Annotated in this window: 51 protein-coding genes, 1 tRNA gene and 2 pseudogenes; 21 read left to right on the forward strand and 33 right to left on the reverse strand. The window is 68.2% G+C overall.

Going from position 1 to position 48,042, the window contains the following annotated elements; translation table 11 throughout:
* The 5 genes and pseudogenes from ON31_RS30820 to ON31_RS37380 all read right to left on the reverse strand — a co-directional run.
* Positions 1-385, reverse strand: a pseudogene (locus ON31_RS30820) (NADH-quinone oxidoreductase subunit L); the annotation flags it as partial.
* Between the two features lie 4 nt (positions 386-389).
* Positions 390-692 carry an NADH-quinone oxidoreductase subunit NuoK gene (gene nuoK, locus ON31_RS30825; protein WP_039818678.1) on the reverse strand — a complete coding sequence of 101 codons (303 nt, stop codon included), beginning with the start codon at positions 690-692 and terminating at the stop codon, positions 390-392.
* Entirely contained in the window at positions 689-1,252 is a 564-nt protein-coding gene (locus ON31_RS30830; RefSeq protein WP_039818680.1) for an NADH-quinone oxidoreductase subunit J family protein, read from the reverse strand. Before ON31_RS30830 ends, nuoK begins: the two co-directional genes overlap by 4 nt.
* Positions 1,253-1,270: 18 nt before the next feature.
* The gene (locus ON31_RS30835) at positions 1,271-2,194 is read right to left on the reverse strand and encodes a complex I subunit 1 family protein (RefSeq protein WP_039818681.1); all 924 of its coding nucleotides are present in this window, start codon (positions 2,192-2,194) and stop codon (positions 1,271-1,273) included.
* On the reverse strand, positions 2,187-2,930 hold the full coding sequence (locus tag ON31_RS37380) for a hypothetical protein (protein ID WP_169335055.1): 744 nt from the start codon (positions 2,928-2,930) through the stop codon (positions 2,187-2,189). The genes ON31_RS30835 and ON31_RS37380 overlap by 8 nt, the downstream gene beginning before the upstream one ends.
* Positions 2,931-2,990: 60 nt before the next feature.
* On the opposite strand from ON31_RS37380, the gene ON31_RS37385 reads away from it, so the two are divergent.
* On the forward strand, positions 2,991-3,506 hold the full coding sequence (locus tag ON31_RS37385) for a hypothetical protein (protein ID WP_169335056.1): 516 nt from the start codon (positions 2,991-2,993) through the stop codon (positions 3,504-3,506).
* A gap of 8 nt (positions 3,507-3,514) precedes the next feature.
* On the opposite strand, the gene ON31_RS30845 is transcribed toward ON31_RS37385, so the two are convergent.
* Entirely contained in the window at positions 3,515-3,805 is a 291-nt protein-coding gene (locus ON31_RS30845; protein ID WP_255222334.1) for an NADH-quinone oxidoreductase subunit A, read from the reverse strand.
* Between the two features lie 348 nt (positions 3,806-4,153).
* Between ON31_RS30845 and ON31_RS30850 the strand changes: the two genes are divergently transcribed.
* Positions 4,154-4,369 (forward strand): DUF6480 family protein, encoded by a 216-nt coding sequence (locus ON31_RS30850; RefSeq protein ID WP_039818685.1) that lies wholly within the window; start codon positions 4,154-4,156, stop codon positions 4,367-4,369.
* A gap of 137 nt (positions 4,370-4,506) precedes the next feature.
* Here ON31_RS30850 and ON31_RS30855 read toward each other — a convergent pair whose 3' ends face one another.
* A complete protein-coding gene (locus ON31_RS30855; protein WP_051038032.1) occupies positions 4,507-5,409 on the reverse strand; it encodes an alpha/beta hydrolase in 903 nt (300 codons plus the stop codon).
* A 175-nt stretch (positions 5,410-5,584) separates the two neighbouring features.
* Here ON31_RS30855 and ON31_RS30860 point away from each other — a divergent pair, with 175 nt between their 5' ends.
* A complete protein-coding gene (locus tag ON31_RS30860) occupies positions 5,585-6,385 on the forward strand; it encodes an ADP-ribosylglycohydrolase family protein (RefSeq protein ID WP_370450505.1) in 801 nt (266 codons plus the stop codon).
* 65 nt (positions 6,386-6,450) lie between these two features.
* Entirely contained in the window at positions 6,451-7,296 is an 846-nt protein-coding gene (locus ON31_RS30865; protein WP_039818716.1) for a 3-hydroxybutyryl-CoA dehydrogenase, read from the forward strand.
* Here ON31_RS30865 and ON31_RS37115 read toward each other — a convergent pair.
* Complete coding sequence (locus tag ON31_RS37115; RefSeq protein WP_157533820.1) at positions 7,284-7,421, reverse strand: hypothetical protein; 138 nt, start codon at positions 7,419-7,421, stop codon at positions 7,284-7,286. The two genes, ON31_RS30865 and ON31_RS37115, sit on opposite strands and share 13 nt — an antisense overlap.
* A gap of 126 nt (positions 7,422-7,547) precedes the next feature.
* On the opposite strand from ON31_RS37115, the gene ligA reads away from it, so the two are divergent.
* Positions 7,548-9,539 (forward strand): NAD-dependent DNA ligase LigA, encoded by a 1,992-nt coding sequence (ligA, locus tag ON31_RS30870; RefSeq protein WP_039818687.1) that lies wholly within the window; start codon positions 7,548-7,550, stop codon positions 9,537-9,539.
* Between the two features lie 117 nt (positions 9,540-9,656).
* On the opposite strand, the gene ON31_RS30875 is transcribed toward ligA, so the two are convergent.
* Positions 9,657-10,472: an NAD(P)H-binding protein gene (locus ON31_RS30875; RefSeq protein ID WP_039818688.1), complete on the reverse strand. Its 816-nt coding sequence runs from the start codon at positions 10,470-10,472 to the stop codon at positions 9,657-9,659.
* 243 nt (positions 10,473-10,715) lie between these two features.
* Between ON31_RS30875 and ON31_RS30880 the strand changes: the two genes are divergently transcribed.
* Both ON31_RS30880 and ON31_RS30885 read left to right on the forward strand, forming a co-directional pair.
* The gene (locus ON31_RS30880; protein ID WP_147287226.1) at positions 10,716-12,062 is read left to right on the forward strand and encodes a diguanylate cyclase domain-containing protein; all 1,347 of its coding nucleotides are present in this window, start codon (positions 10,716-10,718) and stop codon (positions 12,060-12,062) included.
* Positions 12,059-12,868: an SAM-dependent methyltransferase gene (locus ON31_RS30885; RefSeq protein ID WP_039818689.1), complete on the forward strand. Its 810-nt coding sequence runs from the start codon at positions 12,059-12,061 to the stop codon at positions 12,866-12,868. Before ON31_RS30880 ends, ON31_RS30885 begins: the two co-directional genes overlap by 4 nt.
* A gap of 34 nt (positions 12,869-12,902) precedes the next feature.
* On the opposite strand, the gene ON31_RS30890 is transcribed toward ON31_RS30885, so the two are convergent.
* Entirely contained in the window at positions 12,903-14,123 is a 1,221-nt protein-coding gene (locus ON31_RS30890; protein WP_039818691.1) for a cytochrome P450, read from the reverse strand.
* 106 nt (positions 14,124-14,229) lie between these two features.
* Complete coding sequence (locus ON31_RS30895) at positions 14,230-16,194, reverse strand: heavy metal translocating P-type ATPase (RefSeq protein ID WP_039818692.1); 1,965 nt, start codon at positions 16,192-16,194, stop codon at positions 14,230-14,232.
* A 95-nt stretch (positions 16,195-16,289) separates the two neighbouring features.
* Here ON31_RS30895 and ON31_RS30900 point away from each other — a divergent pair, with 95 nt between their 5' ends.
* The gene (locus ON31_RS30900; RefSeq protein WP_029932191.1) at positions 16,290-16,652 is read left to right on the forward strand and encodes an ArsR/SmtB family transcription factor; all 363 of its coding nucleotides are present in this window, start codon (positions 16,290-16,292) and stop codon (positions 16,650-16,652) included.
* Between the two features lie 89 nt (positions 16,653-16,741).
* On the opposite strand, the gene ON31_RS30905 is transcribed toward ON31_RS30900, so the two are convergent.
* The 5 genes from ON31_RS30905 to ON31_RS30925 form a co-directional block, all read right to left on the reverse strand.
* Positions 16,742-17,245, reverse strand: a complete 504-nt coding sequence (locus tag ON31_RS30905) for an SRPBCC family protein (RefSeq protein ID WP_051038036.1) — start codon at positions 17,243-17,245, stop codon at positions 16,742-16,744.
* 112 nt (positions 17,246-17,357) lie between these two features.
* Positions 17,358-18,575, reverse strand: coding sequence for an RNA polymerase sigma factor (locus ON31_RS30910; RefSeq protein ID WP_039818693.1), 1,218 nt, complete (start codon positions 18,573-18,575; stop codon positions 17,358-17,360).
* On the reverse strand, positions 18,572-18,907 hold the full coding sequence (locus ON31_RS30915) for a YciI family protein (RefSeq protein WP_039818694.1): 336 nt from the start codon (positions 18,905-18,907) through the stop codon (positions 18,572-18,574). The genes ON31_RS30910 and ON31_RS30915 overlap by 4 nt, the downstream gene beginning before the upstream one ends.
* Positions 18,908-19,028: 121 nt before the next feature.
* A complete protein-coding gene (locus ON31_RS30920; protein ID WP_039818696.1) occupies positions 19,029-20,330 on the reverse strand; it encodes a 2-hydroxycarboxylate transporter family protein in 1,302 nt (433 codons plus the stop codon).
* A gap of 1 nt (position 20,331) precedes the next feature.
* Positions 20,332-21,417 carry a tartrate dehydrogenase gene (locus ON31_RS30925; RefSeq protein WP_039818697.1) on the reverse strand — a complete coding sequence of 362 codons (1,086 nt, stop codon included), beginning with the start codon at positions 21,415-21,417 and terminating at the stop codon, positions 20,332-20,334.
* A 135-nt stretch (positions 21,418-21,552) separates the two neighbouring features.
* On the opposite strand from ON31_RS30925, the gene ON31_RS30930 reads away from it, so the two are divergent.
* On the forward strand, positions 21,553-22,461 hold the full coding sequence (locus tag ON31_RS30930) for a LysR family transcriptional regulator (protein ID WP_039818698.1): 909 nt from the start codon (positions 21,553-21,555) through the stop codon (positions 22,459-22,461).
* Positions 22,462-22,645: 184 nt separating this feature from the next.
* On the opposite strand, the gene ON31_RS30935 is transcribed toward ON31_RS30930, so the two are convergent.
* Positions 22,646-22,885: a hypothetical protein gene (locus ON31_RS30935; RefSeq protein WP_039818700.1), complete on the reverse strand. Its 240-nt coding sequence runs from the start codon at positions 22,883-22,885 to the stop codon at positions 22,646-22,648.
* A gap of 311 nt (positions 22,886-23,196) precedes the next feature.
* Between ON31_RS30935 and ON31_RS30940 the strand changes: the two genes are divergently transcribed.
* The 4 genes from ON31_RS30940 to ON31_RS30955 all read left to right on the forward strand — a co-directional run bounded on the left by ON31_RS30940 (position 23,197) and on the right by ON31_RS30955 (position 27,411).
* The gene (locus ON31_RS30940) at positions 23,197-24,096 is read left to right on the forward strand and encodes a helix-turn-helix domain-containing protein (protein ID WP_039818701.1); all 900 of its coding nucleotides are present in this window, start codon (positions 23,197-23,199) and stop codon (positions 24,094-24,096) included.
* Entirely contained in the window at positions 24,086-24,292 is a 207-nt protein-coding gene (locus ON31_RS30945; protein WP_039818703.1) for a DUF397 domain-containing protein, read from the forward strand. The genes ON31_RS30940 and ON31_RS30945 overlap by 11 nt, the downstream gene beginning before the upstream one ends.
* Positions 24,293-24,826: 534 nt before the next feature.
* Complete coding sequence (locus ON31_RS30950) at positions 24,827-26,263, forward strand: glycosyltransferase 87 family protein (protein ID WP_051038038.1); 1,437 nt, start codon at positions 24,827-24,829, stop codon at positions 26,261-26,263.
* Positions 26,264-26,301: 38 nt separating this feature from the next.
* Positions 26,302-27,411: a hypothetical protein gene (locus tag ON31_RS30955; protein ID WP_115061687.1), complete on the forward strand. Its 1,110-nt coding sequence runs from the start codon at positions 26,302-26,304 to the stop codon at positions 27,409-27,411.
* Between the two features lie 10 nt (positions 27,412-27,421).
* On the opposite strand, the gene ON31_RS30960 is transcribed toward ON31_RS30955, so the two are convergent.
* Positions 27,422-28,780, reverse strand: a complete 1,359-nt coding sequence (locus ON31_RS30960) for a YhgE/Pip domain-containing protein (RefSeq protein ID WP_081592867.1) — start codon at positions 28,778-28,780, stop codon at positions 27,422-27,424.
* Positions 28,781-28,983: 203 nt separating this feature from the next.
* Between ON31_RS30960 and ON31_RS30965 the strand changes: the two genes are divergently transcribed.
* Together ON31_RS30965 and ON31_RS30970 are read left to right on the forward strand one after the other, a co-directional pair.
* Positions 28,984-29,790 (forward strand): alpha/beta fold hydrolase, encoded by an 807-nt coding sequence (locus ON31_RS30965; protein ID WP_039818724.1) that lies wholly within the window; start codon positions 28,984-28,986, stop codon positions 29,788-29,790.
* Positions 29,791-29,818: 28 nt separating this feature from the next.
* Positions 29,819-30,160 carry a zinc ribbon domain-containing protein YjdM gene (locus ON31_RS30970; RefSeq protein WP_147287225.1) on the forward strand — a complete coding sequence of 114 codons (342 nt, stop codon included), beginning with the start codon at positions 29,819-29,821 and terminating at the stop codon, positions 30,158-30,160.
* Positions 30,161-30,255: 95 nt separating this feature from the next.
* Here the strand turns inward: ON31_RS30970 and ON31_RS38295 are convergent.
* The 7 genes and pseudogenes from ON31_RS38295 to ON31_RS30995 all read right to left on the reverse strand — a co-directional run.
* A pseudogene (locus tag ON31_RS38295) lies at positions 30,256-30,363 on the reverse strand (hypothetical protein); the annotation flags it as partial.
* A gap of 685 nt (positions 30,364-31,048) precedes the next feature.
* Positions 31,049-31,639, reverse strand: coding sequence for an MMPL family transporter (locus tag ON31_RS38300; protein WP_255222332.1), 591 nt, complete (start codon positions 31,637-31,639; stop codon positions 31,049-31,051).
* A complete protein-coding gene (locus tag ON31_RS30980; RefSeq protein WP_039818705.1) occupies positions 31,636-31,872 on the reverse strand; it encodes a hypothetical protein in 237 nt (78 codons plus the stop codon). The genes ON31_RS38300 and ON31_RS30980 overlap by 4 nt, the downstream gene beginning before the upstream one ends.
* Positions 31,873-31,911: 39 nt before the next feature.
* Positions 31,912-32,214 carry a cold-shock protein gene (locus tag ON31_RS30985; RefSeq protein ID WP_081592868.1) on the reverse strand — a complete coding sequence of 101 codons (303 nt, stop codon included), beginning with the start codon at positions 32,212-32,214 and terminating at the stop codon, positions 31,912-31,914.
* Entirely contained in the window at positions 32,186-32,359 is a 174-nt protein-coding gene (locus ON31_RS37120; RefSeq protein ID WP_157533821.1) for a hypothetical protein, read from the reverse strand. The genes ON31_RS30985 and ON31_RS37120 overlap by 29 nt, the downstream gene beginning before the upstream one ends.
* Before the next feature lie 679 nt (positions 32,360-33,038).
* Entirely contained in the window at positions 33,039-33,461 is a 423-nt protein-coding gene (locus ON31_RS30990) for an Hsp20/alpha crystallin family protein (RefSeq protein WP_039818728.1), read from the reverse strand.
* A 143-nt stretch (positions 33,462-33,604) separates the two neighbouring features.
* Positions 33,605-34,504: an oxygenase MpaB family protein gene (locus ON31_RS30995; RefSeq protein ID WP_039818706.1), complete on the reverse strand. Its 900-nt coding sequence runs from the start codon at positions 34,502-34,504 to the stop codon at positions 33,605-33,607.
* A 92-nt stretch (positions 34,505-34,596) separates the two neighbouring features.
* Between ON31_RS30995 and ON31_RS31000 the strand changes: the two genes are divergently transcribed.
* Complete coding sequence (locus tag ON31_RS31000; protein ID WP_051038042.1) at positions 34,597-35,232, forward strand: TetR/AcrR family transcriptional regulator; 636 nt, start codon at positions 34,597-34,599, stop codon at positions 35,230-35,232.
* A 302-nt stretch (positions 35,233-35,534) separates the two neighbouring features.
* Here the strand turns inward: ON31_RS31000 and ON31_RS31005 are convergent.
* The 5 genes from ON31_RS31005 to ON31_RS31025 all read right to left on the reverse strand — a co-directional run bounded on the left by ON31_RS31005 (position 35,535) and on the right by ON31_RS31025 (position 39,357).
* Positions 35,535-35,611 (reverse strand) — tRNA-Pro (locus ON31_RS31005).
* 165 nt (positions 35,612-35,776) lie between these two features.
* Entirely contained in the window at positions 35,777-35,983 is a 207-nt protein-coding gene (locus ON31_RS31010; protein ID WP_039818707.1) for a hypothetical protein, read from the reverse strand.
* Positions 35,984-36,129: 146 nt separating this feature from the next.
* Complete coding sequence (locus ON31_RS31015) at positions 36,130-37,146, reverse strand: alpha/beta hydrolase (protein ID WP_255222333.1); 1,017 nt, start codon at positions 37,144-37,146, stop codon at positions 36,130-36,132.
* A 3-nt stretch (positions 37,147-37,149) separates the two neighbouring features.
* Positions 37,150-38,091 carry an acyl-ACP desaturase gene (locus ON31_RS31020; RefSeq protein WP_039818730.1) on the reverse strand — a complete coding sequence of 314 codons (942 nt, stop codon included), beginning with the start codon at positions 38,089-38,091 and terminating at the stop codon, positions 37,150-37,152.
* Positions 38,092-38,127: 36 nt separating this feature from the next.
* Positions 38,128-39,357 carry a lipase family protein gene (locus tag ON31_RS31025; RefSeq protein WP_039818710.1) on the reverse strand — a complete coding sequence of 410 codons (1,230 nt, stop codon included), beginning with the start codon at positions 39,355-39,357 and terminating at the stop codon, positions 38,128-38,130.
* A gap of 312 nt (positions 39,358-39,669) precedes the next feature.
* Here ON31_RS31025 and ON31_RS31030 point away from each other — a divergent pair, with 312 nt between their 5' ends.
* The 3 genes from ON31_RS31030 to ON31_RS31040 all read left to right on the forward strand — a co-directional run bounded on the left by ON31_RS31030 (position 39,670) and on the right by ON31_RS31040 (position 42,989).
* Positions 39,670-40,929, forward strand: a complete 1,260-nt coding sequence (locus tag ON31_RS31030; protein WP_039818711.1) for a PucR family transcriptional regulator — start codon at positions 39,670-39,672, stop codon at positions 40,927-40,929.
* 169 nt (positions 40,930-41,098) lie between these two features.
* Entirely contained in the window at positions 41,099-41,893 is a 795-nt protein-coding gene (locus ON31_RS31035; protein ID WP_039818732.1) for an ACT domain-containing protein, read from the forward strand.
* 85 nt (positions 41,894-41,978) lie between these two features.
* Positions 41,979-42,989, forward strand: a complete 1,011-nt coding sequence (locus tag ON31_RS31040) for an AurF N-oxygenase family protein (RefSeq protein WP_039818712.1) — start codon at positions 41,979-41,981, stop codon at positions 42,987-42,989.
* Position 42,990: 1 nt separating this feature from the next.
* Here ON31_RS31040 and ON31_RS31045 read toward each other — a convergent pair whose 3' ends face one another.
* On the reverse strand, positions 42,991-44,622 hold the full coding sequence (locus ON31_RS31045) for a VOC family protein (RefSeq protein ID WP_039818714.1): 1,632 nt from the start codon (positions 44,620-44,622) through the stop codon (positions 42,991-42,993).
* Between the two features lie 186 nt (positions 44,623-44,808).
* On the opposite strand from ON31_RS31045, the gene ON31_RS31050 reads away from it, so the two are divergent.
* Entirely contained in the window at positions 44,809-45,885 is a 1,077-nt protein-coding gene (locus ON31_RS31050) for a CSLREA domain-containing protein (RefSeq protein WP_051038044.1), read from the forward strand.
* Positions 45,886-45,999: 114 nt separating this feature from the next.
* Here ON31_RS31050 and ON31_RS31055 read toward each other — a convergent pair whose 3' ends face one another.
* Positions 46,000-46,983, reverse strand: a complete 984-nt coding sequence (locus ON31_RS31055; RefSeq protein ID WP_051038046.1) for an acyl-ACP desaturase — start codon at positions 46,981-46,983, stop codon at positions 46,000-46,002.
* A gap of 194 nt (positions 46,984-47,177) precedes the next feature.
* Here ON31_RS31055 and ON31_RS31060 point away from each other — a divergent pair, with 194 nt between their 5' ends.
* Complete coding sequence (locus tag ON31_RS31060) at positions 47,178-47,783, forward strand: TetR/AcrR family transcriptional regulator (RefSeq protein ID WP_063821593.1); 606 nt, start codon at positions 47,178-47,180, stop codon at positions 47,781-47,783.
* Here ON31_RS31060 and ON31_RS36040 read toward each other — a convergent pair.
* Positions 47,675-48,042 (reverse strand): alpha/beta fold hydrolase (locus tag ON31_RS36040; RefSeq protein WP_506329718.1); only part of this gene is annotated, 368 nt, incomplete at its 5' end. The genes ON31_RS31060 and ON31_RS36040 overlap by 109 nt on opposite strands.

A 48,042-nucleotide genomic window follows, 5' to 3' on the forward strand; every position in this document is an offset into this window, starting at 1 on the left:
CCCACGCCAGCAACAGCGTCACCAGGTTCCGCGCGGTCACCGTGACCAGCATGGCGGCGGCGAACACCAGCATGAGTCCGTGGAAGCGCGCCAGCGGCTCGCCGCGCCCGAGATCACCGGCGGCGAAGACGAGAACGGCGGTGACGATGGCGGCCACCGTCACGATCATGACGGCGGACAGACCGTCCACGCCGAGCGACAGCGGGATGCCGGAGAGCAGCGGCACCGACACCTCACCGCGCCCGACGGCATTCAGCGCGGCCAGCACCGTGGTCGAGGCGGCGACCACGAGTGCAGCGACGGGCGCGAGGCGGTCGGCGCGGCGACCGCACAGTAGCAGCGCGACCCCGGTCAGGGCGGGCAGCGCGATCAGCGGCCACAGCACGGCCTCACCCCTTCAGATCCGTCGCATCGTCCACCGTGTCGATATCGCGCGCCCGGAAAACGACGGTGGCCACGGCGAATCCGGCCGCCATCTCCACCGCCATGGCCGTCACCGCGACCACCACCAGAACCTGCGCGTCGGCGGTCGGCCAGGCGAAGTACCAGAACGCGGCGGCGGCGACCAGCACCGCGTTGATCATGAGTTCGAGCCCCATCATGATCATCACGATGGACTGCTGGGACAGCACGCCGTAGAGCCCGACGCTGAACAGCGCGGCGGCCAGCACCAGGAATTCGGGCAGGTTCACGACCGCACCCCGCCCTCGACCGGATCGTCGGGTATCCGGCGGTCGAGCCGATCCCCGTAGCGGTCGTAGCGCCCCCGGTGGGTGGCCAGTACCACCGTGGCCACCATGGTGGTGAAGAGCACCAGCCCGACGATGATCATCACCAGCATCTTCGAGCCCATCAGCGCCTCGCCCAGCGCACGGGTGGGGTCGGCGGGCGGTGCGTGCTCCCGGCGCGGCCAGTCGACGAGCAGTGCCACGGCGCTCAATGCGACGAACACCGTGGCGGAGATGACGAGCGCACCGATTTTGTTGTGCACCATGCTCATCGGCATGAGTCCGGCCGGATTCATCATGTACATGACCATGAACAGCACCATGATCACCATTTCCATGATCATCATGAGCACCACCAGGACTCCGAGGTAGGCCAGTTCGACCAGGAATACGGTGCCCGCCGCGAACAGGAACGACAGCAGCAGCGCGAAGGTGGCCCGCGCCATCGAATCCACCCGGAACACCGCCACCCCGGCGGCCACGGCTCCCACCGCGCACACCCAGAACAGGATGTGGGACAGCATCTTCCGACCTCCCGTCGCTCAGCGCAGCACCAGCAGCGAGACCATTAGGGCCTGCACCAGGGTGAGCGGCAACAACACCAGCCACGCCACCTCCATATAGCGCGACATGCGAATCGTGGGCCAGCGTCGACCCAGCCGGACCAGCACCGCCAGCACGGCGATGGTTTTCACCAGCGTCCACAGCCAGCCCGGCAGCCACGGCCCCGCACCGCCGCCGAGGAACAGCGGCACCGCCATGGCCGCCGCGGCCACGAACAGCACCCGACGTGCCACCCGCAACAGCAGCCCATCCGGCCCCGACACCTCGGCGAACACGCCCCCGGCGAGATCGGTGCCCGCCGGGGCGTCGAACGGCCGGGTAAACGCCATGGCGGGCACCGACAGCAGATAGACCACGAACGCCACCGGCATGATCAATACGAACCATCGGTCCTGTTGTGCCGCGACGATATCGGCAATCCGCAACGAGCCCGCCCCGACAGCGGCGCAGGTCAGCGCGAACATGTGCGGCAGCTCGTAGGCCACCCCCTGCGCCACGAACCGATATCCGCCCACCAGCGCGAACACCGAGTTCGACCCCCACCCCGCCGACCACACCGCCACCCAGGCCACCACCTCGAGCGCATTGAACCAGACCAGACTCACCCCGCCGTCCAACACGACGGCCCCGCCGACCGGCACCAGCGCGGCGGCCAGCACCCCCGCCACCAGCAGGACGAGTCCGGCGGCACGCCACAGGAGTACATCCGCACCCACGATCCGACGACGCTGCTGAACGAGCCCCAACACCACCGCCCGCCAGGGTGCGGCCACCGCCGCCGCGACGGGCGCACCCGCCGCACGGGCGCGGAGTACGGCGTCGACCGTGGCGGTGCCCCAGGCCATGGCCAGCACTCCGGCGGGCAGCAGCACGGTCAGCCACCACGGTGCGAGCTCAACCATGGACGACCTCCCGCGGTGCGTGACACAGTACGTCCGGATCGGGATCGAGACCGGCCACGATCAACCGCGCCTCCGCGAGCGTGACACCGGCGAGAAGCTCCGGCAGCGCCGCCAGGGTCCAGGTCGTGCGGGTGGTTTCCGTCGCGGGGAAATCCGCTGTGCGCCGGGCGATCGCCGCATTCCACTCGACGCTCGCGCGATTGGACAGCAGCTGGCCGATCTCCGTGAGCCAGGCGTCGAGGCGATCCGCGGTGTCACCGGCCAGACCCGGCGGCACTCCGGGGCCGTCCGCGATCGCCCCCACCCCGCGCAGTGACCACCGCAGCGGCCGGGACCGCCGGACCCGGCGAATCCACCTGTGCCCCAGCATTTCTCCTGTATCCGCAGGACCATCGGCCAGAACTCGGTCCCGCAGCAGACGCCCCGCCACCGCGGCATCCTCCCACCCCGCGACGGTCAAGAGCGTCGCCACCGAATCCACCCGCCGCGCCACCGCATACCGACGCCTCATCCATCCGCCGTCCCCCGCCTCGACCCGCCCCACCCACGGCTCCAGCCAGAACGACTCAGCTCCCTCCGGCGCAGCCAGCGTGGAAACCCCTGCGCTGGAAACGATCCCACCCTGCACCCGAGCGGTGACCACCAACCCGGCGGGCCACCACGGCAATACCGGCCCCAGCGCAACGGTCACCTCGTCCAGCGTCAGCCCATCCCGATCCGCCGCCCGCTCGGCCATAGCCAAGCCCCCCGGCATCTCCATCCCCTCGTGCCCGTGCCCGTGCCCACCGTGCTCCGCGTGCCCACCGTGCCCGTGCCCAGCGTTCTCGTCACGTGCACTGCGCTCGCGACGTTCGTCATCCGCATCGGGTTCGCCATGCGCACCGGTTCCACCGTGCTCCATCCGAGCACATCCGGCGTGGCCAGCGGATCGAGGGAGATCGCCGTCTTCCGCAGGAAGCACGGCCCGAGCAGGTGCCTGACGGATCCGCGGGTGAGCCGGGTGCGACGGGAGTTCGCCACCACCCGCTCCGGATCCGAGCCCATCCCTCGCGGCAGCGAGTTCGGCTGCGGCCCAGTGTGGTTCGTGGATATCGACGCGAATTCCGGGCAGGGGCATGGCCTTGTGGACGCGCCCGACGGCGTCCTCGAACTCCGCGTCCCCACGCCCGGCCACGATCAGCAGGTTGGCGGCGGCCGGACCGTCGGCCCACCGCCACCCGTTCTCCCGCACCACGCGTTCGACGGCGACCCGCACACCCGCCCCTCCGGGAGCGACCGCCAACAGCGGCGCGATCGCCATCCGCCCGCGTAGCCATCGGGTCAGGTCCACCGCAGTGCCCCCTCACGCCAGGCGTAGAGCACCGCGACCATGAGCACAGCCAGGAATCCGAACATCTCGATCACCGCGCTCGAGCCGAGGTCGGCGGCCACCACGGCCCACGGGTACATGTAGGCCATTTCCATATCGAAGGCCAGGAACAGCATGGTGACCGCATACCACCGCACGTGATACCGCGACACCGCGTGCTCGCGCGGGGCCGCCCCCGACAGGAACGGCATCTGCTCCGCCTGCGGCGCGGGCCGTACGGCGCGGGCTGCCGCGTACAGCACCGCCGTGGACACCAGCACGATCCCCACCAGTACGAGCAGATGCGGCACCACCGGCGATCACCTCCCGTCCGTGTACGAGCCGCCGCGTGATCCCGCGACCGCGTACCACCAGCGCCCCGGCCAGAGGGCATCTCCGGTGACGGTACCCCGCTGGCACCCGGCCAAACGGCGACCGCCACGCCGCAACATCACGCCAGCGCCCTGCGCACCGCCCGCCCCCGCGACCGATCCGGATTAGCTCCCCCGATGCCGGGTACCCGAGGCACACGACGCACAGCTATGCGTATCCCGACAGCCCCGCATCCGGGGACCGCAGTCGACCACGAGGAGTTGTCAGCAGTCGTGTCCATGGATCCCGCCCCCGAGCGCACCCCCGACCTCGAACCCGGCGGCGGAGTCGCCCCCGGCTCCACCCCGCCCGACACCCCGCAAACCTCCGGCCTCTCCGCCCCGGAGCCCCGCACCCGCCACCACTTCCCACCCACCGGAGTCCTCGCGATCACCGCGATCCTTCTGATCGTGGCGGTCTTCATCGTGGTCGCCGTCGTCATCGCCGTCAACTGAGTACGGCCGCCAACCCGATCTCGGGCGGCGCGGTGCCCACCGGGTCGGTACGGCCCTCCACGACGGACCGGCCACCGTCGTGCGGTGGGCCGACCGCGCCCGCCGTCGGCCTGTGGCCCGACCTCGGGATGACCCGGTCAGACGTTGCTGCGCACCTGGTCGTCGGCCGGGGCTACCGCGTCGCGGAAGAGCGCGCCCGCCGCGTCCGCAGCCGCGTCGATCAGCCGGGGATCGTCGTAGAAGTCGATCTGGCCGACCGAGTCCAGCCACAGTTCGGACTTCGGTGATGTCACCGCCGCGTAGAAGGCGCGCGCCCACGGCGGGACCAGCGCGTGTTCGGAGTGGACGAGCAGGAACGGCACCGCCAGTCGGGCGGCGGCTTCCTGTGCGTCGAAAACGGCTGAGTGTTCGAAGGATTCGACGGCGAAGGCATTCGTGTAGTTGGGTACGGCTCCGCGGTCGGTGCCGTAGTACTCGAATGCCTCGCGCAGCGGCATCGCGACGTCACCGTTGTCGGCCGCGACCGCCGGAATACTCTCGACCTCCCCGGTGGCCAGCCGCCGCTCCCGGGCCAGCCGTCCACGCTCGACCACGGCCGCATCCGGCGGCGCGGCCGCGGTATCCGGGTACACCCCCGCCACCCCGGCGAAGGCGCGAATCCGCGGATCGTCCGCAACCGCCCGCGCCATATAGCCGCCTCCGGCGCAGACGCCGAGTGCGACAACGGGTTTCCCCGAGAACCGCGCATCCTGCTGCACGGCCGATACCGCAGCTGCGATATCGGCGGCCTTGCCCAGCGGATCCTCCAACTGCCGCGGCACCCCCTCGCTCTCCCCGAAGGTGCGGTGATCGAAGGCCAGCGCCGCGAACCCCCGCCGCGCCAGCGCCGCCGCGTACACCCCCGCCGCCTGCTCCTTCACCGACGTCAACGGCCCGGTCGTGACCACCACCGCCGTCGGCTCCCCCTCCGGCAGATACAACGTGCCCACCAGCCGATCGCCATCGCGGGTGAACGTGAACGGAACTGTCGTGACTGTCATGTCGGCTCTCCCGATCCGTGTCGAAAACCTCTGTCTTCTCGTCGGATTCGACACTAGGCCCGCACCCGTGACAGCGGTAGAAGGCACTTCCTGGTGCCCTTCGAACGCGCACCTCCACCGACGGCCGCCCTCAGCGCGGGTACTGCGATGGCCGCGGGTATTGCGATGGAATTGCGTGATTGGCACCGACGACACCGAAATGGCCTGCTCGATCTACGTGCAGCTCCACTCCCGAGACCATATCGACCACGACGCGTTGGCGGCGGCCTTCGCCGACCGCTGCGAGCCCTACCGCGGCTACAGCGGCGGCACCGTCGTCGTGCTGCACCAGATTCGCGACGGCCGCCCCTGGTCCGACGCCGCCGGCGCGCTGTTCGACGGACGCGGCTCCTGGGGGAACGGAGCGGCGATGCGGGTCGCTCCGCTGGGCGCGCGTTTCGCCGGGGATCCGGACCGTGCGGCGACCCAGGGCGCACGGTCGGCCGAGGTGACCCACCGGCACCCGGAAGCGATCCTGGCCGCCATGCTCGTCGCCGTCGCGGCGAGCCACGCGGCGGCCACCCGCGGAAAACACTGTCCACCAAGCGAACTGCTGGAAGCGGTGGAGCCGTACCTGATCGACGGCCGCACCTCGGACGGCCTTCGCCGCGCCCGACGTCTACTCGGCCGATCGGTCGCCGAAGCGGCCTACGAGCTCGGCAACGGCGCTCAGGTCAGCGCGCAGGACACGGTGCCGTTCACGCTGTGGGCGGCGGCCACCTTCCTCGACGACTATCCGGCCGCCGTCACCGCGTGCGTCGAGGCCGGGGGCGATGTGGACACCACGGCCGCCATCGTCGGCGGCATCGTGGCGGCCCACACCGGAGTCGGAACCGGGGACGGCGTCCGCGGGGTGCCACCGTCCTGGCTGTCGGCGCGCGAGCCGCTGCCGACCTGGGCGACCGGCGCGGAGCACTCACAACCCGCGCCCAGATGAATGTGGGTGCGCCCGATCGAGCAAGATGGGTCGGCGAGAATCCCGAGTACAAGGAGACAGCGACAGTGCAACGCATCGGAGTGATCGGCGGCGGAACCATGGGTGCCGGTATCGCGGAGGTGGCGGCTCGCGCCGGCGGATCGGTCCTGGTTCTGGAGCGCGACACCGAGGCGGCCGACGCCGCTGTGGCCCGCATCGAGAAGTCCCTGGCGCGGGCGGTGAAGTCGGGTCGGCTCGAGCAGGCCGCCGCCGACGAGGCTCGCGCGCGCATCACCCTGACCACGGCCATCGACGATTTCGCCGACCGCGAGCTGGTTATCGAGGCGGCCCCGGAGATCGAGTCGCTGAAGACGGACTTCTTCACCAAGCTCGACGGCATCGTCTCCCCCGAGACCATCCTGGCCACCAACACCTCCTCGATCCCGGTGATCCGGCTGGCCAACGCCACCGCCAACCCGGGCCGCGTGGTGGGCGTGCACTTCTTCAACCCGGTCCCGGTGCTGCCGCTGGTCGAGATCGTGGTGACCCTCAAGACCGACCGCGAGGTCGCCGACAAGGTGACCGCCTACGCCCGCGACATCCTGGGCAAGCGCACCATCGAATCCAAGGATCAGGCCGGTTTCATCGTCAACGCCCTGCTGATCCCCTACCTGTGCAGCGCGATCCGCATGTACGAAACCGGTTTCGCCAGCGCCGAGGACATCGACGAGGGCATGGTCAGCGGCTGCGCCCACCCCATGGGCCCGCTGCGCCTCACCGACACCGTCGGCCTCGACGTCACCCTCGCCGTCGCCGAATCCCTCTACGCCGAATTCGGCGAACCGCAGTACGCGCCCCCGGTCCTGCTGCGCCGCATGGTCGACGCGGGCTACCTCGGCCGCAAGACCGGCCGCGGCTTCTACACGTACTGATCCGCGCGATCGGCGTGGGCGGTGACGCCGCCCACCCCGATCGCGACGTTGCGGCGGCCCGGCGGCTTCTCCGACCGCGCCTCGGTGCCGGGGTCAGCTGAAACACGCTGCGCACCGTCGATCATCTCTTCCAGCCCGGTGGCGGTGAAGTCGCCCGTGTGTCGTGGTGCGGCGGCCGCGGCTACCCGAATCGGGTCACTCGAGAACGTCTCGCACCTGCATGTCGGTCGGTATCGGTACCGTCAGCAGCTGTGGAGACTGGGGAACGCATACAAGAGCTCGCGGACCGGATCATGGTGCTGCGGGACGCCTACTATCAGGGTTCGCCGCTGGTCGCGGACGCCGAGTACGACGCGATCGAGGACGAGCTGCGGGCGCTGGTCGACGCGCATCCGGAGCTGACGCCCGATCCGAATCCGCTGGAGCAGGTGGGCGCTCCGAATGTGCTGCACGCCCCGATCCGGCACGCGCGTCCCATGCTGTCGCTGGAGAAGGCGACCACACCCGAACAGGTCGAGGCGTTCTTCAACCGCTTCCCCGGCCAGCCGGTGGTGGTGATGCCGAAACTCGACGGCCTGTCGCTGTCGCTGGTGTACGAGGACGGGCGGCTGACGCGGGCGGTGACCCGAGGCGACGGCACCACCGGCGATGATGTGACCGTGCTGGTCCGCGCCCTGGTCGACGGGGTGCCCGAGCGGATCGACGCGCCGGGACGGGTGGAGGTGCGCGGCGAGGCGGTGATGCTGCGGTCGACGTTCGCTGCCTACAACACCGCGCATCCGGACAAACCGCTGATCAACCCGCGCAATGCCGCCGCGGGCACGCTGCGCGCCAAGGATCCGGCCACCGTGGCCGAACGCCGGCTGCGATTCTTCGGATTCGATCTCGACACTTCCGAGGGTGGCGCCGCGCTCGATCTGGAGGAGGGTCTGACGGCGCTGGGTATCGCGGGCGCGCAGATGCGCCACTGCACCGACGCCGAGCAGGCCCAGGCCGCCATCACCGCCGTCGAGCAGGGCCGCAACGCGCTGGATTACGACCTGGACGGGGCGGTGCTGCGCCTGGCCGATCGTGATGCCTACGCGGCGGCCGGTACCCGGTCGAGCTCCCCGCGCGGCGCGCTGGCGTTCAAGTTCGCCGCCGAGGAGAAGACGACGCTGCTCGCCGACGTGGTCTGGGATGTGGGCAAAACCGGCAAGATCGTGCCGGTGGCCTGGTTGGAGCCGGTGTTCGTGGGCGGCACCACCGTCACCAAGGCGACCCTGGCCAATCAGGAGGTGATCCGCGCCCGGGACATCAAGATCGGTGACACGGTGCTGGTGCGCCGCGCGGGCGATGTGATTCCGTTCGTGGCGGGCGTGCTCGACGCCTCGAAGCGCACGGGTGCCGAACGCGAGATCCTGCCGCCGACCGCCTGCCCCTCCTGCGCACAGCCGGTGACCGAACAGGGCAACAGCCGAGAGCTGTTCTGCACCAACGTGTCCTGTTCCGCGCAGACGGTGCGCCGGCTCATCCACTGGGCCTCGCGCGCGGCCGCCGATATCGACGCCATCGGTCCGGTGTGGATCGAGCGCCTGGCCGAGGCGGGCATGCTGACGAGCCCCTCGGATTTCTACACGCTGACCAAGGAGAGCCTGCTCGATTTCGACCGCATCGGCGAGGTCTCGGCCCAGCGCATGATCGATTCGATCGACGCCAGCCGCCAGGTCGGCCTGCGCCGCGCCCTGATCGGATTGGCGATCCCGATGGCCTCCGACGGCACCGCCGCCCGCCTGGCCCGCTCCGGTTTCGCCTCCCTGGAGGAGGTCGCCGACGCGGGCGAGGAGCGCCTGGTGGCGGTGGAGGACATCGGCGCGAAGGTCGCTGCCTCCCTCATCACCCACCTCACCCGCCTGCGCCCGGAACTCGAGCGGCTACGCGCGGCGGGCGTCTCCCTCGACGTCCGCGCGGAGGACCTGCCGCCGGTCGTCGCGGCGGGCGCGCCCCTGGCGGGCAAGACGGTGGTCATCACCGGCGCGATCAGCGATCCCCGCTCCGGCGAGAAGGTCGCCCGCCCCACCTTCCAGCGCCTGTGCGAAAAGGCCGGTGCCACAGCGGCATCCTCGGTCTCGGCGAATACCGACCTGCTCATCACCGGTGCGGGCGTCGGCGACGCCAAGCTGACCAAGGCGGAGAAGCTCGGTGTCGAGGTCGTCGACCAGGGCCGGATCTGGACCATGCTGATCGAGGCCGATATCGTCTGAACCTCACCCCCTGGGCCGGACGACACGCCACCGATCATCTGGTCGCGCAGTCACTTTCGCGGCGGAACAGCCTCCTCAGCACGGTGCGTGGGTGTGACCGGGTGGAGCTACTCGGGGTCACTCGGCGGTGAAACGGGAGATGTTGCCGGTCGCCCACTCGACGAAGGTTGTCGCGGGGCGACCGGTGATGTCCGGGACGCTGGTGATGGGCAGATCCGCGGGATCGGGGTCGTAGCCGTACAGGACATTGTCGACATACCAGGCCGCACCGTCGCCCATGGTGGGCGTTAGCGCGGCAATGGACTCTTCGCGGGAGGATCGCTGGAAGGTGATGTCGCGGCCGAGCGCGTCGGCGAGGTGGCGGACGAGATCGACGCGGGTGAGAATCTGCGGGCCCGCCAGCGACAGGGCGCGCCCGCGATGAGCGTCGGACAGCAGTGCGGTGGCGGCGACGGCGGCGATATCGTCCATGGCGATGGGCGCGCTCGCGCCCTCGGGGCGCGGTTCGCGCACCGTGCCGGTCTCGCGAATCTGGTGGGACCACATCAGGGTGTTCTCCATGAAGTCGGCGGGCCACAGGTGTGTCCAGGCCAGACCACTGTCCTCCACGGCGACGCAGACGCTGCCCCACCAGCTCTCCGGTTCGCCGGACAGGTCTACCACATACCGCACCCCGGCCGCGCGCGCCAGCGCGAGTACGTCGGTGACATTCTCGGGTGTCGGCGCGAGATACATGCGCTCCACTCCCGAGAAGGCCGCGGGCAGTGTCTCCGGGCGGCGTAGATAGCCCTCGGCCACCTCCACCCCTGCGGGTAGTGCCGCCTTGTCCGGGTCGGTGGTGAGTGCTCGAATGTCGCGAGCCCCCAGACCCAGCAGTTGGTCGACGACCCTCCGGCCGATATTGGCGGTGGCTCCGGTCACCAGGATGGTCATCTGCACCCCTTGCTCGGGAATCTGAACACATCCATCCTGCCAACGGAATTCGAGCGACGCCCATGCTGTCGCGCACGGCGCGGGAATGTCCGTGCACTGTCCGGCGCGTGCCGCAAGATCATCTTCCGCTGCGGCACAGCATTATTCATGGCGTCCAGTTCTTTTCGGGCGGTTCGCGGCGAGGCATGGTAGAACGAGGTGATCGGCCGGGCCGACCTCGGCCGGGGACAGGGAGAGGACGGGGTGGGACCGATCGACGGTGCCGATGTGCGAGACCTGGCCCGTCACTGGCGGAAAGCGCTGTCGGACACCAGTTTCGTACCACGGACCGCCGATGAGGTGGAGGATCTGTTCGGGCGGTGGATCCGGCGGCTCGCGTCGGCGCTCGACGGCGAGAGCTTCGATCCCGATACCGGGTCCGAGATCGGGATCGGTCTGGTGGAGCTGGGATACAGCGCGCCCGTCGTCGTGACCCGCTCCGCCGCCGTACTGAACCGACTACCCACCCTGCTGCACCGACTACCGGAGTACACCTATCGCACCCGCCTCGCCGAACTCATCGGCGGCCTGGGCACCGGATACGCCGACGCGTTGCGTGAGCGCACCCTCGCCGAGCAGGAGGCGATCATGCGCGGAATCGCCGAGGCGCGGCATGCGACGGCGGAAGCCTTGCAGGCCAGCGAGAAACGCTTCCGGGTCATCTTCGACAACGCACCGGCCGCCATTGCCGTCGGCGATGTCTTCGGGCGGATCATCGACGCCAACGCCGCCCTCTGCGCCATGCTGCGGCTGCCGGTCGAGCGGCTGCTCGGCACCGCCGTGCTGGACTATCTGCATCCCGACGATCTGCCCGACGTCCAGGAGATGATCTACCGGGACCTGGTCACCTCCGGCGCCGGAACCGTCCGCTTCGAGAAGCGATTCCGTACCGCCGACGGCGAATGGCTGTGGGGCGCACTGGCGGTGACCTTCGTGACCGGCGTCGGCGACGGCCAGGACTATCTGCTCGCGATCGGCGAGGATGTCACCGAGCGGCGACGCGTGCAGTCGGCGCTGCATCACCAGGCGCGGCACGATCCGCTCACGGGGCTGCCCAACCGGCTGCTGCTGGCCGAGGAGTTCGCCGCCGTCCGGGAACGCACCGCGACCGAACTGGTCGGCCTGTGCCTGCTGGATCTGGATGGCTTCAAACAGGTCAACGACCGCAACGGGCACGGCGTCGGCGACCGGCTGCTGATCGCGGTGGCCGAGCGGCTGCGCGAGCGGGCGGGCTGCCCCGGCCGGTTGCTGGTCCGGCTCGGCGGTGACGAGTTCGTCGTATTGATCACCCCGCCGACGACCACCCCGGATGTGATCGCCACCGCGCACGCGCTCATCACCGCGCTGGCCGAACCGGTCCCGCTCGACGACGAGGCGATCGCAGTCTCCGGCAGTGTGGGAGTCACGGTGCGCCGTGCCGACTCCGGTGACCTCGACACCTTGATCGCCGCCGCCGACCGCGGCCTGTACCGCGCCAAATCCCGTCGGCGCGGCACCTGGACCCTCGACACCGATCCGATCACCACGACCGAAAGACGCGTATCCCCATGACCACCCTTCCCGACTGGGCCCCGCCCACCGTCGACCCCACCGTCCCGTGCGCGGCGCGCATCTACGACTACTGCGTCGGCGGCATGCACAATTTCGAGGTCGACCGCGAATTCGTGCGCCGTGGCTCGGTGCTGTGGCCGGAGCTGCCCTCGATCATGCGCGCCAACCGCGCCTTCCTGCGCCGCGCGACCCTGGAACTGAGCCGTGCCGGGGTGCGGCAGTTCCTCGACATCGGTTCCGGCATCCCCACCTCCGGCAATGTGCACGAGGTCGTCCAGGCGCTCGATCCGGCCGCACGGGTCGCCTATGTGGACATCGACCCGGTCGCGGTGTCGATGAGCCGGTCGCTGCTCACCGACGTGCCGAATACCGTTGCGGTGCACGGCGATTTCCGCAATATCGACGATATTCTCGCCGACCCGGATATCCGTGGGCTGATCGACTTCGACCAGCCCGTGGCCGTACTGCTGGTGGCCATCCTGCATTTCATCCCCGACTCCGCCGACCCCGCCGGTTTGATCGCCCGCATCCGCGACGCCCTGCCGAAGGGCAGCTATCTGGCCCTGTCGCATTTCAGCAGCGACGGGCCGCCCGAGGCGGTGCAGGGCGTCATCGATATGACCCGCGCGACGCCCACCCCACTCCAGCTGCGCCCCTACGATCGGGTGCGCACGCTGTTCGACGGATTCGAACTCCTCGAACCCGGTCTGGTGACCCTGGAGCGCTGGCGACCCGACGCCGAGGAGCCCGCCGAACCGGCCACCAACCGCTTCCACGACTACGCGGGCGTCGGCATGACCCGGTGACCACGCCGACGTCGATGCCCGCGCACCGAATCGGTCACTCGTAGGCGACCTTCCAGCTCTTGATGGCGTTCAGCCAGCCCGAACGCAGCCGCACGGGCGGGGAGATCTCCCGCAGGTCGGGCATCACGTCGGCGATGGTGTCGAACATCAGATCGATCTCCAGGCGGGCCAGATTCGCCCCGGCACAGTGGTGGTTGCCGGAGCCACCGAAGGCGACGTGCGGATTGCGCTCGCGCAGGATGTCGAACCGGAACGGGTCGTCGAACGCGGACTCGTCGAAATTGGCCGAGGCGTAGAACAATCCGATCCGGTCCCCCTTCGCGATGGGCTGGCCGCCGATCTCGGTGTCGCGCAGGGCGGTGCGCTGGATCGCCACCACCGGGGTCGCCCAGCGCACGATCTCGTCGGGCGCGGTGCGCGGACGCCGCGACCGGTAGATCTCCCACTGCTCCGGATGGTCGACGAACGCCTTCATGCCGTGGGTGATGGCATTGCGGGTGGTCTCGTTGCCGCCGACGATGAGCAGCACCACGAACCACGCGAACTCCTCCGAGGTCAGGCCCGCGCCGTCGACGTCGGCCCGCAGCAGTGCGGTGGCGATATCGTCGGCCGGGCAGCCGCGCTTGCGCTCGGCGAGGTTCCACGCATACCCCATGACCCCGGCGGTGGCCATCCGGTGATCACCCTCGTAGTCCGGATCGTCGTAGCCCATCATCTGATTGGTCCACTCGAACAGCTGCGCGCGATCGTCCTGCGGCACCCCCAGCAGCTCAGCGATGGCCTGCACCGGCAGCTCACTGGCGACCTGCTCGACGAAGTCGCCGCCCCCGGATGTCCTGGCCTCCCACACGATTCGCTCGGCGCGCGCCCGCAGCGCACCCCGCAGCGACTCCACCGCGCGCGGCGTGAATCCCCTGGCGATGATGCGTCGATACCGAGTGTGCTTGGGCGGGTCCATATTCAGCAGCATCGCGCGCTGGATCTCGATCTCCGCGCGGGTCGCATCGCTGGGCTGCCGGATGACCGCGGTGTTTTCCTCAGCGGAGAACACCTCGGGATTCCGCGAAATCTCCTTGATGTCTTCGAGTCTGGTGACGACCCAGTAGCCGCCGGTGTCGAATCCGCTACTGGCGTCGGGCTGTGGATTCCAGTACACCGGTGCGGTGCGGCGCAATTCGGCGAACTCCTCGACGGGCAGCCGCTGGGCGAGCAGGTCCGGATCGGTGAAATCGAAACCGGGGGGCAGAGACGGCACGAAACCTCCTGTGACACATGAGCATCAGAAGTGAACCACGCCTGAACCAAAGTGGCGCGCCGGACGACCCACCTGAGACGGGCGACACCGTAGGCCGCGCGGCGACCTATGTGCCGCGCCGCCACGCGGATTCGCGCAGCAGCCGAAGTCCGTTGAGCCCGACGATGATGGTGGAGCCCTCATGCCCGGCCACACCCAACGGCAGCGGCAGGTTGCCGACGAGGTCCCAGACCACCAGCACACCGATGAAGGTGGCGGCGATGGCGAGATTGGCGACCACGATGCGGTGCGCGCGCCGGGACAGGTTGATCACGGCGGGGACGGTGGTGAGGTCGTCGCGGACGACAATGGCGTCGGCGGCCCGCAGCGTCAGGTCCGCCCCGGCTCCGCCCATCGCGATCCCGACGTGCGCGGCCGCGAGCGCGGGGGCGTCGTTGATGCCGTCGCCGACGACGGCGACCTGCGCCCCGTCGGCTTGCAGCCGCCGCACCGCCTCGACTTTGCCATCGGGCAGCAGTTCCGCTTGGACGTCACCGAGGTCGAGCCGTTCGGCGAGCCGCTCCGCCGCGATGCGGTTGTCACCGGTCAGCAGCACCGGCGCGGTACCGGTCACCACGCGGGTGGCGGCCACGGCCGCACCGGCCTCGGCCCGCGGCTGATCGGAAATGGCAAGTACGCCAATGGGTGCACCCGCACAGGTCACCACCACGGCCGTATGGCCGCGGCGCTGGAAGTCATGGACCGCGGCGGTCGCGACCCTGTCGACCTCGCCGCCGTGTCCGACCAGCAGCGCCGCCGGTGCGCCCACGCCTACGAGGCGGTCGCCCACCAGCGCCGAGACACCGTGTCCGGGCCGGGCGGTGAACTCCCCCACCGCATCCCATCGGAGCCCGCGGGCGTCGGCCGCGCGCACGATCGCCGTGGCGAGCGGATGCTCACTGGGGTGTTCGGCGGCCGCGGCCAGCCGCAGGAGTTCGTCGTCGTCGACACGCGGGTCCAGCGCGCGGATGTCGACGAGTTCGGGGGTGCCGCGGGTCAGGGTTCCGGTCTTGTCGAACGCGACCCGGGTGATGGTGCCCAACTGCTCCATGACCACCGCGGATTTGACGAGCACGCCGTGCCGTCCGGCATTGGCTATCGCGGCCAGCAGCGGCGGCATGGTCGCCAGTACCACCGCGCAGGGCGACGCGACGATCATGAATGTCATGGCCCGCAGCAGGGCGCGCTCGAGCGAATCGCCGAGCAGCAGCGGTATCGCGAAGACCGCGAGCGTGACGGCGACCATGCCCACCGAGTAGCGCTGTTCGATCTTCTCGATGAACAGCTGCGTCGCGGCCTTGGTCCGGCTGGCCTCCTCGACGAGCGCGGCGATGCGCGCGACGACCGAATCGGCGGCGCGGCGGTCCACGCGCAAGCGCAGCATGCCGGTGCCGTTGATCGTTCCGGCGAACACCTCGTCACCGGTCGTCTTGGGCACCGGCAGCGGTTCGCCGGTGATGGTGGCCTGGTCGACGTCGCTGCCACCGCCGATCACGCTGGCATCGGCGGGAATTCGTTCACCGGGGCGCACGATCAGCACGTCCCCGATCTCCAGATCGGCCGCCGCCACCGTGTGCTCGCGGCCGTCCGCGGCGACCCGGGTCGCGGTTTCCGGGGCCAGGTCGAGCAGCCCGCGAATCGAATCCTCGGTGCGGGCGGTGGCCAGGGCTTCCAGCGCACCGGACGTGGCGAAGATGACGATCAGCAGTGCGCCGTCGGTGATCTGGCCGATCGCGGCCGCACCGATCGCCGCCACCACCATGAGCAGATCCACATCGAGGGTCTTCTCGCGCAACGCACGCAGCCCGGCCAGCCCCGGTTCCCATCCGCCCGCGGCGTAGCAGGCCAGGTACAGCGCCCACCGGAGCGCGTCCGGAGCATCCGCCAGCTGTGCGGTCAATCCGAGCAGGAACAGCACCGATGCCAGTGCCGCCCATCGCATTTCGGGCAGCGCGAACAGTCTCGTCCGGCGCGGCGGCGCGGCGGCCGGTACGGGTGCGGGGCGGTTCGGCGTCACGGTCGACACGGCCATGCGTCACCTCCGAGGCGAAGTCAGGGAACCCGGACACCATAGCAGAACATATGAAGACGTCTTCATGCGTTGTGTGCACGGTAAGCTACCTCGGTATGGGACACGGAGTCGAGGGACGCGACCGACCCGTGACGCGTTTGGACGCCGACGCCGCCGCGCACGTCGCCAACACCCTCCAGGCGCTGGCCACACCGAGCCGCCTGCTCATCCTGACCGAGCTACGTCAGGGCCCGCTGCCGGTGACCGAACTCGCCGACGCGGTCGGCATGGAACAGTCCGCGGTCTCCCACCAACTCCGCCTGCTGCGCAACCTCGGCCTCGTCACCGGCACCCGCTCCGGCCGCAGCATCATCTACAGCCTCTACGACAACCACGTCGCCCAACTCCTCGACGAGGCCGTCTACCACAGCGAACACCTCCGCCTCGGCCTGTCGGACCGGCCGGAGACCGCGGGGTAGCCGCGGTCGCGCCCGGCCGTCGCACCGCGCCCCCTCCGATACCCCGACGGGCGCGAGGCGGGCGCGGCGTTCCGTGATGTCGGTCGGATTCAGTACTTCGTGATGGGATCGCCGGTCCCGGTGGTGATCAACTGGGGCAGGCTCTTGGTGATGTAGAAATTCCAGCCGTTGTAGCACGCCTCGTAGCACTCCGACGCGGCGTCGAGCCCCACGTGGGTGAAGTGGAGCGTGGTGCCCTCCGGGGTGGCGGTGAGGTCGAAGACGACGTCGGTGCCGGTCCATTCGTCCTGGTCGTCGATGAAGGTGAGCACCGAGTCCACGACGTGCCAGACCACGCGTTCGCCGGGCACGGCCTCGGTGATGCGGAATCGGCAGTAGCGGATGCCGGTCTTGTCCCGAACGGTCTCGCCCGCGTACGCGCTGTCGTCGGTGAAGATGAATTCGTCGTGCCGCGCGACGGTGTCGCCGATGATGTTCTCGTTCCACCAGCCGCGCACGTCGGTGACGGCCGCGTAGACCTCGGCGGGGGTCCGGTCGACGGACATGGTGGCGGTCAGGTGCTGGGTGTTCGACGTTTGCTGGGTGTTCGACATTGTCGTTCCTCTCCATCGGGTGGTTTCGCCCCACCGACGAAGGCCGATACGCGGGATCGACATTGCCGCGAACTTTATTCTCGAGAATCTTCCCCGATGGCCGCGACGCTGGTCAGAGGCCGCGCAATCGGTCGGTGAGGTAGCGGCGCTCGGCATCGGTCGGGGCCAGCCGCAGGGCTTCCTCGTAGGCAGCGGCCGCCGCATCGGCCCGGCCGTCGCGGCGCAGCAGATCGGCCCGGGTCGCGGGCAGCAGGTAGTAGCCGTCCAGGCGTCCCGATGCGGCGAGTTCGTCGACCAGCGCGAGACCGGCCGGGATGCTATCGGACATGGCCACCGCCACCGCGCGGTTGAGATCGACAACGGGTGAGGGAGCCAGTCGCGCCAGCTCGCCGTAGAGCAGCGCGATCTGCGCCCAGTCCGTGGCCGCGGCATCGGGCGCGGTGGCATGGCAGGCGGCGATCGCGGCCTGCACCTGATACGGCCCGGGTCGCCGCTGGGTCAGCGCCTCGTCCAGAATCGCCACGCCTTCCGCGATCAGCGCGCGGTCCCACCGGGACCGATCCTGACCCTCCAACGTGACCAGCATGCCGTCGGCGGTGCGCTGTTCCCGGCGCGCCTCGTGCAGCAGCAACAGCGCCAGCAGGCCGCGCGTCTCGGGCTCGGAGGGCAGCAGTCGAGCCAGCATCCGGGCGAGATGGATACCCTCGGCCGTCAGCCCACGCCGTCCGTCCTCCTCGCCGTAGCCCTGGTTGAAGATCAGATAGAGCACCGCCAGCACCGCGGGCAGCCGGTGCGGCAGCAGCTCCGCGGGTGGCACCCGATACGGGATACCGGCCTCGACGATCTTGCGCTTGGCGCGCACCAGACGCTGCGCCATGGTGGTCTCGGCGGTCAGCAACGCCCGCGCGATCTCGGCCGTGCTCAGTCCCGCCAGCGTCCGCAGGGTGAGCGCGACCCGAGCCGGAAAAGGCAGCGCCGGATGGCAACACGTGAAGATCAGCCGCAGCCGTTCGTCCGGAATGGCGGTCGTGGACGGCTCGACCGGGTCCCGGATCAGCACGGCGAGCTGTCGCAGCTTCCTGCTCGCGGCCGTATCGCGGCGCAGCCGGTCGGTCGCACGGTTGCGCGCCGTCGTGGTGAGCCAGGCACCCGGTCGTTGCGGAACGCCGTCCCGCTCCCACGCCACCAGCGCCGCCGCGAAAGCGTCCTGCGCGCAGTCCTCGGCCAGCTCCCAATCCCCCGTCGCCCCGATCAGGGTCGCGACCACCTGCCCCCACTCGTCCCGATACGCCGCCGACACGGCGTCCCGAATCTCCTGCGGCGCGGTCATTCCCACACTGGCCGGACTTCGACGCACCCCCGGCTCGCGTACGGGTGCCGCGCCGCGATCTCGATCGCCTCGTCCAGGTCCGCGCACTCGATGATGTCGATACCGCCGATGAAGTCCTTGGTCTCCGCGAACGGCCCATCGGACACCAACGTCTCCCCGTCCCGCACGCGCACCGTCGTCGCATCGGCCACCGGCCGCAACCGCGCCCCGCCCAACGTACCGCCGCGCCGTTCCACCTCCGCCGAGTACTCCGCGAACGCCGGATCCGCCGCGATCTCCGCCATACTCGGCACTATCGTCTCGTCGTCGCAGATCAGCAACACGTACTTCATGCCCCCAATATGCCGGATGGACCCATGGCGATCCACCGCCCCGCCATCCGACCCGTCGCGTTCCCCGGACCGGATCACCGATCCCCCCCGACCGGCAGCCATCCGGTCTGTACGGCGGAGGTCAGTGCGGGATGACGCGGATCAACCAGGCCGCCGAGATGACTGTCGACACCCCGCCGATGCGCGTGGAGATCTGCGCGAACGGCATCAGGTTCATACGCTGCGACGCGGACAGGATCGCCACGTCGCCGGTGCCGCCGAGCCCGCTGTGGCACACGGTGACCAGCGCAGCGTCGATCGGGTACATCGCGATGACGCGCCCGACCACGAATCCCGTCGCCGCCATGGTCAGCACGACGGCCGCGCAGGCGAGCACATAGCCCGGTGACAGCACACCCATGACGCTGACCAACGGCAGGTACAGCATCCCGAGACCGACCATGGTCGGGTAGATGAAGTGGCGCGAGATGATGTTGTAGACGGCGCGCGCGTCGGTCTCCGCCACCGCGGGGAACACGCCGAACAGCTTGCACAGCACCGACAGGACGATCACCAGTACCGGCGCGGGCAGGTGCACCACGTGCTCGAGCAGTGTGGCGAATACGAACAGGCCCGTAATGGTGAGTACGCCGAACGCGTAGTTCGGTTCGCGGTCGCTCACTTCCGGTGGCCGGGTCACCAATGCCGCGTCCGGAGACTTCACCAGCTGCCCACCGCCGTCCAGGGCTGGTCGGCGATCGCCGAGCCGGCGCAGCGCGCCCGCGGTGATGATGGCGACGATATTCCCGATGATCGCGGCCGGAATCAGTTCGGCCACATAGCTTCCCGGTTCGCCGCCGAGTGCGGACGCGTACGCCGACGACAGTGGGATGACGCCTTCACCGATCCCGCCGCCGATGATCGGCACCACGATGTAGAACAGCGCACGGTGGAAGTCGTAGCCGAAGGCCATCGCCGTGCCGAGTCCGGCGGCGACCGCGACCGCGGTACCGGCGATCAGGGGCGGGAAGATGCGCACCAGTCCACCGACCATCAGCTGTCGGCTCATGCCCAGGATGCTGCCGACCACCAGGGTGCTGATCACGAAGTACAGCCAGTTCGCCTGCTTCATCAGCACCGTCACCGCGTCGAGGGTGTTCTGTTCGAAAGCACCGAGGTACACCAGAATCGACGGTCCCATCAGACAGACCAGCGCTCCCCCACCGATTCTCGAAATGACCGGCAGGCGATTGCCGAGCGGTCCGAGCAGGGTGCCGAGGCCGACGATCACCGCCAGTCCGCCGATCATGTTCTCCGGCACCGCGTCGAAGACGCCCGCGACGAGTACGACGGCGGTCAACGCCACCGGAACGAGCAGCGGCACCCCGTCCAGGCGCGGCAGACCGCGCCGCAAGGTCCGGCCGGTCCTGTCCGTCAGACTCATGTCAACCCGCCGTACGTTCCAGTTGCGCGCAGATCGCCTTGCCCAGCGATTCGGTGGTGCCGGTGCCACCCAGATCCGGTGTCAGGGCGTTACGGCCCTGCGCCAGCACGGATTCCACCGCGGCCAGTACCGCGGCCGCGGCGGCGTGTTCGCCGAAGTGGTCGAGCATCATCGCGCCGCTCCAGATCTGGCCGATCGGGTTGGCGATGCCCTGTCCGGCGATATCGGGCGCGGAACCGTGCACCGGTTCGAACAGACTGGGAAAACGGTTCTCCGGATTGATATTTCCACTTGGAGCGATACCGATGGTGCCCGTACAGGCCGGGCCCAGATCGGAGAGGATGTCACCGAACAGGTTGCTCGCCACCACCACGTCGAACCAGTCCGGATGCAGCACGAAGTTCGCGGTGAGGATATCGATGTGGAACTTGTCGACCGTGACCTCCGGGAATTCGGCGGCGACGGCGGTGACGCGTTCGTCCCAGTAGGGCATCGAGATGGAGAGGCCATTGCTCTTGGTCGCCGAGGTCAGATGCCTGCCCGGTCTGCGCTGGGCGAGTTCGAAGGCATAGCGCAGGATGCGGTCGACACCGACGCGGGTCATCACGGTCTCCTGGACGACGGTCTCGCGATCGGTGCCCTCGAAGATCCGGCCGCCGATGCTGGAGTACTCGCCCTCGGTGTTCTCGCGCACCACGTAGAAGTCGATCTCTCCGGGCACGCGCCCGGCCAGCGGGCTGGTGACGCCCGGCAGCAGGCGCACCGGACGCAGACTCACGTACTGGTCGAAGTGCCGACGGAATTGCAGCAGGCTGCCCCACAACGAAATGTGGTCGGGTACCACATCCGGCCATCCGACCGCACCGAAGAAGATGGCGTCGAACCGCCGAAGTTCGTCGAACCAGCCGTCGGGCAACATTTTCCCGGTGGCCGTGTAATAGTCCGCGTTCGCGTAGTCGAAGTGCTCGAACTCGAGTCGGAAATCGAACTGGTGCGCCGCAGCACGTAGTACCCGAATTCCCTCAGGAACGACTTCCTTTCCGATGCCGTCACCGGGAATCGCCGCGATACGATATGTGTCACCCATCGTGGTGAATCTCCTTCGCACTGCCCACTTTCGAGTTCCTGTGGGGTGGATCACAACGGTAGGCTTCGATCTCTCGGCAACGAAAGCGCTGAACGCGCAAAAGACTCTTTCCGAATCGGAAACAAGGGAGGCGCGGTGCGCGGCGGACTCAGTGACGACATCCTGTTCTTCGACATCCTCGCCCGCTGTCGCAGCCTCACCGAGGCCGCGCGCGAGTTCGGCGTCTCGGTGTCCGCGGTGAGTAAACGCCTCACCCAGATAGAGACTCGGCTCGGTGTCGCCCTCATCCACCGGACCACCCGCCGACTGACGCTCACCCCCGAGGGCCGCCGCTACGCCGCCGGGGCCGCGGCGATCGCGGCACAGTTGGAAGAACTCGAGGATTCACTCTCCGAACAGCACGACGAATTGCACGGACGCGTGCACCTCCGCTCGACCATCGGACTCGGCCGGGCGCACATCGCCGCGCTGGTCGCCGAATTCGTCGCCGCCCATCCCGGGGTCCAGATCGACCTGGAGCTTTCCTCGGCGCCACTGAATATCGCTGGCACCGGATTCGATATCGATATTCATGTGGGCGCACTACATGATTCCCGGCTCACCGCGACCCGCCTGTGCCGCAATCGCCGCATCGTGTGCGCAGCACCCGAGTACATACGTCGACACGGCGCACCTGCCGAACTGTCCGAACTCGAGCGCCACAATTGCATAGTCCTGAAGGAGAACGACAGCGACTACGCGCTCTGGCGATTCGAGCCGGACGGTAAGGAGGCCGCGATCCGCGTCGCGGGCAATCTCGTCAGCAATGACGGCGATGTCATCACCCGCTGGTGCCTCGAGGGGCGCGGCCTGATCATGCGTTCGCTGTGGCATGTGGCCCCGCTGCTGCGCCAGGGCGTGCTGACCCAGGTCCTGGCCGATATCCCGACACCCAGTGCCGACATCTACGCCGTCTTCGCCGCACCGCCCGCCCTCCCCCGCCGCACCAGAGCCGTTATCGACCATTTGAAAAGCGGTCTGCGAGAACGCATCACGCTCCCGTAGCCCGTGGCCGTGGAGCAGGGCTCGCCCCACCGGCGCGCGCCGCGAACCGGCAGTCGGCCGGGTCGCAATCACGGTGCAACTGAACCACCGTCGGCTCCTCGTACGTCCGCACGGTCGACGGGTCCAGCCCGCAATCGGCCAGTTCGAGGTTGCGCGGTGCCTCGTAGGTGAAACCCACAGCGGCTCACCTGCGCTCATGCTTGCCGGTGACGCGATGCCTGCCGTGCTCGACCGGCATCAACACCCGATTGCGCCGCAACCGCCCGCAGCGAACCAGGATGGCCCGCGCCGCCGCCTTCGCCGCGCAGACGGTCACCGGATGCTCCCGGTGCAGCGCCCACACCAGCCCAGCCTCCCGTTCGGTCCACCGGTCTTTCCCCGGAGCGGCGCAGTCCTCGAACGATCTGTCCTCGACAACCAACATGATCAGCCTTCGCGTCTGGATGGAGGTGGGACCCCCGATGACCGGTACTGCCCGGACCCGAACCCGAATCCTCTTCCGAGAGGGGCACACTCAGCACGATCCGAGCCGTGTTCGAGGGTTCGGAAGCTGGTCGGCGGAGTTCCCGGCCACCGGGGGTGATGCCAAGTAGACACCCGGCTGCCCGTGTTTGGAATTCTCAGATAGCGGATTCCTATCGAAATATGCCAGACTTTCTGCGCGGCACGCACCACATGACAGCCGCCACCTGATGACCTCCAAAAACGGTGTCACTCAACAGCGAGGCTAACGACATGGTTGTTTCCGGCAGCACCCTCGCACGCCGCGCTCTGGGCCGGGAGCTGCGAAGACTCCGAACCACGAGGGGCATTCACCAAGCCGAAGCGGCCCGCATCGCGGAGACTTCGCCCCAATCCATCAGCCGTATCGAGGAAGGTCAGTCGACGCGCGTCACCTCCTTCCAGATCAACGCCCTCTGCGATGCGTACGGAGCCGGCGATGACGAGCGAAAGGTGTTGCTGGGTCTACAGCAGGAGGTCAGATCGGCCCGGGAGCGCGGCGGCGGGTGGTGGCGGGCGTACGCGGATGCCCAGATGCCCACCGATTTCGACCACTACCTGGCACTGGAGGAATCAGCACACCGACTGACCGCGTGGAAGACCGGCGTTGTCCCCGGGCTGCTCCAAACGCCCGATTACCGACGTGCGCTGGCCTGGTCGGAAGTCCCTCCGCTGTCGCCCGAAGCGGTCGAGAGCCGCATCGAGGTAGCCACGCGGCGTCAAGCTCGCCTCGACGACAGCGACTTTCAGATGGACGTCCTGCTGTCGGAGGCCGTCTTGCGGGATCGCGTCGGAGGACCCGCCGTGATGGCACGGCAGTTGCGGCATCTCGTGCGCCTGTCGGATATGGCCAACGTTTCGATCCAGGTCGTCCCCTTCACCGCCCGGCATCACCTGGGAGTCCTGGTCGGTAGCTTCATCCTGCTGGAATTTCCGGTGCTGCCGCAGTCCAAGCTCACCGAGCCGCCCATCGTCTACGTCGAGGAATACGCCGGTGATCTGTACCTGGAGCGGGACAGCGAGGTACGCCGATATCGGGATGCACTGCGCGAACTGCGCCAGGTAGCGTTGACGAAAGTACAGTCCGGACAACTGATCCGTGACGCAGCGAGGGAGCACGAACGTGACTGTTGACCTATCCGGAGCGAAATGGTTCACCTCGAGCCGCAGCTCGTCCGGCAAGGAATGCGTCGAGGCCGCACATCTCGGCAATGGTCACGTCGGCGTACGCGATTCGAAGAATCCCACCGGTCCGGCGCTGATCTTCTCCCCCGGCGCATGGGACGCCTTCGTATCCGGTGTGAGGGACGGGGAATTCGATCGGCCCTGAACGGCCGAGACAAGCATCGACTCGAGCTACGACGCCCGCACGAGCGGGTGTGGGACCGCCCGCACCACGCCCGAAGGTTTCGGCCGCTGGTTCGGTTCCCGAGCCGAGGTCGAGGAGCTGCACCCCGTCGGCGTCCGCCACATCATCCAGCTCCCGGACAGCGCCTGATCCACTCCACGGTGGCCGACAGTGACCCATCCCCGGCCGGTAGGCGATGGCCGCGGCCCACCGTCCCGGTCACGGGATCAGCAGCGTCACCATCCCCGGCGCAAGCAGGCGGAGGTGGACCGTGCCGGGTGAACGCCGCGGTGTCCGACCGCCCGCCAGCCGAACGATCGACACCCGCGGTGTAATGCGGGGGCATTGGCGAATCGCCCGCTATCGTCAGCTGCGGCGCCGGGCAGGGGCGCCGGGCAGCTGAGAAGTCGCGCACTCGCCCGGTCACGGTGGACGGCCTGGCCGGTGCCGACGCTCCCGCACAGGATGGAGGCCCGGTTGCCGATATCGACGCGAAATACGGCCGAACGCTCGGCGATGACGACGACACTGCACCAGCGCCCGACGGTTCCGGCCGAACGCGAACGGCCACGGCACGACATTCCCACCGCCCTGCCGGCGGTCGCGCTCCTCGCGGCGGCGGCGGTGCTGGTGTGGCACGTCTACGCCATTCCGATCGGCAATCCGTACTACGGCCTGTTCAGCAATGACGTCGACCGATACGTCTACACCGCCGGTGGTGAGGCCATCCGCTACGGCGTGAGTCTCTACGACACGCCGGTCTTCTTCGATATGGAGTTCACCTATACACCCTTCGCCGCGCTGTTGTTCGTGGTGTTCACCTTGACCACTCCGGCGGTGGCACAGGTGTTGTGGTGGACGGCGATCGTGGTCGCGCTCGTCGCACTCGTCGCGGTCTGCCTGCGCGTGCTCGGCTACCGCGACACCGTGCGCACCTGGATTCTCGCGCTCGCGCTGGCGGTGGTGTGCACCGCGTTCGAACCGGTGCGTTCCACCATCTGGCTCGGGCAGATCAATATCTTCCTGGTGCTGCTGATCGTCTGGGATCTGACCCGCCCCGGCGGTGCCCGGCTGCGCGGCGCGGCCGTCGGCATCGCGGCGGGCATCAAGCTCACCCCCGCGTTCTTCCTGGTGTATCTCGCCTGTACCCGACAGTGGCGCACCTTCTGGACCGCGACGGCCGCCTTCGCCGCGACGATAGGCATCGGGTTCCTGATCCGGCCCACCGATTCCACCACCTACTGGGGCAGGCAGTTCAACGCACCCGCCCGCGTCGGCCCGGTTGATTCACCGGCCAATCAGTCGGTCAACGGATTCCTCGCGCAACTGCTGCGCTTCTACGATGTCGATCGCTATGCCGTGCACGGCCCCACCTCGACGGTGTACGCCCCGCCGACCTGGATGTGGTTGACCGTGGCCGTTCCGCTGGTCCTGTTCGGACTCTACGCCGCGGTGCGCGCCCACCGATCGGGCCGAATCCTGCTGTCGCTCACCGTGGCCGGAATGACCGCGGCCTGCGCGTCACCGTTCTCCTGGGGACACCACTGGGTCTGGTTCGCCGTCCTGTTCGTCCTCGCCCTGCACCATGCCCACACCGGTCGCACCCGCTACCGCTGGCTGCCGTGCGCGACTGTCTTTCTCGCCAGCTTCTGCTGGTGGTGGAACTACCCGGACCGTCCACCACTCGAGGACGCACCCCACCCCATCGGCATCGGATTGTTCATGCTCCCCCGCGACGACCTACCCGCCTGGTGGGCCCATATCGCCGTGCCCTTCTACTCGGGTTGCTACCTGCTGCTGTTCCTGGTGACGGCCGTGTATGTAATCCGGCACGTTCCCACCCACGCGCGGCAACGGCGGAACGGGGATGTGACGGCGGGGTGGATGCGACTGGGCCGCCGACCTGACCGAGTCAGCGAAATAGGGTGTGCCGCAAGCCGGTCGGTGGGTTAAAGTGCCGCCCTCGGATGGGTGGGCGACAGGAGGACTGGATGACCGACATCGTGACGGCGGCGCGTGACCTGGCACGAGTCGTCGACGGAGTCGATTGGGAGTTGGCTCGGGTATACGCGGCGCAGGACACCCTGTATGCCGCCCTCGACGCGGGCGACGGCGATATGGCCGAGGCTTTCGAGGTTCTGCTGGACCGCCTGTCCCGCTCCCACATCGACGACGGTGACGGTGTCGCCCACGTGGCGATTACCGCCGGCGCGCTCGTCGAGGCCGGTGCGTCGGCCCGCAGGCTCGGCGACACACTCCTGCCCAAGCTCGCCCCCGTCCTGCATGCGGCTCGCCGCTACGCCGACTGGTGCCTTCGCCGACTTCCTCCGCTCCCCGCCGACATCGACCCGAACGAGGAGGACCTCGAGGAGGCCATGGCCGACGCCGCGCTGATAATCGACGACCGGCCCATCCCGCGGGATCTCTTCCGGGCCGGACGAGCCGACGACCGGCAGGGCGCGACCAGCCTCTATTTTCTCGACCAGTGGACCCGCCCCGCCGTCGCGGCACTGACCCGCGACCGGGTCGTCCTGCGACGAGCGGTCGACGACCGGGAGTTGGTCGCAGCCGCCGCCGCTGTCGCCGATGCGGGCGCCCACTGGCTCGACGTTCTGCTCGGCGTGGAACTCGACCAAACCTGGTTGGTGCTGTGCCCGCTGGAGGGCCGGGCCTTCCGAGTCGAGGTCGACGGCATCGCCGACAATTTCACCCTGCACGTCCTGCTGGCCGACGCTCTGGGCCGGTTCGGCATCCCCACGGCGGACAACCCTCCCGAACTCTTCGACTACCTCCGCGGCACCACCGACGACTGCCCACGCAACCACATCATCGGATCATTCAACCTCTATGACTACCGCGCGGCCGCATCCGACGTATCCGAACCCCGCAACGTCGCCGAACAGTCCTGGGTATGGGGCGAAGGACACCCCCGCGACGTACCCCTTTTCGAGGGCACCCGCACCCTGGTGATCGGCCCACCCTGGGCCAAACGCATCATCGGCTCGAACCGCACCTTCCGGTCACTGCCCGCCGACGTGAAGGTCGTCGACGAGCTCACACCGGAACAGACACACGAAGTTCTCGCCCGCATGCGGACATAACCCCGGAAGTTCACTCCCGACTGCCGGCCTCCGAGGCCGGTGCGCGCTTGTGCGGGACACCGAGGCGGTGGAAGCCACGCAGGTCATAGGTGTGGGTGGCGATGGCACCCAGGATCACGCCGATGGCCAGGCCCAGAACGGTCATCCAGAAGCCATGGGCCATACCGGATTCCAGGTTGCCGTCGAAGTAGAGCAGGGAGCGGACGGCCAGGTAGATCTGGTGCATGGGTTCGAAGGTGGCCAGATCGGCGATGAAGCGCGGGGTGGCTTCCACCGGCACGGTGCCGGAGGAGGAGGGCAGGCCCAGGACCACGAAGACGATCATGTTGAGGACCAGGCCCGCGGTGCCGAACGCGGCCAGCACCGCCAGCGCCGTCACCGCGACCGCCAACACGGCGAGGGTGCCGTACAGGAAGATCGGCAACGGGCGGTCGACCGGCATGTCCAGCAGCAGCGCCGCGCCGAGCAGCGCCCCGGATGCAAGGGGGGCGGTCAGGGCCGCGAGACCCCATTTGACGAGCAGGATGCGCCAGCGGCTCATCGGCAGCGGGGACCGGTGCAGATACCACGGGCCGTATTCGGCCGGCGCGTAACCGTAGTGGGCATCGGTCATGGTGTGGATGATGACCGCGCCGATGAATCCGGCGAGCAGTAGCACCAGGGTGTAGAAGAAGGCCGACAGTCCGTGTCCGGCGCCATCCGGGAGCGGGCGGTAGTCGGTGAAGACCATCTCGATGGGCTGGTCCAACAGCAGCCGCGAAGCGCCGCTGATCTCGGTCACCGGTGCGCCCGGCGCGGGCCGCAACTTCTCCTGCACCAGATCGGTGAGCTGGGTGCCGACGGTGGTATTGACCTGGGTCAGCGCGCGTTCGGCGATCATATTCGTGATCTGGGCCGCGAACGCGCCCGCGCGCTGGTTCACCAGCACGGTGATGATCGGCCGCTCCACGTCACCCGGCACCACCGCCGCGGCGCCGAGGATCGCCAGCCGCTTGGTGAAGTCGCTCGGAATGACAATGGCGCCGTAGATCTCCCCCGACCGCAGCTGCAACTGCGCCTCATTGATGCCGAGCAACCGCAGATCGATCTGATCCGCGGGCACCGCGTCGACGATCCCCTCGGTGATCGAGTCGCCGATATTGGTCGGCGTTCCGTCGAAGGTATCGCCGACGTCCTGATTGACCAGCGCGAGCGGAAAGTCGTGCAGATGCTGCTCCGGCGCGGAGGTGTAGCCGAGATACATGTAGCCGAACAGCGCCGCCAGCACGGTCACGATGGCGACGGGCGGCAGCAGCCCGCGCCGGGGCGGCGCGCGGTGGGCAGGGGGACGGCTCGACTCGGCCGCCGAGGTGTCTGCGTCGTTCGTCATGATGGCTGTCAATGTAGGCAGCGACTACAAAGTAGTCAATGTCAACATCGCCGAATGTGTCGGACATCCCAGGTCGACACCGAGGCCCACACCGCGAGTCGGGAACACCGGTCGCCGCAGGGGAATACCCGCCCACCGAGTTCATGCTGTTGCCTGATTGCTAATGTTCGCAATCGATCGTGTGAGCAACTGGAAGAAGGATGATGCCCACCGCAACCCTCAACGGGATTCGACTGAACTACGACGTCACCGGAACCGGCCCGCTGGTCGTGCTGGTGATGGGATCCGGGAGTCCCGGGCGGGTCTGGCGGACCTATCAAGTACCGGCACTGGTCAAGGCGGGATTCCGAGTGGCGACCTTCGACAACCGCGGCATCGCGCCCTCCGACGAATCCCCCGACGGCATCACCATGGACGACCTGGTCGCCGATACCGCCGCCGTGATCGAGCATCTCGGTGGAACACCCGCGCACATCGTCGGCACCTCCATGGGCGCCCGGGTGGTGGCCGAACTGACCCTGGCCCGGCCCGATCTGATCGACAAGGCGGTTCTCCTCGCCGCGACCGGCAGGCCGGACCCGGTCGCGCACACCCTCAACCGCGGCGAACAGGCCCTGATCGACGAAAAGGTCGCGCTGCCACCCCAATACGCGGCCGCGATCAAGGCGATCCTCAATCTGTCCCCGCACACTCTCGCCGACACCGAGCGCGCCCAGCAGTGGCTGGACATCTTCGAGTACGGCGCGACCGCCACACCGTCGGTCGGTGTGCGAGCACAGCTCGGCATGGATCGCTCCCGCAACCGGCTGGCCGACTACGCGCACATCACCAGACCTTGCCTGGTCGTGGGATTCGCCGATGACCGGATGGTCCCGCCCGCGCTCGGGCGCGAGGTCGCGACGGCCATCCCCGGTGCGCGATACACCGAGATCGAGAAGTGCGGACACTACGGCTATCTCGAACAGCCCGACGAGGTCAATCGCGCCCTCATCGAATTCCTCACCAGCTGAACCCGCGGCCGACCCGAACAGGATGTCCATGAGTGCCCTACCGCCCTGCCCCGCGTGCGCGAGCGAATTCACCTACGAGATCGGATCGCTGCTTATCTGCCCGGAATGCGCGCACGAGTGGACCGTCGAGGAGACCGAGGCGACCGGCGAGCAGGTGATCCGGGACGCGGTCGGCAATCCGCTCGCCGACGGTGACACGGTGACCGTGATCAAGAGCCTCGAGGTGAAAGGCAGCCCGAACCCGGTCAAGGCCGGCACCAAGGTCCGCAATTTCCGCCTCGTCCAGGGCGTGGGAGACCACGATATCGACTGCAAGATCGTGGGTTTCGGCGCGATGCAGCTGAAATCCAGTGTGGTCAAGAAGGTCTGACACGCGCTGTCGAGATCGGGGACATACCGGGCGAACCAACGCGGGTGGTACCACATTCGGGCGCCGATGAGCGCGGCCGCCGCGGGCACGAGCGTCAAGCGAACGATGAAGGCGTCCAGCAGCACGCCGATGGCGAGCGTCAAGGCCAGCGGTCGGACGATCGGGCTGTCCACGGTCGTGAAGGCGACGAAGACGGCGAACATGATCAGCGCCGCGGCCGTCACGACTCGCGCGGAGTGCGCGATGCCGTTCTCTACCTGGGACCAGAACGGTGCGGAACGCGATGGTCAGCAGCACCAGGGCCAAGCCGACCACGACGGCGAGGAAGATCGGCAGCGCTTCACCCAGACGCTGAGAGGTGTCGATATTCGCGGCAGTGGCTCCGCCGACGAGATACGTTGCCCCGGTTCCGCTTCGAATTTCTTCGCGATCTTCGCGCAGCCGGTTCACCAGGTCCTTCGTCGCGTCGTCCGCGGGACCGGTCGCGGGTATCACCTGGAGCAGGACCAATCCGTTTCCAGCGGCGGCGGGCCGCACCACGGCGACATCAGGGTCCTGTTGCAGCCGTCCTGTCAGCGTCTGGGCCGCGTCGGCGGAGGTCGCCTGGGGGAGATCGGCGACCACCAAGAGCGGGCCGTTGAATCCGGCCCCGAACGACCCACTCACCAGATCGTAGGCTTTCCGCGCTGTACTGGTCTCCGATTCCGTTGCACCGCTGGGCAATCCGAGGTCCATGCGAGCCGCCGGAATCGCCAGAACAGCGAGGACGGCAATACCGGCCACCAGCAGCGGGATACGGAATCGAGTGACGAACCGGCCCCAGGTGTGCCCGAAAGTGCGTTCCGGCTCATAGGCCGCGATGCGGGCCACCTCCGCGGGTTTGCCCGGCTACAGGGGCGGAGTAACGAATGTGGCGACCAGACCACCGGCGAAGGCCAGCAATGCGGGCAGCAGCGTCAATGCGACGAGCATTGCCACCAGCACGGCACCGGTCGCGGTCAGACCCATGACCGTCAGGAACGGTATACCCGCGACCGTCAGCCCACACAGGGCGATGATGACCGTCACCGCCGCGCAGACCACCGAACTGCCCGCGGTGCCGACGGCCAGCGGAATCGATTCGGCGGTGGTCATGCCGAGCACGATGTGGTGCCTGTGCCGGGACAGGATGAACAGCGCGTAGTCGATGCCGCAGGACAGACCCAGCATCAGAGCGAGCGAGGTCGCCGCCGAGGGCACGTCCACGAACGCGGCGACACCCAGAATGCCAGCGAGCCCGATACCCACGCCCACCAGTGCGGTGACGATGGGAAGACCTGCCGCCACGACCGCACCGAAGGTGATGAGCAACACCACGAACGCCGCGATGATGCCGAGAACCTCAGGCGTGTGCGGGATTTCGGCGGAGAACCCCGGATAGACGCCGCCCGCGAACCACCCGCAGCCCGGCGTCGCGCGCGGGATCGGCGATGCGGTCATGCCGGGTCGGGCCACGATCCGGCGGATACGTGCGATCGTCGGTTCGACGGTGGGTCCTGTCTCGTCGTCGGGTCGGGTGCCGAGTGGGGTGGTAGCAGTGCCGCGGTCAAGGCGACCGCGGCGGCGGCGAGGGTGAGGGCCAGTAGCGCGATGGGGGTGATGCCGAGTGCGGCCAGGCCTGCCAGGGTGGCGAGGAAGGCCAGGAGGTAGGAGTGTGCCCGCTGCGGTGCCATCGCGGTCCTTTCGCATGGAGGGTGGAAATCGGTTGTGGGTCAACGAGTGCGGGCTCCGGTGTCGGTGCGGGTGTATGGGCGCACCGTGGTGGTTTCGGGGCCGCGGCCGGTGTCGATGCTGGTGAACACGACCGGTTGGCCGGGGTCGAGGGCGCGGTAGCCGGTGCCCTCGATGGTCTGGAAGTCGACGTAGACCGCGTGCCCGCCGTCGTCGGGGATGAGGAAACCGAAGCCCTTCTCGGTGTTGAACCAGGCGACGTGTCCGTGTCGCCAGCGAGCGGGCGTGGTGACGGCGTGGATCTCAGCGGGCGTGTCAGTAGGCGAGGCAGTCGTAGGGGTCATCGGTGGTCAGGGAAGTCCAGATGCGGTACGGGCGGCGGTCGCTCTCGGCGGTGTCGATCGCGGTCCGCGTGGGGTCGGCCGGGGCCGGCGTCGCGGGCGCGCCGCGATCGGGATCGGGATCGGGATCGGGAGGGCGGATGCGCATCGCCGGATTTCCTCCTCATCAGAACATCGCGAAGTCGAATCGAGTGCGTCGGCAGCGGAGGCGACTCACGGTCGGGGGTGGGTCCGATGTGCCGGCCCCACCCCGTGACGAAGGAGTCGCTCGTGAACCGTCAACCTAGGAAAGAATTCGCCGAGTCCGCGGCGGTGCGGGGCGCGCCGCCTGCCAATGCCACCACGGGTGGCGGTGCCCGCGAATCCTGCTCTCCGGCAGGTCCGCTCGTTGCCGATGCGGCAGGGTTGTCAGCGTGCTCTCGCGGCCCGCGAACGCGTGTGCGGCGATTCGGGGAACGGGCATCACCTCACTTCCGTGCGCCTCGGTGTTGGCGACCGCTCGGCGCGAACCCCGCGACCGTGCGCGGGATCCGCACCGGGGGGGCCGCGTTGGGTAGCCGGTCCCGGCGGCGGACGCCGCCCGCGCCACCCGGACGTCTCGGTGCCCACCAACGCCCGCGGTCCCCGGGGCCCGCTCCGCGGCGACCGCCGTCGCCGGGGGCGGGTCAGCCGGGTGAACTCCGCTTGCAGGATCTGCTCGACGTCGTCGAACAGTTCCTCGAGATCGGGGTCCAGTGCGAGCAGCCGCTCGTCGAGGTCATCGACCCGCGACGCATCGGTGTCACCGGGGACAAGCCGCGTGTTCCCGGCGGCCGGTCCGTCACGAGTCAGGCGTTGATGGCCTGGCGTTCGCGATCGGCTCGGGTGATCTCGATCTTGCGGGGCTTGGCCTGTTCCGCGATCGGAATCACCAACCGCAGCACACCATCGCGGTAGTCGGCGCGAATCCGGTCGGTGTCCAGGCTCTCGCCGAGGAACAACTGCCGGCTGAACTCTCCGCGCGGGCGTTCCGCGGCGATCATCGCTCTGTCCTGGTCCAGTTCCGGGCGCGACGCCCGCACCGTGACCACGTTGCGTTCGACATCCAGGTCCACCGAGTCCGGGTCGATGCCGGGTAGATCCAGCTCCACCAGGAACTCGTCGCCGTCGCGCCAGGCATCCATCGGCATCGCCGCCGGACGTGCCGCCGTGCCGAACACCTGCTGGGTCCACCGGTCCAGATCGCGGAAAGGATCCGTGCGCATCAGCATGGTCGCCACCTCCCACTCACTCCAATCTCGATGTGAAGCAGATGAGAAAATCTGTGTCTGAAGACATAGATAGTTTTAGCACTCGACACTGTCGAGTGCAAGATCTCGCGGGGCGATCGCCATGCCGAGGTGGAGGTAGGTGTTCATCGGGACGGTCTTTCGCTCGTGCCACGGGTGGGGGCGAGCGGGCAGTCCCTGGTGACGGGGAGGGCGGGGCCGAGGTTGTCGATGTCGTAGCCGTCGGGATAGCTACGCCGCCACGGGAAATCGAAAAGGTCGACACCCTGCGCCGACCATCGGCGTAGCACCGCCGCACGGGTGCGCAGGACCGCGGTGACGGCCGCGCGGGTGGCGCGGCCGGGTTCGGGCAGGGCCAGCGCGCGGCGGATGTGGTCGGGAGTGAGTGCGTCGACGACGGCGCGGGAGAATCGCAACGGCAGGCGCGGCAACAGGTCTGCGGCCAGGCGGTCGCGGTTGGCCAGGGCGACCCGATGGCCACCGTCGCTGTACCCGACGAAGCGTGCCTCGTAGCTGTCGAGGTAGTCGGCCATGTCCTCATACGAGCCGGGAATGTCGGTGATGGCCATGTGCTCGCCGAGGTGCCGGTAGTACAGGTACAGGGCGGTGCGTTCGGTTGGCGACATCGGGCGCCAGCCGTGGGCGTCGACGAAGCGGGCCGCGACCACGACGAAGGTGGCCAGCACGTAGCGGAAATCCTCCTGCGAGATCGGGTACGGGGCATGGGCCCGGTTGATCCGCCGCACGGCACGTCGCCCGCGATCGGAGGCGATGCCGTGCGCGAGGACCTCCGTCAGCAGTAGCGCGGTGTCGTCGGCGCGTTTCGCCGGGCGCTGCGCGAATTCACCGGTGCGGGCCAGCAGAGTTCCGATGGCGGGGACGGCGAAGGTGTGGATCTGCGCCAGCTCCGACCCGAGCGCGATCTCGATCGGGAACTCGAACTGGGCATCGAGCCGGTGGATCAGTTCGAAGTCACGTTCGGGGGTCAGGCGTTCAATGATGCGCAGTCGGTCGTATCGGCCCATGCCGCTCCCCTTCCAAGAATCTACGACACTTGTTCGACTAGTTCTGCGGTATAGTACGACAAGTGTTCAAGTAGTTGGCAAGAGGAGGAACAATGACCTCCGACTCACATGCGACCGGCGAGGCCACCCGCGGACACGGCATCACCGAGGAGCAGACAGAGTCGACACCGACACGGCCGGACGGCCGCAAAGCCCGCGGGCAGCGCCGCCGCGAGCAACTGGTGGACGCGGCATTGCGGGTGGCCGCACGCGACGGGGTCGCCGCGATCACCCACCGGGCCGTGGCCGCCGAAGCCGGTGTCGCCGCGACCGCCGGCACCTACTACTTCCCGACCGTGGACGATCTGCTGTCCGCGGTGATCACCGCAGGCGTGCAGCGATTCACCACCGACCTCACCGCCCGGCTCGGGCAGGCCTCCACGGTGCGGACGTTCGTCGACTACCTCGACGACATCCTGCGCCACGACCGGCAACGACTGATCACCGAATACGAGCTCTACCTGCTGGCCGCGCGCCGCCCCGAACTGCGCCCGGCCCTGGCACCGTGGACCGACGCGATGCGGACCATCCTCGCCCGATGGACCACCGACCCCATCGCCCTGACCGCCACCCTCGCCGCCCTGGACGGACTGTTCCTGCAATCGGTCACCGCCACACCCCCATCCACCGACACCGTCGAAGCCGTCCTGCTGGGCACCCTCGCCATCACCGACCCCACCGCACAATGAAGGGCACGGCCCGTCGTGCCTGCCGCCGGGCAGCCACAACGGTCGCAAATGGCATCTCGCCGTGGATTCGAAGGGCCTGGCGGTGGCTGATCCGAGTCACCGGCGACGACCACGACCGATCGAGACGCGGCGCCCGACCATTCCGCAGCCCATTTGACCTGGGCCGCAACGACACTCATGACGCGGCGGTTGACCAGGCGCAAACCCGCCCGCTGCCAGGCCGATCGGGACAAAGACAACACCGTCGACAGGCCATTGGTCCACAAAACATGACCGGTCGGAGGCGGAAACCGCCTCCGACCTGGTCGGGCTGACAGGATTTGAACCTGCGACCACTTGACCCCCAGTCAAGTGCGCTACCAAGCTGCGCCACAGCCCGTTGCACCCGCTTGCGGGTGCTCGACGAGATTACCTCACCACCCCCCTCGGGGAGCAAATCGCGTGAACAGGCCGGGTTCGGCCAGGGGCGGGGAGGTGGACCGGGGGGTTGGGCTGGGCGGCCGGGAAGAAGCCGGTGGCCTCTTCCCGACAACCGTTCAGCGGGTCAGGAGCCCGGGCCGCTGTGGCTGTGCTGGCCGCCACGCTGCTTGGCCTCGGTGGGCTGGGCTTCGGCCCCCTTGCGGCCGGCTTCGTGCGGGTCGGCGGCGTTCTCGCTGCCGAAGCTGCCGGTGCTGGCCTGACCGCCCTTGCGGGCCTGTTCTTCGGTGTCCTCGCGGTTCCCGAACTGGCCGGGATTCTTCGGATCCGCCATGACGGTTCCTTTCCGTGCGTCGGTCTTGCTTCGAGGTGGGCCGCGATGCGGCCCTGTCGTCGCACTACCCGGCGCCGCATGGAGTAACCCGCCGGATGCGGAACTTCTCGCCGCGCGGCCGTCCGGCCTGCGGCGATGGGCGAAAATCATTCCGCCGCAACGTCCAGCGCGCCCGCGAGGGTCCGCCACGCCGGTTCCAGCTGAGCCGCGAAATCCGGCCAGGCGTGCAGACCGGCCGGTGCGTAGTGCACGGTGGCGGGAATCCCCAATTGCGCCAGGCGCTGTGCGAACCGTTCGGTGCAACTGCGCGCCCCGGCCTCCAGGGCCACACCGCCGCCGGCTTTGCCGAGGGCGTCGGCGATATCGGGGGCCTGGGCGAGGGCGATGAGGTTCGCGGGGCCGGGCATACCGCTGGCGACCGACAGGTGGATGGTGGTTCCGCGCAACTGCTCGGCGCCGAGCAGACTGTCGTGCGCCAACCAGTCCGGTGAGGTCGGCGGCCCCCAGAGGTTGTCCACATTGCCGCCGCGGGAGCCCACCGTGATGCGGGTGATGGCGCGGCCGAGTTCGTCGGCGGTGGAGTAGCAGCCGCTCATTCCGGCCACGGCCCGATACTGGCCGGGGTGGCGTTGGGCGATCATCACCGCGCCCTGTGCGCCCATGGAGACGCCCGCGATGGCGCGGTGGCCGTTGCCGCCGAGATAGTCCTCGACGATGGGCGGCAGCTCCTCGGTCAGGAAGGTCTCCCAGCGGTTGAGTCCGAGCTTCGCGTCGTAGTGGTGCCAGTCGGTGTACATGCTGCCCATGCCGCCGCTGGTGAGCACCACGTCGACCGGCTTGTCGGCGAAGAACTCCCGCGCGCCGCCCTGGGTGATCCAGTCGGACGTGGCCTCGGCCTCCACGCCGTCGAGCAGGTACAGGGTGGGCCGGGGCGCGGTCCCCGCACCGCGCAGCACATCCACCGGCACCACGCGGCGCATGGATTCGGAGACGATATGCAGTCGCTCCCAACGGTTTCCGCGCACCTCGGTGTCCACCAGCTCGGTGCGCAGCACGGTGGGATCGGCGACCTCCACCGGGTCCGGCCACACCATCGGCGCCGCGATCACCGGGGCGACCGCCAGGGCCGCCGCCACCATCGCCGTGCCGATACTCGCGCGCACGGCTCAGCCCACCGCCGCCGCGGCCCGGGCCAGCGCCCGGTCGCGCTGTTCCTCGAAGCGGCGGGCCTTCACCTCGAGATCCTCGAGGTAGGCGTGCAGTTCCTCGCGGGCGCGTTCCCCCTCACCCGACAGGTCGGTGCGGTCGAAGACACGCCAGGTGCGCAGCACCGGTCGCAGCACCGAGTCCAGATGCTGGCGCAGATCGTAGATGCCGTTCTTGGCGAGCAGCACCGCGTTGCGCCGGAAACCCGGCTGGGTCAGGCCGGGCATCTGGAATCGGGTCACCACGTCGGTGATGGCGCGCAACATCTGATCGGGCGTGAGATCCAATGCGGCGGAGCCGATGCGGCGGTAGAAGATCATGTGCAGGTTCTCGTCGGTGGCGATACGGGACAGCATGCGCTCGGCGACCGGTTCGGCGCAAGCGATTCCGGTATTGCGATGACTGATACGGGTCGCCAATTCCTGCAATGTCACGTATGCGACACCGCTGAGGAACTGTGAAATCTGTTCGGGACTGGATATTCCGGTGGTCATATGCGCCATGCGCGCGCTCTCCAAGGCGACCGGATCGACAGCCCGGGTGACCACCAGATAGTCGCGCATGACGATGGCGTGCCGATTCTCCTCGGCGGTCCACCGGCCCACCCAGGTACCCCACGCGCCGTCCATCCCGAGGGTGTCCGTGATCTCCCGGTGATAGGACGGAAGATTGTCCTCGGTGAGCAGATTCGTCACCATGGCGGCACGGGCCACCTCGGACAGCGAGGATTGTTCCGGCTCCCAGTCGATTCCGCCCATGGCCGCGAAATTGCGGCCCTCGTCCCAGGGTACGTAGTCGTGTGGATTCCAGTCCTCGGCATGCCGCAGATGTTTGTTCAGATGCCGCTCGGCCACGGGCTCCAATTCCAACAGGATTTCACGATCGGTCAGTGCGGTGAACAACACGTACTCCTCAGGCGGTGGCGATATTTCGATTCGTCAGCAGGTTCCGGTGGCCGTTTCCCCGCGGAAGCGGGCGTCGATCCAGGTCAGCACGTGCGGCAGCCCGAGCACGGCGGCGGTCAGATGGTCGGGGACCGGCACGGTCAGCGATTGCACCGTCACGCCCGCCGCACACCACCGTCGCACGGTGTTGTCGATCGCGTCCACCGGCACCAGTCCGTCGATGGGCGAATGCCATTCGAAGATCGGCATATTCGGTGTGCCGTCGTAGAGTTCGAGACTGTTCTCCTCCACCACGGCGCGCGCCTCGCGGTCGTCGATCATGGAGGTGCTGGCGGCGAAGTCGAGTGCACCGCGCCCAGCGCCCGCTGCGAGCAGGTCGTTGGTGCAACTATTGGCGATCTGCTGCCGTACCAGCATGCCGCGATCGTTGAATTGGGAGCTGATCGGGAAGCGGCGCGGATATTCGCGTTCCAGCCCGAGCCCGGCCGCCAGGGCGAGACCGAAGACCGGGTGCGCGCCGAGACCGAGACTTTCCAGCATCTTCACCAGATTCATGGGCACCCCGCCCGCGGCGGCGCCGTCGATCCGCAATTCGGGCGCATAGGTTTTCGCCAGTGCCGCCGCCCAGGCCGTGGCCATGCCGCCACCGGAGTAGCCCGCCATCACCACCGGACTGCCGGAGAGCCGGAACTGCTCCACCCGCTGGACCGCCCGAATGCCGTCCAACGTGATCAAACCGCCCAGTTTCGCCGCGCCGTAGGCGAAGCTCGGCCCGAGATGGTCGGGCATGGCGATACTCCACCCCCGGCGCAGCGCGAAGTTGTAGGCGGGGGCCTCGCGCACCATGAGATTCGGGTCGTCGGTGTAGAGCACCCGCGACACCGAGCACTGTGCGCCGAGGCCATTGATGATGTGCTGATACGACAGCAGCGGACCGTCGATGTCGCGGTGGTGTGGAGTCAGCACCGTGGTGACCGCGGCGATGGGATCGCCGGCGGAATTCGTGGAACGGAACTTCACCAGGGTGATATCGGTATCCGGAAAGATCGGCAACGCTGGCATAGGTCGTATGTCCAGCACATCGCCGGGTGCGTACTCGGCGATATCCGCGGGTTGTGCGTAGAACGGATCCGGATCGGGTGCGGGGTAAATCGGCCGGGCCTGCGCCGCCGGTGCGAGTACTGCCACCAGCAATCCGGCCGCGAGCGCCACGGCCGTGCGAGACCAGATCCGAACCCTTCCTTTGCGTGCGTGCCGAAGCATATCCCGACTGCCCTTCGTCCACCCGCGAACCATGTCGGGAGAGGCTATTCAGTCGAGCGACCGAAAGCAGCAGTCGATCGGAATCTCCTGATATCTCACAAGTTTCGGGCAGTACCGATGGTGATCGGGCTGTGATGTGTCCAGCCCGGGCGTTCTCGCCGAAATCCGCGCGGACGCCGTTGTGACGTGTCACAGTGGCGGTGTGCCGGGCACCGACAATCCAACAGATCAGCCCGAAACCTACCGCCGACCCCGGAGGCATGGTTAGTGTTATCCCGCCGCACAGGTAGTTTGACGCGGAAGGAGTCAGCCATGCCCGTCGACAGCACCGAAAGGCCGGGTCTCACCTTTTCCGGGAGACCGATGTCCTCGCCGCTCAAGGACGTCTGGGCGCTGTCCCGGCAGATGGTGGGCCACTTCGTCGAGAACGTCGCACCGTGCGGAACCCTGCCCGGGGACGCCATCTACGGCGATGTCACCACCATTACCCGCACCTGCCTGGAAATCGCCGTCAGCATGCTGGACGGTCGAGATATTCCCGCCAAGACCGAGCGGCTGCACGAGGCCGCGGCGCAATGGGCGCGCGAGGGCGTCCCCATCGACACCATCCACCACGCCATCCACGAGGGATTCAAGATCGGATTCGACCTCGTGGTCTCCGCCGCCACCGCACGTTATCGCGGCGACGGCGAATTGCGGCTGTCCCCGGGCGATTACGACAACCTTATCGACGGGGCCAAGCTGGTGGTGGAGATGCTGGATCGGATGACCTCCACCGTCTCGCTGGCGTACGTACGCGAATTGCGTTCCGTCGTCAGCGAACACCACACCGCCGTGCACACCCTGACCTCGGCGCTGCTCGGCGGCCATCCCACCTCCACCATGGCGCGCGAGTGCGGTATCGAGATCGCCGAGTCGTATTCGGTATTGGCGCTGACGATCCCACCGCATCCCGAGGAATCCGATCCCACCCTGGACGGCAAGGTGGTGGCGCGTCGCAAGCTGCGCCGGGTACAGGCCGAACTCGCCACGCGCTGCGCGGATGCCGCGCTGTCGCTGCTCAGCGTCGACGGCGGCACCATCCTCATCCCGGTGACGGCCAAGCGACCCGAGGAGCTGGACGACCTGGTCACCGATCTCTCGCGCGCCGCGCGCGTGCCGATCACGGCCACCACGGTCAGTGCGACGCCGTCGGAGATCCCCACCGCCGCCGAACAGGCGCACGACCTGCTCGATATGGTGCACCGCCTGCACTGCGTGCGCGGCCTGTACCGCTTCGACGATCTGGCTCTGGAATACCAGCTCACCCGGCCGGGTCCCGGTCGCGAGTATCTCGGCTCGCTGCTCGATCGCCTGGACGAACACCCGGAACTGCTGGAAACCCTGCAACGGCATATCGCCAACAACCTCAACCGGCAGCGCACGGCGCGCGTGCTGCATGTGCACACCAATACGGTGGACTACCGGCTCAAGCGCATAGCCCAGCTGACCGGATTCGATCCGACCCAGGCATCGGGCCTGTGGTACCTGCGTTCGGCCCTGGTGGCCCGGAGTTACCGCACCACAGCCTGACTCGCTCGCGGGCTCCCGGGGCAATCGGGGTGCTACCCGTCACGGTGTAACCGCCGCTGTGCGGCAGGCCACTAGAAAGCGCTAGGGCACAGCGCTTTTGCCGCCAACCTTCACTGTCTTGTTACAGCTGTGCACGGTGCCGAAACGTCGGTCGGCGACCGTGGTGAACATGAAGCGAACCGATGTCCTGGCCTGTGAGGTATGCGGACGTCTGCCGCATCCGCACCGCACCCGCTTGGCGCTGGCCAAGCTGGCCGCGGTGTTCCCGGTGGAGCTGGCGTTGCACGCCCTCGTCGTTCACTACCATCTGCCTTATCTCGCAACGGTTCTGGTGCTGACCGTCACCACCACCATCCTGGTCATCTGGGTGGTCGAGCCCTCGGCCATGCGCATGCTCGGCTCCTGGCTGCACGGCCCGGAGCTGCGGCATCGCGACCATGTGCGCCGCGCCGACTATCTGTGGCGGATCCGCGTCCGCATCGACGACTCCCCCGGCCGCCTCGAATCGCTGGCCAAACATCTGGCCAACCGCCGCGCCAACATCCTCACCGTGCACGTGCACCATCTGGAGAACGGCGTCCTGGACGAGTTGGTGGTGTCCACTCCCGCCGATGTCACCACCCACGCCCTGGAGACGGCCGTGATGCGCGCGGGCGGCACGGTGGTCGGCATCTGGCCCGCACCGGCTCTCGCACTCGTCGACGGCCAGACCAAGGCGCTCACCCTGGCCACCCGGCTCGCCGCCGATCCCGACGAACTCCCGCTGGTGATCGCCGAACTGCTCGGCGCGCAGTACGTCACCGGCACATCCGTACCCCGCACCCCCGGCGTCACCCTGACGATCGACGCGCACCCGGAGCTGCCCATGACCTTCGTCCGCGCCGGTGAGCCGTTCACCCCGGCGGAGATCGCCCGTGCCCACCGCCTCACCGACCTCGCACTGCTGGTCACCCACCAGCGCTGATACACCCACCCATTGACTGATACTGCGCGTAACACTTAACGTGGGGGTGTGGTGCCGCAGGCACCCGTCGGAAAGGAGGACAACGGTGTCCACAATCACCGATGCGCAGTCGGATCCGGTGGCGGATCAGGCCGCCGAGTACGCGCGCACACTCTTGCTGCTGTCGGAGGGGTCGGTGGACCGGCACTTCGATCCGTTCCACGATATCGATTGGGACAACCCCGATTTCGATCCCGACACCGGTCCCGAGCGCTGGACGCTGCCCGCGATCGGCGATCTGCTCGGCGCGCACCCCTGGTATCGGGCGCTGCCGCTGGAGCGGCGCATCGCCATCGGCAAATACCGTCAGGCCAATGTCGCCAAGGTTGGGTTGCAGTTCGAATCGCTGCTGATCAGCGGCATGGTGCAGCACACCTTCTCGCTGCCCAACGGCTCCCCGGAATTCCGGTACTGCTCCCACGAGATGATCGAGGAGCACAATCACACCCTCATGTTCCAGGAGATGGTGAACCGCATCGGCATCGACGTCCCCGGCATGGGGCCGCTGGTGCGGCAGGTGCGCCATATCGTGGTGCCGATGGCGGTGTTCTTCCCGAACCTGTTCTTCATGGCGGTGCTGGCCGGTGAGGAACCGATCGACCACATCCAGAAGCAGGTGCTGCGGTCCGGGCAGGAGGTGCACCCGATCATGCGCGGCGTCATGGCCATTCACGTGGCCGAGGAGGCGCGCCACATCTCCTTCGCCCACGAGTTCCTGGAACACCATGTGCCGGAAGCCAATCCGGTGAACAGGTTCGTCTTGTCGCTGGCCATGCCGATCGTCATGCGGATCGCCGGGCGGGCGATCGTCACACCGCCGCGCGCCTTCTTCGACGAGTTCGACATTCCCGACCGCGTACGCAAGGAGCTGTTCTACGGATCGCCGGAGGCCAAGCAGACCTTCGCCGACTACTTCGTGGACGTGCGGGCGCTGGCCAAGCGCATCGGACTGATGAACCCGGTGGCCAAGCGGGTGTGGAAACTCCTCGATATCGACGGCCCCACCAGCCGCTACCGCTCCGAACCGCTGCGCGCGGGCGTGAGCAAGGTCGCCTGACTCACCGGCATGTCGCCGCGAAGGCGGACAGTTCGACCCTGGGATGGTCGGCGGCGAGGCAGCTCACCGCCGCACCGTCCAGGGTGCCGGTGCCGAATTCCATGGCGACACTGCCGATCACACCCGTATTGCGGGAGTCGATGAGCTTACCCCGTACCCCGGAGACCGAGGTGCGGTCGATGCTCCCGCGCACCACGTCGGTATCGCCGACATTGACGATCGCCAGCCCATTGGCCGCCGTACCGGTGATCGTCGTGTCCCGGATGTCGAAGGTGAGCTGCGCCGTCGCGGGTTCCGGGCCGGTGGGCGTATAGCTGATGAGCCCGATGCCGTCGGCGCTGCAATCGCCGAAGCGCGAGTCGGCGACCTCGAGGTGGGTGCTGCCGGTGCGGCCGAAATTGGTCGTCACCAGGCAGCTGCCGAGGTTGGCCGGAATCACCGGATTGAGCACCGCCGCCGGGAAGGTGGAGTGGAAGGCGCTGACATTGTTCAGGGACAGCGACTGCCGCGCCCCCTCGGTGCTGAGGTTGTAGCTCTCGATGATGTCGCCGCGCACATGCTCGAAGGTGCTGTTGCTGACCGTCACCCGGCTCTGCGGGGTGCCGTTGGTGGTGACGTACTCCAGACCGTTGGCGGAGAAATTGCCGTGGCCGTCCCGAAACTCGTTGCGGTCCACCGTGACCTCCATGACGGCTCGGTCCATGGGGTTGATGAACAGCCCTTCGCTGTCGGCCAGGTGATTGAGCGGCGACGACAGCGGGGCGATGCCGATCTGCTGGTTGCCCACCAGTTCGGCGGTCAGGCGCGCGGTGTCACCGGCCTGGAGCCCGAGGGCGAGGACCGACAGTTTGGCAAGTCCGAGGTTGATATCCCGGATCGCGTTGTCGCGCAACCGGGCGTCGACCACGCTGGTGCCGTGCGCGCGGATATCGATGCCGTCGCCGCAGGCGGTGTCGTGCACGATATTTCCTTCGATCCGGATGGTGCCGGTTGCCGCGGAGAAGTCGGCCATGATGGCCGCCCAGCCGTTGTTGAGGACGATGAACTCCGGCAGCGGATCCGCCGCCAGTCCCACCGCGATGCCGGGCGGCAGGGTGAACGGCCCGATCATGAAGCCGTCGGCGCATCGCCGGTTGGTTCCGGTGACCCGATTGCCGCTGATCACGGCGTCCACGGCATCGTGTCCGTAGATGCCGCCGCGTTGTGCGCCGTCGATGACCAGATTGCGGACCTGGACTCCCGGGGCCAGCCGCACCGCGTCGCCGTCGTTGTCACCGGTGGTATTGGTGAGCCGTGGCAGTTCGGCCCCGTCGGGCGCACCGATGACCTCCGCTCCCCCGCCCACGAGCCGCTGCCCGGGTTTGAGCGCGATGCCGCCGTCCAGGGCCGCGGCCGCGGGCTGGATCACGATGGTGTCGCCCGCGCGGGAGGCCGCTTCGGCCCGGGCCAGGCTCTCGAAGGGCGCGCCCACCTCCCCCGACCCGCCGGGCGCGGCTCCTGCGCGCACATACCAGGTCATCGAATCCGGTTGCGCCTGAGCGATTCCCGTCGCAGCTGCGACACACGCGAGCAGGGCGACCAGCGGAGCCGCCATGCGGGCGGTGCTGCGGCGGGTGCGTTCGTTGCTGATCATGACACTCCGGATTCGGCACAGGAATTGTCCATACCCTGCCAGTTCGGTTCGAAAACCGTCCATCCGGCAATATGCCAGGATTTCTCCGCCGCCGTTGTGCACTCGACAGTAATCCGATCGTTCTACCTCGCCGCCCGAACGCCTTCTGCTACACCGGAGGGCACCGATGCGAGAGTGGTTGTGCGTATGAAGATCTCCACAATATCCAGCGTCCTCAGCGGAATTCTCCTCGCCCTGTGCACCGCCTCGCCGTACGCCGCGGCCGACTCCGGTTCAGCGGGCCCGGCCGTATTCACCGTATCCACCACGGCGGACGCACCGGCGGCGAATCCCTTCGACGGGCAGTGCCGCACGGACGCAGGGGAATGCACACTGCGGGCCGCCGTCCAGGCCGCGAATGTGCGGCCGGGCAGCACCATTCACATTCCCGAGGGCCGCTATGTGCTGACCGTGCCGCCGAATCCGTGGAATGTCAACGGCCCGTTCATCGATCCGACCACCGGCGATCTCGATATCACCGCCGACACCACCCTGGTCGGCGCGGGCCGCGACCGCACCGTCATCGATGCCGCGCACATCGACCGGGTCATGCTCACCACCGCCACCGTGTCGATCAGCGATCTGACCGTCACCGGGGGCAGCGCCGCCCAGCACGAGATACCGTTCTTCGAAACCGGCGGCGGCGGTATCGCCAACTCCGGCAGGCTGCGCCTGGACCGGGTGCTCGTCACCGGCAATGCCGCCGACTACGGCGGCGGCATCTTCAATATCCCGGTGGCCGATATGCGGATGACCGACAGCATGATCACCGGCAATGCCGCGGGCGAGGCGGGCGGCGTCCGCTGCGACAACACCTGCGTCTTCACCCGCTCGGCCATTACCGACAATCATGTCGTCAATCCACATCGCAGCTGGTATCGCATCGGCGGATTCGCCGGGCGCGGCGGCGGTCTCGATATTCGCGGGGTCGGTGAGGTGGTACTCATCGACACTGCGGTGACCGGTAATACCGCGTCCGACGGAGGCGGGGGGATCAATATCGCCCCCGCCTATCTCGACACGCTGCCCTATCAATTCACCGATACGGTGAATCCCGGAATGGGCAGGCTCATCCTGCGCGGTTCGACCATCGCGTACAACACCGCGGGTATGGGCGAGCAGAACTGCAAGAAGGTCTTCGCCGTCATCATCTCCACGGGTGCCAATCGCAGCAATGACGACTCCTGCGATCTCACCGCGGCGGGCGACGAGGTCCATCCCTGACGAGAACGGAGGGAATCCGCCATGGGTTCGTTCAATGTCGGCGACTGGATGACCGCGCTGGGCCAGGGTTTCACCTGGATCGTGTCCATCCTCGTCTCGGGGGCTACGGCGGGATCATCGTGACGAGCGGACCGGATCGGCGGGTGGCGCGCTCCGTGCCTGCTCCCGCGCCAGCGCCCGATCGCGCTGCTCCTCGAATCGGGGGATCTTGACGGTCTCCAGGTCCTCCAGAAATGCCGCCAACCGCTCCCGCGCCTGTTCACCGCGCGCTCCGAAGTCGTTGCGGTCGAAGATGTTCCACTGCCGCACCACGGGCATGAGCACCTCTTCCAGATGCTGGCGCAGATCGTAGACGCCGTGTTTGGCCATGAGGACGCCGTTGCGGCGGAAGTTGGGCATGCCCGCGCCCGGCATGCGGAAGTTCTCGACAATGGTGTCGATGGCCTGCATGGCCTGATCCGGCACCAGATCCAGGGCCGCGCCGCACATGGTGCGGTAGAAGATCATGTGTAGGTTCTCGTCGGCCGCGATGCGCTGCAGCATGCGGTCTGCGACGGGGTCGTCGCACACCCGCGCGGTATTGCGGTGGCTCACCCGGGTGGCGAGTTCCTGAAAGCTGACGTAGGCCACCGAGTGCAGGAACCCCAGGCCGTCGTCGAGGGCGGCGGCCGGGGCGCCGAATCCGTGGGTCATATGCGTCATGCGGTCGTGCTCCAGCGCCACCGGATCGACGCCGCGGGTCACCACCAGATAATCGCGCAGGACGACGCTGTGCCGCTGTTCCTCCGCGGTCCAGCGCCCCACCCAGGTCCCCCAGGCCCCGTCCTGCGAGAAGTTCTCGGCGATCTCGCGGTGGTAGGACGGCAGATTGTCCTCGGTCAGCAGATTGGTGACCAGCGCCGCCTTGGCCACGTCGCTGAGCCGGGATTGCCCCGGCTCCCAGTCCACGCCGTCCAGCATCGCGAAGTTGCGGCCCTCGTCCCAGGGCACGTAATCATGCGGATGCCAGTCCTTGGCCATCTTCAGATGCCGGTTCACGCACTCCCCGGCCACGGGTTCCAACTCGGTCAAGATCTCTCGCTGCGTCAATGCGCGCACACCGCACTCCTCGAACCGGTTCGGGGCCGCGTCGATTCGCGGCCTGAATCGCCCACACCACCAGGACGGCCGAGGCGCCGGTAGGGACGAACGTCCCGTCCAAGATCGGCTAATGTCATCACCGCCCCGACGGCTATGCTCGAGGCATCGACACACCACGAAAACAGCCACGCCAGCGCCGGTCTCGGGAGACGGTGGCGGTGGTGCTGGAGGCCGCCGCGCAGGTGTTCTCCCGGGAGGGGCTGGCGGCGACCACCAATCGCATCGCCGACCGGGCCGGGGTGTCGATCGGCACGGTGTACCAATACTTTCCGAACAAACACGCCATCCTGCGCGCGCTGGCGCACGCGCACGTCGAGGAGGCCGGACGCCGCCTGGGTGCGGTGTTCCGGCGGCTGCGCGCCGAGCGGCCGCCGTTCCCCGAGACCCTGTACGCCATTCTGGACGCGGTGGCCGACCTGCACCGCGATCGCCCGGCGCTGCACGGCCTGCTGCACCGGCTCGCGCCGCGGCTGCCGGAGGAGGTGACGGCGCTGCGCGCGTTCGAGGACCATCTGGTCGATGAGGTCGCCTACCACCTGGAACGGTGCGGGCGCGGTGGCGAGGATGTCGAACTGGCGGCCCGGACGCTGGTGCACGCGGTCGACGCGCAGCTGCACCGGGTGCTCACCCGGCACGCGATCGACACCGATCAACTGGTGCGTTTCGCCGAACTGTTGGTACCCGATCCGGTGACGGCCGCGAGCACGGAGCGCAGCGCGCCCGCGAGTTCGGTCAGGCCGGGTTCCTCGATCGGATAGTGGCCGCAGCCGGTGAGCAGCACCGCCTCGGTGGGCGCGGCGATCCGGCGGAGGAAGCGCAGGCTCGGTTCCGGCGGCGTCCACCGGTCGGCGGCCGGGTGCACGAGGGTGACCGGCGCGGCCGTATAGCGTTCCGGCGGGGTGTGCGCGAAAGTCAGGAAGCTGGCGAGGAATCCGAGCGGGATGTGGACGCCGCCGCCCCGCGGATCGGTGGCGCACAGCCGCGACAGTTCCGGATTCAGACTCATCGCCCGCATAT

The sequence above is a fragment of the Nocardia otitidiscaviarum NBRC 14405 genome, assembly GCF_000308635.1.
Lineage (GTDB): Bacteria > Actinomycetota > Actinomycetes > Mycobacteriales > Mycobacteriaceae > Nocardia > Nocardia otitidiscaviarum.

What these genes read in the sequence shown, in the direction of transcription:
- ON31_RS30830 (WP_039818680.1), bottom strand. Translation starts at nt 1,252, where the DNA reads ATGCTGTCCCACATCCTGTTCTGGGTGTGCGCGGTGGGAGCCGTGGCC.
- ON31_RS30835 (WP_039818681.1), bottom strand. Translation starts at nt 2,194, where the DNA reads ATGGTTGAGCTCGCACCGTGGTGGCTGACCGTGCTGCTGCCCGCCGGA.
- ON31_RS37380 (WP_169335055.1), bottom strand. Translation starts at nt 2,930, where the DNA reads ATGGCCGAGCGGGCGGCGGATCGGGATGGGCTGACGCTGGACGAGGTG.
- ON31_RS30850 (WP_039818685.1), top strand. Translation starts at nt 4,154, where the DNA reads ATGGATCCCGCCCCCGAGCGCACCCCCGACCTCGAACCCGGCGGCGGA.
- ON31_RS30855 (WP_051038032.1), bottom strand. Translation starts at nt 5,409, where the DNA reads ATGACAGTCACGACAGTTCCGTTCACGTTCACCCGCGATGGCGATCGG.
- ON31_RS37115 (WP_157533820.1), bottom strand. Translation starts at nt 7,421, where the DNA reads ATGATCGACGGTGCGCAGCGTGTTTCAGCTGACCCCGGCACCGAGGCG.
- ON31_RS30875 (WP_039818688.1), bottom strand. Translation starts at nt 10,472, where the DNA reads ATGACCATCCTGGTGACCGGAGCCACCGCCAATATCGGCCGGAGGGTC.
- ON31_RS30885 (WP_039818689.1), top strand. Translation starts at nt 12,059, where the DNA reads ATGACCACCCTTCCCGACTGGGCCCCGCCCACCGTCGACCCCACCGTC.
- ON31_RS30895 (WP_039818692.1), bottom strand. Translation starts at nt 16,194, where the DNA reads ATGGCCGTGTCGACCGTGACGCCGAACCGCCCCGCACCCGTACCGGCC.
- ON31_RS30900 (WP_029932191.1), top strand. Translation starts at nt 16,290, where the DNA reads ATGGGACACGGAGTCGAGGGACGCGACCGACCCGTGACGCGTTTGGAC.
- ON31_RS30905 (WP_051038036.1), bottom strand. Translation starts at nt 17,245, where the DNA reads ATGTCGAACACCCAGCAAACGTCGAACACCCAGCACCTGACCGCCACC.
- ON31_RS30910 (WP_039818693.1), bottom strand. Translation starts at nt 18,575, where the DNA reads ATGACCGCGCCGCAGGAGATTCGGGACGCCGTGTCGGCGGCGTATCGG.
- ON31_RS30915 (WP_039818694.1), bottom strand. Translation starts at nt 18,907, where the DNA reads ATGAAGTACGTGTTGCTGATCTGCGACGACGAGACGATAGTGCCGAGT.
- ON31_RS30920 (WP_039818696.1), bottom strand. Translation starts at nt 20,330, where the DNA reads ATGAGTCTGACGGACAGGACCGGCCGGACCTTGCGGCGCGGTCTGCCG.
- ON31_RS30925 (WP_039818697.1), bottom strand. Translation starts at nt 21,417, where the DNA reads ATGGGTGACACATATCGTATCGCGGCGATTCCCGGTGACGGCATCGGA.
- ON31_RS30935 (WP_039818700.1), bottom strand. Translation starts at nt 22,885, where the DNA reads ATGTTGGTTGTCGAGGACAGATCGTTCGAGGACTGCGCCGCTCCGGGG.
- ON31_RS30940 (WP_039818701.1), top strand. Translation starts at nt 23,197, where the DNA reads ATGGTTGTTTCCGGCAGCACCCTCGCACGCCGCGCTCTGGGCCGGGAG.
- ON31_RS30950 (WP_051038038.1), top strand. Translation starts at nt 24,827, where the DNA reads ATGACGACGACACTGCACCAGCGCCCGACGGTTCCGGCCGAACGCGAA.
- ON31_RS30955 (WP_115061687.1), top strand. Translation starts at nt 26,302, where the DNA reads ATGACCGACATCGTGACGGCGGCGCGTGACCTGGCACGAGTCGTCGAC.
- ON31_RS30960 (WP_081592867.1), bottom strand. Translation starts at nt 28,780, where the DNA reads ATGACGAACGACGCAGACACCTCGGCGGCCGAGTCGAGCCGTCCCCCT.
- ON31_RS30965 (WP_039818724.1), top strand. Translation starts at nt 28,984, where the DNA reads ATGCCCACCGCAACCCTCAACGGGATTCGACTGAACTACGACGTCACC.
- ON31_RS30970 (WP_147287225.1), top strand. Translation starts at nt 29,819, where the DNA reads ATGAGTGCCCTACCGCCCTGCCCCGCGTGCGCGAGCGAATTCACCTAC.
- ON31_RS38300 (WP_255222332.1), bottom strand. Translation starts at nt 31,639, where the DNA reads ATGACCGCATCGCCGATCCCGCGCGCGACGCCGGGCTGCGGGTGGTTC.
- ON31_RS30980 (WP_039818705.1), bottom strand. Translation starts at nt 31,872, where the DNA reads ATGGCACCGCAGCGGGCACACTCCTACCTCCTGGCCTTCCTCGCCACC.
- ON31_RS30985 (WP_081592868.1), bottom strand. Translation starts at nt 32,214, where the DNA reads ATGACCCCTACGACTGCCTCGCCTACTGACACGCCCGCTGAGATCCAC.
- ON31_RS37120 (WP_157533821.1), bottom strand. Translation starts at nt 32,359, where the DNA reads ATGCGCATCCGCCCTCCCGATCCCGATCCCGATCCCGATCGCGGCGCG.
- ON31_RS30990 (WP_039818728.1), bottom strand. Translation starts at nt 33,461, where the DNA reads ATGCTGATGCGCACGGATCCTTTCCGCGATCTGGACCGGTGGACCCAG.
- ON31_RS30995 (WP_039818706.1), bottom strand. Translation starts at nt 34,504, where the DNA reads ATGGGCCGATACGACCGACTGCGCATCATTGAACGCCTGACCCCCGAA.
- ON31_RS31000 (WP_051038042.1), top strand. Translation starts at nt 34,597, where the DNA reads ATGACCTCCGACTCACATGCGACCGGCGAGGCCACCCGCGGACACGGC.
- ON31_RS31010 (WP_039818707.1), bottom strand. Translation starts at nt 35,983, where the DNA reads ATGGCGGATCCGAAGAATCCCGGCCAGTTCGGGAACCGCGAGGACACC.
- ON31_RS31025 (WP_039818710.1), bottom strand. Translation starts at nt 39,357, where the DNA reads ATGCTTCGGCACGCACGCAAAGGAAGGGTTCGGATCTGGTCTCGCACG.
- ON31_RS31030 (WP_039818711.1), top strand. Translation starts at nt 39,670, where the DNA reads ATGCCCGTCGACAGCACCGAAAGGCCGGGTCTCACCTTTTCCGGGAGA.
- ON31_RS31035 (WP_039818732.1), top strand. Translation starts at nt 41,099, where the DNA reads ATGAAGCGAACCGATGTCCTGGCCTGTGAGGTATGCGGACGTCTGCCG.
- ON31_RS31045 (WP_039818714.1), bottom strand. Translation starts at nt 44,622, where the DNA reads ATGATCAGCAACGAACGCACCCGCCGCAGCACCGCCCGCATGGCGGCT.
- ON31_RS31050 (WP_051038044.1), top strand. Translation starts at nt 44,809, where the DNA reads ATGAAGATCTCCACAATATCCAGCGTCCTCAGCGGAATTCTCCTCGCC.